This window comes from Enterococcus sp. JNUCC 77 (assembly GCF_054819945.1).
The window spans coordinates 1601372-1659042 of sequence record NZ_JBTHIG010000001.1 but is presented as its reverse complement, the minus strand read 5'-3'; the positions used below and the strand labels follow the sequence as shown (position 1 = coordinate 1659042).

The window sequence follows — 57671 nt, the reverse complement described above, 5'->3', positions numbered from 1 at the left end:
TAAGAAATATCCTACCACCATTAGGAAATGAATTTGTGACTTTAATAAAAGATTCTTCTTTGCTGACAACGATTGGGATTAACGAATTAATGGGTGCAGCTCAAATTGTTATTTCAAATTCTTATATTCCGTTAGAACCTTACGTAGTTGCAGCAGGTATTTATTTTGTAATGACCTTTGTGACTTCCCGTTTGCTAGCTTTATGGGAAAAACGTTTAGGTCGCGGATATCAAAGATAGGAGAACAATTATGAGTGAAGCATTGGTTCAAGTAGAACATTTAAATAAAAAATTTGGTGATAATGAAGTACTAAAAGATATTTCGACTGAAGTCACACCAGGAGAAGTATTGGTTATCATTGGACCTTCTGGTTCTGGTAAAAGTACTTTTCTAAGATGTATCAATCTATTAGAAATACCAACATCTGGCACAATTAGATTTGAAGGTACCGACATTACTGATAAGAAAAATGATATTTTTAAAACACGGGAAAAGATGGGAATGGTGTTTCAACAATTCAATTTATTCCCTAATATGACTGTTTTAGATAATATTACCTTGTCACCGATTCGGGTAAAAAAAATGTCTAAAGATGCTGCTGAAAAAATTGCTAAAGAACTTTTGGTAAAAGTTGGTTTGTCTGACAAGGCAGATGCATACCCTCAGTCATTATCTGGAGGACAACAACAGCGGATTGCGATTGCTAGAGCTTTGGCAATGCAACCAGATGTGATGCTGTTTGATGAGCCAACATCTGCATTAGATCCTGAGATGGTTGGTGATGTTTTAGCCGTGATGCAGCAATTGGCTAAAGAAGGTATGACGATGGTTATCGTAACTCATGAAATGGGTTTTGCCAAAGAAGTTGGAGACCGGATTATTTTCATGGATGAAGGTGTTATTGTAGAAGAAGGAACACCGCAAGAAGTTTTTGATCAAACCAAAAATTCCAGAACCATTGATTTCTTGTCTAAAGTTTTATAGAATTTTTATTAAGAAGGACTCTTTTAACAGAGTTCTTCTTATTTTATTGCCACGATTGTGGAGTTTTCAAAGGATTTAAGTTATAATCAAGATTTGTAGATATGAAAAATGAAGAAATATAGGAGTTGCTATGTTCGAAAAATATAAACCAACCTGGATGGTTGAAGCAATATACCAAATTACTCCCCAACAATTGAAAGCAAGAGGCATAAAAGCCGTTTTAACAGATTTAGACAATACTTTGATTGCCTGGAATAATCCGAATGGGACGAAAGAATTATTAGACTGGTTGCAAGTGATGGCTGAGGCTGATATTCCAGTTGTCGTGGTGTCGAATAATAATGCTAGTCGGGTAAAAAAAGCCTTAGCAAGTTTTGAATTAGACTTTGTTTCTCGAGCGATGAAGCCTTTTGCCAATGGAATCAATGAAGCCCGCAAAAAATTAGGTTTAGAAAAATCTGAGATTGTCATGATTGGTGATCAAATTATGACTGATGTTCGCGGATCAAATGCTGCAGGTATTCGTAGTATTTTAGTGCGTCCAATTGTGGATAGTGATGCTTGGAATACGCAAGTGAATCGTTTTTTTGAACGTTTTATTATGAAACATTTGTTAAAAAAGAATCCAGATATGAAATGGAAGCGTGAAATATAAATGGAAGAAGAAATTTATTGTATTGGTTGTGGTGCAAAGATTCAGACAGAACATCCCAATCAACTAGGTTATACACCTCAATCAGCTTTAGAAAAGGGGTTGGCTAGTGGTGATGTTTATTGCCAGCGTTGTTTTAGATTACGTCATTATAATGAAATTCAAGATGTTCATTTAACGGATGATGATTTTTTACGTTTGTTAAATGAATTAGGTAAAACAGATGCTTTGATTGTTAATGTCGTGGATATTTTTGATTTTAATGGCTCCTTGATTCCAGGATTGCATCGATTTGTTGGCGACAATCCAGTTTTATTGGTAGGGAATAAAGTTGATATTTTACCTAAATCATTGAAAAAAAATCATTTGATTCAATGGATGAAAGAGCGTGCCCATGAAGAAGGTTTGCGCCCTGAAGAAGTTTTATTGACAAGTGCTAGAAAACCTCACGAAATGGAAAATTTACTAGCAAAAATCGAAGAATATCGCAAAGGCAGAGATGTCTATGTTGTGGGAGTTACCAATGTGGGTAAATCAACTTTGATTAATCAAATTATTAAGCAAAGTGCTGGTGTACAAGATTTAATTACCACATCACAATTCCCTGGAACTACATTAGACAAGATTGAAATACCTTTAGACGATGGTCATTTCTTAATTGATACGCCAGGAATTATTCATCGACATCAAATGGCGCATTATTTAGGCAAAAAAGATTTGAAAATTATTGCCCCGCATAAAGAAATTAAACCGAAAGTGTATCAATTAAATGCTGGTCAAACATTATTCTTAGGTGGTTTAGCACGGTTCGATTTTGTTAGTGGAGAGAAAGCCTCTTTCATTGCTTATGTATCAAATGATATTACGCCGCATCGTACTAAATTAGAAAAAGCGACTGAATTTTATGCAAAACATGTGGGAGTATTATTACAACCGCCTCGACCAGATGAAGTCGCTGAATTTCCTGAATTGGTTCGTTTTGAATTTTCGATTAAGGAAAAAACCGATATTGTATTTGCTGGATTAGGTTGGGTAACTGTTTTAAAACCAGCAGTAGTTGCTGGTTGGGCACCTAGAGGAGTCGACGTATTGACTCGCAAAGCATTAATTTAAAAGGAGTTTATTCATGGAATTAAGAGGAAAACAAAAACGGTTTTTAAGAAGCCAAGCGCACCATTTGAATCCGATCTTTCAAATCGGAAAAAATGGTCTAAATGAAGAAGTATTGGTACAAATAGCAGAAGCATTGGAAAAACGTGAATTAATAAAAATCAGTTTGCTACAAAATACTGATGAAGTGGCTGAAGATGTAGCGACAGTTCTTGAAGCTAAAATTCATTGTGAAGTTGTTCAAATTATTGGTCGGGTATTGGTTTTATTTAAACCTTCCAACAAAGAAAAATATCAAAAAATTTCTCGTGAAGTAAAAACTATTTAATCACAGGAGGCATTATTGTGTTTCAAACGAATGTAGTTACTTTTCCTGAAGTTGTTCCAATGACGAAAGTGAATGGCAAAAAAAGACAAATCGGTTTAATGGGTGGGACTTTTAATCCGATTCATACCGCGCATTTAATGGTGGCCGATCAAGTAGGTCAAAAGCTGGGATTTGATGAGGTTCATTTAATTCCGTCGTATCTTCCTCCTCATGTAGATGAGAAAAAAGCAATTGCCAGCCAACATCGATTAAAAATGGTAGAATTAGCAACGGAAGACAATCCTAATTTAGTGATTGATCAAAGAGAATTGCGACGTCAAGGAAAAAGTTATACATATGACACGATGAAAGAATTAATTGCTGAAGATCCAGAAGCAGATTATTATTTTATCATTGGTGGCGATGAAGTAGCTTATTTGCCTAAATGGTATAAAATTGATGAACTGGTTCAAATGGTTCATTTTGTAGGTGTTAGCCGCCCAGGTTATCCGCAAGAAAGTAATTATCCAATCATTTGGGTAGATGTTCCTCAGATTCAGCTGTCTTCCAGTTATATTAGACAACAAGTCAAGCAAGGTTGTTCTATTCGATATTTAGTGCCAGAAAAAGTCAGAGAATATATTGCGGAAGAAGGATTGTATTTAGATGAATTATAGCAAAAATTATTCAGCAATGGATCGCGAAGCTTTGATGCAGCAAGTACAAATGCGAATGAGTGAAAAACGCTTCAAGCATGTTTTGGGTGTGGAAGAAATGGCTATTTTATTGGCGGAAAAATACGGTGTTTCAACTGAAAAAGCTAGTATCGCAGCACTGACTCATGACTATGCTAAAGAACGTAGCGATGAAGAATTTTTATTAGAAATTGAACGCCAAAACTACCCTGATCAAGCTATGTTAAAAAAATTTGGAAATGCCATTTGGCACGGATTGGTTGGTGCAGATTTTGTTGAGCGGGAATTAAAAGTTCATGATGTCGACATTTTAGAAGCCATTCGACTTCACACTACAGGTGCTGCCAACATGACTGATTTAGCTAAAATTATTTATTTGGCTGATTATATTGAACCTGGAAGAGATTTTCCTGGAGTAGAAGAAGCACGGCGTATTGCATTGATGGATTTAGATCAAGCAGTCGCCTTTGAGACAAAACACACATTAAGTCATTTAATCGAAAATGAAAACCCGGTCTATCCTAAAACGTTAGAAACTTATAACCGTTTTGTTGCCGGTCAAAAATAGGAGGGAATCACCATAGATAGTAAACAAATGTTAGAAACAGCAGTAAAAGCAGCCGATTCAAAAAGAGCTGTTGATATCGTTGCTTTGGATGTAAGAGAAGTTTCTTTATTAGCGGATTATTTTATGATTTGCCAAGCGAATTCAGATCGTCAAATTAACGCAATAGTGGAAGAAATTGTCGATAAAGAGGAAGAAAACGGCGCTACAGTTAAACGAATTGAAGGTAAAGATGGCGGGAAATGGGTCTTAATCGACTTAGGCGATTTAATCGTTCATGTTTTCAGCCCAACCGAAAGAGAATTCTATAATTTAGAAAAACTTTGGTCAGATGCACCATTAGTGAATATTTCTAACTGGTTAGATTAATGGCGTATGAAACTTTTGCTTTTGTCTATGATGAAATTATGGATGAAACTTTATATGATCAATGGTTGGCCTTTACTAAACGTCATTTAACCAAGGGACAAGAGAACATCTTAGAACTGGCTTGCGGTACCGGAGATTTAGCGGTGAAATTTGCTGAAGAAGGTTATCAAGTGACCGGTTTAGATTTGTCTGAAGAGATGTTGACAATTGCCAGCCAACGAGGCATCGAAGCAGATCTAGCGATTCAATGGATTCAAGGTGATATGTTGGATTTAAAAGATATTGGTACTTATCAAGCAGTGACTTGTTATTCTGATTCTTTATGCTATATGAAAAATGCTGAGGATGTAGTAAAAGTATTCCAAGGGGTATTTGATTTATTAGAAAAAGATGGCACTTTTATTTTTGATGTACATTCCACTTATCAAATTGATCAAGTCTTCCCAGAATATAGTTTTCATGATCAAACCGAGGAGTTTGCCTTTTTATGGGATAGCTATCCCGGAGAGGAACCTCATAGTATCGAACATTTTTTAACTTTTTTTGTAAAAAAAGGTGAACTGTTTGAACGCTTTGATGAGTTACATCAAGAAAGAACTTATTCTTTGAATACCTATCAAGTAATGTTAGCAGAAGTGGGCTTTAGTTTTGAAGTTTTTGCAGACTTTGAAGATGAGAATCCTAAAGAAAATAGTCAACGATGGTTTTTTGTTTGTCATAAGAGCTAGACTTTTAGTCGGCTCTTTTTTGTGAGGTGAGAATTTGAAAAGTTGTGGCATTATTGTAGAATATAATCCATTTCATTATGGGCATGCGTATCATGCAAAAATGGCGCGAAAATTATCTGGTGCTGAGATAATCATCGCAGTCATGAGTGGGAATTTTTTACAACGAGGAGAACCTGCTATCTTAGATAAGTGGGATAGAGCAGAAGTGGCGCTAAGAAATGGCGTCGATTTGGTTGTGGAATTACCTTTTTCATGGGCAGTTCAATCAGCTGACTATTTTGCAAGAGGCAGTGTTAAAATGCTGCAATCCCTGCAGTGTGAAGCACTTTGTTTTGGAACGGATGAGGAAAATGACTTTGATTACCAAAGTTATGGCGATTTTTTTAATCAACATCAAGTTGAAATTGACAATTATTTTAAGAGCTTACCAATTGATTTAAGTTACCCTGAAAAAATGGCTCAAACAGTTCGACATTTTTTACCAAAACTGGCTGAATTTCCACCGAATCATATATTGGCGTTAAGCTATGCGAAGGAAAATGCAAAGTATGCAAAACCAATGACATTATTCCCTTTAAAGCGACAAGGACAGGGCTATCATGATAATCAATTGATGGTGCAGAGTTTTGCTTCGGCAACTGGAATCCGGCAAGCAGTTAACTTAGGAAACGATTTTTCAAATTTTGTACCGGAACTAACTGAAAAAAAATTATTTGATTATCATCTTAGCTGGTCTGATTTTTGGCCATACCTTTATTATCAGTTAAAAGTCAGCACACCAAAGGAGCTAAAAATGCTTTATCAGATGAATGAAGGCGTTGAATTTCGTTTGTTGAATCAATTGCGACCAGATTTTTCTGATTATTTAGCTGGAATTCAAACCAAGAGATATACGAAAGCACGACTTCAGCGTTTATTAGTCTATACTTTATTGCAAGTAAAACCAGCTGAGATTGCCTATGAACAAGAAAATTCACTGCTACATATTTTAGGCTTTACAGACGCAGGAAAAAAATATCTCAATCAGCATAAAAAAGATTTTACTTTGCCGATGGCAGCTAAAATAGGTAAGCAGGAGCAAGCCAATCATTTGTTAACTTATCGAAGTGATCAAATTTATCAGATGCTTCATCCAGTAGAACAAAATCTAGGGCGTTTTCCGTTGCAAGTATAAAAAAGACTATGCAAAAAAAGCGTCAGTCGTTATAATAGATGAGTATGAAATTAACGAAAGTGAAGTGAAAATATGGGACGCAAATGGGCCAATATCGTAGCAAAAAAAACGGCTAAGGATGCCAATAATAGCCGAGTATATGCAAAATTTGGAATTGAAATATATGCAGCAGCAAAATCAGGTGATCCTGATCCCCATGCTAATCAAAAATTACGTTTTGTTATCGAAAGAGCAAAAACATATAATGTGCCAAAACATATTATTGATCGTGCAATTGAAAAAGCTAAAGGCTCTGGTGATGAAACATATCAAGAACTACGTTATGAAGGATTCGGTCCCAATGGTTCAATGGTAGTAGTCGATGCATTGACAAATAATGTCAATCGAACAGCTGCAGATGTGCGGGCGGCTTTTGGTAAAAATGGCGGGAACATGGGTGTTTCTGGCGCTGTTTCTTATATGTTTGACAACACAGCATTGTTCGGTTTTGCTGGCGAAGATGCTGATGAAATTCTTGAATATTTAATGGATCAAGAGATTGATGTCAGAGATGTTGTCGCTGAAGATGGTCAAATTATTGTTTACGGAGAGCCTGAAGATTTTAACAGTATCCAAACGGCTTTAAAAGAAAAAGGAATTGAAGAATTTTCAATTGCTGAAATGCAAATGATTCCTCAATCCGAAGTTATTTTAACTGGTGATGATTTAGAAAAATTCGAAAAAATGATTGATGTCTTAGATGAATTAGAAGATGTTCAACAAATTTACCACAACGTAGAACTAGACTAAGCAAAAAGGAATGAGTTTTTAAGCTCATTCCTTTTTTTATACACTTTTTACTTCAAATAAACCTTCTGGAATTTCCTCTAATAATGGACTTTTTTGTCCTACAACTAATAAATTTAATTCATGCATCGCTCGGGTACAGACAGTATATAAAATCAAATTATCTTGCTCTGTTTGATAATTATCTGGTGAAACATTCCAAGCAAAGACTCGATCAAATTCTAACCCTTTCGCTAAATAAGTTGGAATAATAATCAGAGATTTCTTCATAAAATCTTCTTCGTCAGTTAGCAGCTGAACATTTTCTTTTTGCGCATCACTTAAAGAATCATATAAGTCCTGACATTCTTCAGCAGTTTTGGCGATGATAGCAGTACGCCAATATTTGGCTACTTCGACCGTATCAGTTAATTCTTGGGCAATCCGGGCAATCATCTCATTTTTTTTAAGTGAAAAGTACATTTTAGGTAGATCACCTGCTCGTGCTGTCAGCTTTACACGATTTTCTTGAGTCAAAAATTGATTGGCAAAATTGGTAATTTCTTCAGTCGAACGGTAACTAGTAGTCAATTCAAAATGCCGAATCGTTTGATCACTAAATATTTCTGCTAAAGATTGGACCATGCTTTCATTACCAAATACTTTTTGATTTAAATCACCGCATAAAGTGTAGGTTGCATTAGGATATAAATATTTTAAAACGGCTACTTGCGCAGGTGAAAAATCTTGCATTTCATCAATAAAGATGAAGCGGGCTTTTTGATTTACTTCCAAAGGATAGATAGCTTTCATTAGAAGGAAAAGCAAATTACCATCTTCTAAACTAATGTCTTTATTTTTAAAATCTTGAATCAATTCCTTTAGCATCATTTGCCAATCGGATCGACTTAATTGGTAATGGGACAAAAGGTTATTTGGTATATTCTGTAAGAAATGTAAATACTGTTTCGCGTAATTTACAAAGGTGTAGCGGTTAATTTTTCGACGAATGCCTTTGAAACGACGGTTCACAACTTTTTGTAGCATTTGACGTCGTAATCGTCTCTCAGCCTTTTCAGAGTCTTCCATATTGGGATTGTTAACAAAAGCTTCTTGAATTAGGTCTTCAGCAGCTTCTTTGGCCCAATCTTTTTTCATTTCGTCTTTAACAAAACCACCGATTTTTTTAAGTAGTTTTGTTTGTAACAATTGCATTCGTTGATACATTGGTAAAGCAGGATTGGTTTCTTGGTACCATGAGCGAATTTGTTTTTTTGAGATTAACGTTTGCTCGCCAATTTTTAAGTCTCTAAAGAGTGGCCCTAGATCAGTAATCTGTTGCGTATATTTTTCTAAAGCAGTAACAATCATTAAACTACTTTTTGCTCGTAAAATACGATCATCTTGTCCCGATAAAAAGACTTCTTCATGACTCTCTTCTGTATGGATGGCATAATTTGGTAATAGTTTAGTTAAAAATGTTTTAAAGGTCTCAGTTGGAATGCCACTTTCTCCTAAAGAAGGCAGGACAGTCGACACATACTCTGAAAAGATATGGTTCGGTGAAAACAATAAGACTTGATCATTTTCTAACCACTTACGGTTACTATAAAGTAAATAGGCCACTCGTTGTAATAAGGCAGAAGTTTTTCCGCTACCAGCAATTCCTTCCACAACCAAAACTTTGCTGCGGTTGTCACGGATAATTTCATTTTGGGCTTTTTGAATAGTAGCAACAATGTTTTTCATGTGATTGGAAGAAGCTTCATCTAAAATTTCAAGTAAGAAATCATCGTTGATGGCTTCCGAAGTATCCACCATTGATAGAATTTCACCGTCGCGAATTTTAAATTGTCGTTTTAAGATTAATTCGACTGGGATGACTGCATCATAACTTTCATAACTAGTGTCACCTAATTCTCCTTCATAATAAAGGTTAGCGATTGGTGCACGCCAGTCAATGACGATAGTCTCCTCTTGGCGATCTCTTAAAGAGGCGATACCTAAATAAAGGGTCTCTTTTCCAGCATCTTCTTGAAAATCTATGCGGGCGAAATAAGGATTCCCACTCATTAATTGTAAAACTTTTTGGCGTTTTTCTAAGGCAGCCAGTGTTTGATAGCGAACCAATAGTTCTTGTTCGTGTTGGCGGTTGTCAGCCATGGAATCAGCTAACGCTTCAAAGGAACCAGACTGAACTCTTTGACCAGCGTTTTCCATCATGGAAGCATCAAATGTCTGTTTACTTTTAGCAGTTCTTTTTTTTAAAATTTGATCTTCTTGATCAATAATCTCTAAGGTATTTAATAGATGTTGTTTCTCTAATTCTCTTGCTTGCATCTCATGTCCCCCTTGTGCTAACGGCTATCAAGTATAGCACATCTCAAGCAAAATAAAAAAGAGAAAACCTAAATGGTTTTCTCTTGATAGAATTATCTTTTAGCAAAGTAGCTATCTAAAACTAAATAACCATCTTGAAAAGCTTGTTCATCAAAAACTATTTCCGAAATTTGGGTTTTATTTTGTAAGAAAGTAGCTGATGTAACGGATGTTTTTTTAATAAACCAAGTTTTGAATAATTGGTTAACTAAAGTTATTCGCGCACCTTCATTCTCACTGTAAATGAAAGTACTAGCTTTTGTTAGGTCCTTGTATAAGTCAACATCCAATACCAGTTCTTGGCAGCAATATTTTTGATTTAAAAGAGATTTTAGTGGCACCTCTTGATAAACAATTTGTAATAAAGTTTCTCCAAGTTCATTTAAGGTTTCGGCCTTTTCAAATAGTTGGTCAAAGGTCGTTTGATAAATCTCGTTGCCATATAAAAAACGTTTCACTATTTTATTTGTAAAGGTTTGTTGATCGACAGCTGATTGTCCTTCTTTTTCTAAGTGTGTATTCAGTGCTTTTAAGTATGCAGACATGACCATTTGTAAACTCTTTTCAAAATAAATACCAGTATTGATTTGTTTCATTTAAAACATCCTCTCGAAATAAGTTAATTTTAGCTTATCATCTCCAGCAGAAAAATGATTGAAGAAAAGACTGAAACCTTATTTCCTTAAAAGATAACGAGTGTTAAAATGAAATTATTAATTTAAAAGGGGAGATTTGTATGCCATTTGTACACATTGAATTAGTCGAAGGTCGCACGCAAGAACAATTAACCAAGATGATGGAAGATGTAACTGAAGCAATTTCAAAAAATGTTGGCGCACCAAAAGAAGCAGTGCATGTTATTATTACTGAATTGGCTAAAGATCGATTAGCACAAGCAGGAGAATGGAAAAAATAAGTATCAATTAATACTTGCATTTTTTTTGAAGACATGTTTATAATGTTACATAAATTGATTGATATGAAAGACAACAGATCTTGTTATTTGTTTTAAAGAGAGGAAAAGCTAGGCTGAGAATTTTCCAACAAAACTTGAGATGACCACTTTCTTGACCTTTGTTAAATGCAAGGGCGGATACAGCACCGTTATCGCTTAGAGGAGCTTCGGCTCAAAGATTAGGTGGAACCACGTTGATTCGTCCTAGTGTCATGCAGACACTAGGACTTTTTTTATATCATCAAATATTAAGGAGGAATTTTTTAATGACAGTTAAGATTTCATTTCCAGATGGATCAGTCAATGAATTCAAGGATGGGATTACCGGCTTAGAGATTGCAGATAGTATTTCTAAATCATTAGCAAAAAAAGCATTAGCAATTGTAGTAAATGATCAATTAGAGGACTTAAATCGACCAATCGATCAAGATGCATCAATTAAATTAATTACTGATCAAGATGAAGAAGCGTTAGATTTATTACGTCACTCTTCAGCGCATTTAATGGCTCAAGCTATGCGCCGTCTGTATCCAAATATTCATTTTGGTGTCGGACCGTTTATCGATACCGGTTTTTATTATGATACCGACAATGGTGAAGTTCAGGTTTCTGAAGAAGATTTCCCAGCAATCGAAAAAGAAATGGCAAAAATTGTCAAAGAAAACTTACCAATTGAACGCAAAGTAATGAGCCGTCAAGAGGCGCTAGATTTCTTTAGCTATGACCCTTATAAAGTTGAATTAATCAATGATTTACCAGAAGACGATGTAATTACTGCTTATACTCAAGGAGAATTTACAGACTTATGTCGTGGACCGCATGTACCATCAACTGGTAAAATCAAAGTCTTTAAATTATTATCAGTCGCAGGTGCATATTGGCGCGGAAATTCTGATAATAAAATGATGCAACGGGTTTACGGTACAGCTTTCTTCAATAAAGCAGACTTAGAGCATTTCTTAAAAATGCGAGAAGAAGCTAAAGAACGTGATCACCGTAAATTAGGGAAAGAATTGGATTTATTTATGGTTTCACCAGAAGTTGGTTCAGGGTTACCATTCTGGTTACCAAAAGGTGCAACAATCCGTCGTACCATCGAACGTTACATTGTAGATAAAGAAATCTCAATGGGCTATGAACATGTATACACGCCTGTTTTAGCCGATACAGAATTGTATAAAACTTCTGGACACTGGGATCATTATAAAGAAGACATGTTCCCAATTATGGATATGGGAGACGGCGAAAGTCTTGTCTTGCGTCCAATGAACTGTCCACATCACATGATGATTTATAAAAATCACGTGCATTCTTATCGTGAATTACCAATTCGTTTAGCCGAATTAGGAATGGATCACCGCTACGAAAAATCTGGTGCATTATCAGGTTTGCAAAGGGTACGTGAAATGACGATGAATGATGCCCACATCTTTGTTCGTCCAGATCAAATTAAAGATGAATTCCGCCATACTTTAGATTTAGTTTTAGCAGTATATGAAGATTTCGGTTTTGAAGATTATCGTTTCCGCTTAAGCTATCGTGATCCATCAAATACAGAAAAATATTTTGATGATGATGAAATGTGGGAAACTTCTCAACGTCTGTTAAAAGAAGTAATGGATGAATCAGGATTCCCTTATTTTGAAGCAGATGGTGAAGCAGCTTTCTATGGTCCTAAATTGGATGTGCAAGTACAAACAGCTTTGGGTACAGAAGAAACATTATCAACGATTCAATTTGACTTCTTATTACCAGAACGATTTGAATTGGAATATGTTGGTGAAGACGGAAAGAACCATCGTCCAGTCGTTGTCCACCGTTCAGTTGTTTCAACGATGGAACGCTTTACAGCTTACTTGATTGAACAATACAAAGGCGCTTTCCCAACTTGGTTGGCTCCAGAACAAGTGGTAATTATCCCAGTCTCTCCTGAACATCATGGTGAATATGCCTATGAAGTTAAAGATCGCTTGGTACGTGAAGGTGTGCGTGTGGAAGTCGATGAAAGAAATGAGAAAATGGGCTACAAGATTCGTCAAGCACAAACGCAAAAAATTCCTTACATTTTAGTTGTTGGGGATAAAGAAGTAGAAAGTGCTAGTGTGAATGTCCGTCGCTATGGTCAAGAAGAACAAGAAGTTCAAGCATTAAATCTTTTTGTTGAAGCGATTAATGCAGATATTAAAAACTTTAGCCGTGGCTAAAGTGAACCAAGGTACTCTTTGATAAATGAAGAGTACCTTTTTTTTGTGGAAATCTTTTTTAGAAGACTTTATTTCAATGGATTTTAAAGATAGTGACTTTTCCACAAAAAAAAACAGTAAAAAATGTTTCACGCTCAACAATAATTTTATCTGGTAAAAAAACTGATATTTCGGTTTTGGTAAAAAAACGATTGCCTTTTTTAAAATGAATGTGAAACATTTGTGAATATTATAAGACCTAAAGATTAAACTTATAAAAAGATAAGCAGACTAATCCTTTTTAAAAAATCAAATTTCAGCTACAATATGAAAGTAATGTAAACTGGAAGGAATGTACATATGAAGTTATCAAATCTACTAAAAAAAATTTTTAGTCCTTTTATAAAATTAACCCGAAAATTGGCTGATGCCGAACGTAAACATCGAGGGAAATCAAAGACGAGCCATGTACCATTTCGGTTAAACTTTTTGTTTTTTGTTATTTTCACATTGTTTGCTATTTTAGTTGGACGCTTGGCTTATTTGCAAATTGATCAAAAAGAAGCTTTAACCAAAGAATTAGATGCATCAACCTCGGTCACGGTAACTGGCAGTACGCCGCGAGGAATGATTTATGATGCTGAAGGAAATGCTTTAGTAAGCAATCAATCCAATGCTGCTATTATCTATACTCGTGGAAACAACACCGAAGCTGCCGATATTTATCAATTAGCGAATCGCTTAAATGAATTAATTGATATGCCAGTTAATGAAGACTTAACAAGTCGAGATAAAAAAGATTACTATTTAGCAGATCCCGAGCATTTAGAAGAGGCGCAAAACAATTTAACCAACCGACAAAAAGTTCAAAGTACTTCTGACCAATACAGCGAGATGGTTAAGAATGTGACTGATGAACAAATTGATTTTAATGAAGAAGAATTAAAAGCAGCGACAATCTTTACAAATATGAATGCAGCGACTGCCTTGAATACGGTTTTTGTGAAAAATGAAGGAGTTACTGACGAAGAATTAGCTGTTATTTCTGAGAATGCTTCAAGCTTAAACGGTGTCTCAACCGGTTGGGATTGGTCTCGTTCTTACAGTAGTAATTTAGATAGTTCGCTAAGAAGCATTTTGGGAACTGTTTCCACTGAAAAGGAAGGTTTACCCGCTGATGAAGTGGATGAGTATTTGAAAAAAGGTTATTCTCTAAATGATCGAGTTGGACAAAGCTATCTTGAGAAAGAATATGAAAGTGAACTTCAAGGAAAGAAAAGTAAAACTAAAGTAAATTTAGATAAACAAGGCAACGTTAAGTCTACTGAAGAAATTAATTCAGGTAGCAAAGGAAATAATTTGAAATTAACAATTAATAGCACTTTTCAACAAAAAGTAGAAGAAATTGTTGAGCGGAATTATCAAACGTTGATTAGTAATGGCGATGCACAATATTCACCGGGAGTTTATGTGGTTGTGACCGATCCAAACAATGGCGATATATTATCAATGGTTGGCTATTCTCATAAAGCTGGAAGCAGTGATTTAGATGAATATGCTTTAGGAACAGTCAACGACTTTTTTGAACCAGGCTCTGTGGTAAAAGGGGCAACCGTAACTGCTGGTTATGAACAAGGTGTCATTACTGGAAATGATACTTTAATCGATGAACCAATTAAGCTTGCAGGTACGGCGATCAAAGGCTCCATTTACAATCGGACATCAATTGGTAATCAAATCTCCACAAACACAGTCAAAGCTTTAGAATGGTCATCAAATGCCTATATGATGAAACTGGTGTTGAGAATGTTAGGTGTTGAATATTCCTACAATATGACCTTGCCGCAAATAGCTAGTACTAAAGCTGCTTACGATAAATTAAGGAATTCATTTGCCGAATATGGTTTAGGTGTTAAAACTGGGATTGATTTACCAAGTGAAGACACTGGGATTGTGAGACAAAACTTTGGCGAAAGCACTGGACCTGGTGGAGGTAACTTGCTTGACCTTTCTTTCGGTCAGTATGATACTTATAGTGCGTTGCAATTGGCGCAATATGCAGCAACTGTCGCGAATGGTGGCACACGGATTTCTCCTCACTTGGTTTCAGGAATTTATGACAATTCAAGTGACGGTGGTTTAGGTGATTTGGAAAAAGAAATTACTGGAGAAGCATTGAATAATGTCAATATTTCTGCTGAGCAAATGGCAATAATTCGTCAAGGATTTTACCAAGTGGTTCACGGCAGCGATCCGAATACAACAGGAACCTCATTGCGAACAGCGGCGTTAGATATGTCAGCTAAAACTGGGACAGCAGAAACTTCAGTTACGGTAAATGGTGAAGTGATCAATACAATTAATAGCAATTTAGTTGCTTATGCACCATCAGATAATCCGACGGTTTCTTTAAGTGTTGTTATTCCACAACTTACATCGTCTCACGATTCAACAGCCCAAACAATTGGAAGAGAAATTATTGATGCTTATGCCGCACAATTTGGCGCAACACAATAAGTGAATCCCCTAAGGAGGAAAAACAATGTCAGTTTATGATTTTCAAGTAAAAGAAGTCGACGGTAGTCAAAAAAGTTTGGCTGATTACGAGGGCAAGGTTTTATTGATTGTTAATACAGCAACTGGTTGTGGTTTTACACCACAATATGAGGGTCTGCAAAAACTTTATGATACTTATCAAAAATCAGGTTTTGAAGTATTGGATTTTCCTTGTAACCAATTTGGTCATCAAGCGCCAGGTTCGAATGAAGAAATTGTTGAATTTTGTCAATTGAATTATAATACCACTTTTGAAACCTTTGCTAAAATTGATGTGAACGGTGAAAATCAATCACCGCTTTATAAATACATGAAGGAAACGCAAGGTGGTTTACTTAACAATGCAATCAAATGGAATTTCACTAAGTTTCTAGTAGATCGTCAAGGAAATGTAGTAAAACGCTATAGTTCACAAACAGAGCCGGAAAAAATTGCGTTAGATATTGAAAAATTGTTGGCTTAAACGTCAAGTAGAATTACTTAACAAATTTTCTCAAAACACTAGTCAAGCAACAAAAAAAATGCTATGATGTCATAGTCTGAGAGATATCTTAGTAAATTTTGTTGTGAGGGAGGGAAAATCATGCGCGTAAACATCACTTTAGAATGTACTTCTTGTAAAGAACGTAACTACTTAACAAATAAAAACAAACGTAACAATCCTGACCGTTTGGAAAAGAAAAAATATTGCCCACGTGAACGCAAAGTTACTTTGCACCGTGAAGTAAAATAATTTTTTAAAAGTCGAGCTGGGATTCTCAATTATTGAGGATTTCAGCTTTTTTGTGTTAAATAATTTCAAAGACTCATGAATAGTTCTTGGTATCATCAATATTTTTTGCTAAACTTTTAACAAATGATTTTTAAAATCAAACTAAAAAATTTCTATTGCGACAAATGAATAGAGAGGAATGATCACGTGCGTAATGTCCCACCAATTTTAAAACCAATCGCTTTATTGACGTTATCAACTTTAATTGCTACAGCAACAGGAGTTGTCAATAGTTCCAGTTATCGCAGTAATTCTGGAAATAGTTCAACGGAAACAACTAGTCAAAGCAATAGTTCTGTGACAAGTGAATCTCAAAGTAGTATTTCAACTGATAGTTCAACTAGCTCACAAGATTCTTCTGGCAGTTCTTCTAGTTCCCTATCAACAGAAGATAGCAATAATTATAATAATTATGATTCGAGTAGCTCGCAAACCAATGATGATGGTTATGGTTCGTCTAGCAGTTCATCTATCCAACAAGATGACACAACTCCTTCATCATCGGCGACAAATGAAAATGCTGTGACACCGGAAGCAGGTGGCAACGAATGACCTTTCTCTTAGATATCATTAATGGAATCAATAAGTTTTTAGGTTATTTGGATATCAGTCCTAAATATTTAAATCGAGGCTATACGATTTTGAGTATTATACCTACTGTCTACATTTTACGGATTATTTATGGCTTGTGGAGTAATGGCCGCTATGTTCAATTTTTCTTGTATGCCTTAGTATTTTTAATCTTTGTTTACTTCTTTGTCTTGAATTTCTTTTATTATTTTCTTAATAAAAACCTCAAGTTTGATATCACGCAACTTTTTGTTAAAGTTTTGCCAGATGATGCCTTTAATATTCAAAGTGAAGAAAAGAAACGAACAACGGCTAAAATGTTTAAAAATGCCAAAGAAGTTTCAGTTGACTACCATGATGATTATCAACTAACCTTAGCTGCTAATATTCAGACAATGATTGTTTCTGGAGAAATAAAAACCAATGATTTAGCTAAACGGGAAGGCTTCTTGATTGATGAAAATACGCTGTATCCATATTACTATGTAAAGAAATTAAGTGAGTCAGAATACTCTTTGCAGATTGGTCAAAATTATCAAAGTCTATCTGAAATTGGTCGTATTCATCAAGAAGAACCTCTGGCAACCGTTGGGTTATTCATTGTTGGTGGTGATTTTTCTAAAGGAGGAATTACTTACCACGAACCTTATCGTTTGAAACTGATGGCAAAAGACGAAAATAAATTAGAAGAAAAAAGTGGTGCTACTCGCAGTGGTCGCCGCAGTCGCCATGAAGCGGACACGAATTCAATTGAGAATAGCTCAAATGAAGAGACGGATTTTTCATCAACTTCTTCTACAGAAAATAATTTCCGGCGTAGTCGGCGTCAGAAATAAATGCCGAGGGCCGTCCTTGGTACAGATAGTCATTTAAAAGGGTCCAAACTCATTTTTTTGAGCTTGGACCCTTTTTTTAAAATATTTATTTTAAAGCATTAGTGACATCTTTAGCCATTTCAGTGTAGGCAATCGGGCCATTATATAACCAGCTACTTTCAGCTCCGTAGCTAAATAATTGATTATTTTGCACTGCTGGAATATTTTTCCATAAATCATCATTAAACATTTCAGCACCTTCATCACTATTAACCAAGAATAAATAATCTGCATCTAATTGGGATAAGCTTTCTAAAGAAACTTGCGTCCAATCGGAAGTTGCTTCAGTACTGATGTCTTTGGTTAATTCTGGAACTTCAAAGCCTAGGTCACCATATAATAGACGACCGCTTGAACGATTTTCTGCCACCATAAAAGCAGAATTGTTAGTCACCCAGATAACTGCTGCAGATTTTCCTTCGATTTTATTGGCTAAGTCATTTTTAGTTGTCTCAATTAAATCTTTGTAGTCAGCCTCGACTTCTTTGGCTTTGTCTTCTTTGTTTAGAACCTTAGCAATATCATTTAATTGATCTTCCCAAGTGACATTATCACCATTGGTTACAACATAAGTCGGCGCAATTTTATTATATTGTTTGTATTTTCCATTTTCGACTGTTGCATTAGAACCGATGAGTAGTAAATCAGGATTAAAGCTTAAAACATCTTCATAGGGTAAATCATAATTTATTTTTGGTACATCTTTTAACTGATCTTGTAAATAAGCTTGATCTGAATCATTACCGACAGTCCATTGGGCTACGGGTGTTTCATCTAAAGCAACAAGATAATCTTCTAAATATGAAGCGATGATCCGTTTGGGTTTATCTGGGACCTCGACTTTATGATCCATTGAATCAGTTAATTCTCTAGTGTCACCAGCCTTAGAACTATCTGTTGTATCATTATTATTTTGACCGCAAGCAGCCAGTGTAAATAGTGTAACTAAAGAAATCGTAGCGAAAGTTATTTTCTTAAACATTTTTGCACTCCTCGTGATTTAATTGAGAATCTTTCTCATCTATTATTATCACTGAAAGAGATTTGTCTGTCAATTGGATTTTTTATCAAAATTTTGATTGACGATACACTTTTTTAACGCCATAATTGAGAATGGTTATCACAGAAACGAGGAAAATTTTTATGACCAAATTACATACAGCTGATTTAGTGGTTGGCTACGAAAAAAAAATAGTCATCAAGGATGTCACGATTGAAATTCCTGATGGGAAAATCACTAGTTTAATTGGCCCTAATGGTAGTGGGAAAACTACACTGTTGAAAGCAATGGCTAGAATCCTAATCCCAAAAAGTGGCACAGTATTTGTTGATGGAGAAGATGTTCAGCGACAAGATTCTAAACAGGTTGCACAAAAAATTGCTTCGTTATCTCAAAATAGTCAAGCAGTCAATGGTTTAAAGGTGGCAGAAATTGTTGCATATGGTCGCTTTCCTTATCAAAAAGGTTTTTCTAGCTTGAAACAAATGGATCATGAATTAATTCGTTGGGCACTAGATGCTTGTAACATTACCCACTTAAAGGATCGCCCAATTGCCTCTTTGTCAGGTGGTCAGCAGCAGCGGGTCTGGATTGCGATGGCACTTGCACAAGATACCGATATTTTAATTTTAGATGAACCGATTACATTTTTAGATCCTGCCCATCAGTTGGAAATTTTAGAGTTGTTGGAAACTATTAATCAGCAAGGAAAAACTATTTTAATGACTATCCACGATTTGAACCATGCTTCACGTTTTTCAGACCATATTTTAGGTATGAAAGAAGGCATTTTAACATTTCAAGGAACGCCGAAAGAAATATTTACACCAGAAAATTTAGCACAACTATTTGATATTCAAGCAACAATTATTGAATCGACAGAAAATCGTAAACCAATTGTTGTTTCTTATAATTTAAAGAAGGAGGCCTAGCGGTTGAAAAGACGAATCTTTTTTTCTAGCGTGCTGGTGCTTTTAGTAGTTGCGATGATTATTTCTTTACGTTTTGGTGCTGTTACAACAAAATGGACTGATATTTATCCCGCACTCTTTAATTTTGATGGACAACAGCAAAATCAACAACTGATCAGAATGTTACGTTTGCCTAGAATGTTAGGAGCTGCAATTGTTGGAGCGAGTTTTGCTGCCTCAGGTGCTTTGATGCAAGGTATTACTTCTAATCCTTTAGCCGACTCAGGATTATTGGGAATAAACTCAGGCGCTGGTCTGGGATTGGCAATTATTTTCATGCTTAATCCCATTCCTTCGCCAATGTATGCGATTATCGGTTCATTCCTGGGTGCCTTGGTAGCAATTTTAATAATTTATTTTGCTTCTAGCAGACCTTCAATTGGCATGTCACCTATTCGAATTGTTTTGTTAGGGGCTGCAATAAGTGCCTTCTTTACTTCTTTAAGCCAAAGTATTAGTTTGGTTTTTAATTTGAATCAAGACATCACTTTCTGGTTAGTTGGTGGCACAGGGAATATTACTTGGGACCAAATAAAAATTATCTCACCAATCATTATTATTGGTTTAGTCGGAACTATATTAATCAGTCCGCAAATTACCCTGCTCAGTATGGGGGATGAGGCAGCAATTGCTTTAGGACGTCAGCCTCAAAGAATTCGAAAATGGACAATGTTTTTGGTTTTATTATTAGCCGGAGGAGCGGTCTCTTTAGCAGGTACGATCGCCTTTGTCGGATTAATTGTGCCACACATTGTGAGATATTTTGTTGGTTATGATTATCGGACAGTCTTACCTGCATCAATTTTATTTGGTGCTTTATTCTTTATTGTTGCAGATTGTGGTGCGCGTTTTGTTGCACCACCGACGGAAACGCCTGTCGGTGTAATTATAACTATTATTGGAGTCCCATTTTTATTGTTGCAGATTAGGAAGGGGAGTCTATGAAAAAGAAAGTTATTTGGATCCTCCTGCTTATCCTATTGTTAGTAGGTGCCTATTTCAGCTTAACAATCGGGACATTACCGATTAGTAGTAAAGACTTGTATCAATTTTTTTCTGGAAATGCCAGTTATGCGCAACAATTAATTATTCTGGATTTTAGATTTCCACGATTGCTGATTTCTATTTTAGCAGGTATTGGATTGAGCATTTCAGGCTATTTATTTCAAAGTGTAACGCATAATGAACTAGCGGATCCTGGAATTTTAGGGATTAACTCTGGTGCTGGATTAACAGTCCTGATTTACTTAAGTTTTTTTTCTAGCAGTGACACCAGTTGGGGATTGCCATTGATAGCTTGTTTAGGAAGTTTTGTTGCCGCTGCTTTAATTTATTTTTTTGGACGTCAGGCTCATCGTTTAGCACCTAATCGTATTTTGATAGCGGGAGTAGCTGTTAACGCAGGAATTTCGGCTTTAACATTAATTAGCACAGTGAGAGCGTCCAGTAATAGTTATCAATTGGTTACTTCTTGGTTGTCGGGAACAATCTGGGGGACTACTTGGCAACATGTTTTCTTACTATTACCTTGGCTGCTGATTTTATTACCAATTATATTAATAAAAGGGCGTCAGTTGGAGGTCTTAGAATTAGGTGACGAGACAGCGATTGGTTTAGGTATTAAATTAAAAAGAACTCAAATGACTTTTTTATTTTGCGGAGTTTGTCTTGCTGCGGTTAGTGTCGCAATGGCTGGTAGTATTAGCTTTATTGGATTAATTGCACCGCATATTGCCCGAACGATTTCTGGTAAAAAAAATAATACAACTTTACTTTTGACTGGCTTTATCGGAGCCGTATTATTACTTTTTAGTGATATTATTGCCCGAGTAATAGTAACCAATGGCGAACTATCAACTGGAATTATCGTTTCAATCATTGGCGCACCTTATTTTGTATTTCAATTACTACGACCAAAATATTAAGAGGAAGACCTCTTTTTATTTTGGTTCTTTTTTGGTAGTATCGAAGGATAGGAGATGAGCCCGATTAATAAGAAAGAAAAACGTAATCAAATGATCCAAACTCTAAAAGAAATTAGTCTATCTGAGAAAGGTAGACGTGCACAGGCTATCTATCAGGAGCTTTTTGCTAGTCAAACTTGGCAAGCAGCAAGATCAATTGGTGTCATTATTTCAAGCGAGATTGAGTTTCCGACGGCGCCAATCATAAATGAAGCTTTTTTAACTCAAAAAAAAGTTGCTGTACCTAAATCTATGCCTGGAAGAAGACTAGTCTTTCATTGGATTAATCAAAATACAGCTTTTTACACTTCAAAATTTGGTGTCCAAGAACCAGATACAGAAAACGAAGCTATCAAAGAGCAAATCGATTTATTGATTGTTCCAGGATTGGTTTTTAGTCATCAAGGAAAACGAATTGGATTTGGTGGTGGTTTTTATGATCGTTATTTGGTGGATTATCAAGGAGAAACGGTCAGTCTGCTCTATCGAGAACAGCTTTCTGATGACTGGCAAGCAGCAGAGTATGATATACCCGTTAAGCAACTATTTATTGCAGAATAGGAGAATTTATGAAGAATAAACCTTATGTTACTTATACCATTTTTGGAATTACAACAGCAGTTTTTTTGATTCAATTTTTAATTCCATATGATTCAGTTGAAAGATTGCTTGGTATGTCCAGCTTATCAATCGCTTACGGTCACCAATATTGGCGCTTCATTACCCCAATCTTTATTCATTTTGGATTGATGCATTTTGCCTTTAATATGGTTGTTTTATATTTTATGGGTCAGCAATGTGAAGCAATTTTTGGTCACTGGCGGTTTGCCATTGTCTATCTTTTATCAGGAATTACTGGTAGTGTAGCTGGCTTTGCTTTTAACCAACCCAATGTTTTGTCAGGCGGAGCCTCTGGCGCAATCTTTGGGATTTTTGGTGGTTTTCTAATGATTGGTCTGCATTATCGTGATAATTACGCGATGCGGGCTTTAACCAGACAATTCACCATCTTTATTTTGTTAAATTTAGTATTCAATCTTTTTGACACGTCGATTGATATTTGGGGTCATATTGGTGGGCTTGTTGGTGGTGGGTTACTTGGAGCAATCGTGGGTATTCCAGGAGCGAAAGATCGCTTTTCTGTCCGAACTCGGGTAGTTAGCGCTATACTTTTAATCTTTTTTACCGTTATTTGTATTTTAATCGGTTTAAGAAAAGTTGGATTAGCATAAAAAATTAACTTTTGTGCTTGTTTAACAATTGGCTTATTTGTATAATATTTAGGATGTGAAAAATGTGGAGAGCCTCTACGATGTGCAGCAATTATTAAAACAATTTGGCATCTATGTCTATTTAGGCAAAAGAATTTATGATATTGAACTGATGCAAATAGAACTGAAAAATTTATACGACGGTCACTTGATTGATCGAGATACTTATTTAAACGGCTGGCGAATTTTAAAACGTGAGCATCACATTGAAGAAAGTTTGGAAGGTGAAGACCGTGAGTAAAAAATTATTAGGAATTGATTTAGGTGGTACAACGATTAAATTTGCTATCTTAAGTGAGAATGGTGATGTCCAACAAAAATGGAGTGTTGAAACCAATATTTTAGATGAAGGGACGCATATTGTTCCAGATATTATTGCTTCAATTAATCATCATTTGGATTTATTTAATATGAAAGCCGCAGATTTTATTGGTATTGGCATGGGGACACCCGGTAGTGTTAATATTGTCAATGGAACAGTTATTGGTGCCTATAATTTGAATTGGACAACATTGCAACAAGTCAAAAAACAAGTTGAAGCAGGAACTAAGATTCCTTTTAAATTGGATAATGATGCTAATGTTGCTGCACTAGGAGAGCGCTGGCGTGGTGCTGGTGAAAATGATCCAGATGTTGTTTTCGTGACTTTAGGAACAGGTGTTGGCGGCGGAATTATTATGAATGGTCAATTACTTCATGGCGTTGCAGGAGCTGCTGGTGAAATCGGTCATATTACTGTTGATCCTGGTGGTTATATGTGTACTTGTGGAAAACGTGGTTGCCTTGAAACTGTAGCCAGTGCAACTGGTGTTGTGCGCGTAGCTCGTTCAATGGCGGAAGCATATGCCGGCTCGGCTGAATTAAAATCACGCTTGGATAATGGTGAAGATATCACTAGTAAAGATGTCTTTGAGTTGGCACAAGCTGGTGATGATTTGGCTTTAATGGTTGTAGATAAGGTATGTTACTTTTTAGGCTTGGCTTGTGGCAATTTGGGCAACACTTTAAATCCATCTTCAATTGTCATCGGTGGTGGTGTATCAGCTGCAGGAGAATTTTTAAGAAGTCGTGTGGAAACTTATTTTGAAGAATTCACTTTTCCACAAGTTCGTGAAAGTACCAAAATTAAATTAGCCGTTTTAGGTAACGAAGCTGGAGTCATTGGTGCTGCTTCGTTAGTGAAATAGAAGAGGAGATTTTAAGAGATGTCAATTTGGTGGGTAATTAATATTGTTTTATTTTCAATTTTAGCAGTTATGCTGCTTTCAAGCTTACGAGTGCGTCTAATGACGCGTCATTCGGCAACTATTTTAACACAAGAAGAATTTCAAGAAGGGATGCGTAAAGCCCAAGTAATTGATGTAAGGGAACGTGATGAATTTAAAGCGAAACATATTTTAGGTGCACGGAGTTTTCCTTATACCCAATTAAAAGAAATTTATGTATCTTTGAGAAAAGATCAACCTATTTATATTTATGATCAAAGTCGCGCTTTAAGTGCTCGAACAGCTAACTTTTTACGAAAAAAAGGTTATACGAATCTGTTTATCTTAAAAGGTGGACTAGAAGAATGGACAGGTAAAATAAAAGAAAAAAAATTGGATTAAATTTGAAGTCTGTGGAAATTATTGATTTTTCATGGGCTTTTTTGTAAAGAAGGCATTGGAATGATAAAAATTAAAAGAATCTATCAAGAGGCTGAAAAAAATGACGGATATCGAGTATTAGTAGATCGAATCTGGCCTAGAGGAATTTCTAAAGAACGGGCGCAATTAGATTTGTGGCTGAAGCAAGTGGCCCCATCGACTGAGCTTAGGAAGTGGTTCAATCATGATGAAACTAAATTTTCTGAGTTTAAAACGCGCTATTTAGCTGAACTTGCTGAAGGAGAAGCAGCAAGTGCTTTGATGCAATTAAAAGAAATTGTAGCAACTCAAGATACAGTTACTTTATTGTATGGTGCCAAAGATCAAGTAGATAATCAAGCAGTTGTCTTAAAAGAAGTTCTAGAAAAATAAGAGTGTCGGCAGGAATCGTTCTTTCTGCCGACACTCTATTTTTTAACGAGAAACCCGTTTTCTTTGTGCTTTACGTCGATTTTCTTCAATCTTCGCTTCTTTTTCTTCGATTGGATCAATGACTGTTTTTTTAACACCCATTACAAAGCCTGCAACAACTGCTGCAGTAGTTAGGGTCCCTGTTACAAAGCCTGTGAAAAATTTTCCCATAAAATCATCCCCTTTTCTATATTTCTATTATGAAGGAAAAAGGAAAAAATGAAAAGTTTTATGAATAAAACACTTGTAAATATTTAGTAAACAAAATATAATTTGTTTACTAAATATTTTTCTCTTAGAAAGGAGATTCCTTATGTCAATTCTAGTTTTAGGTGGCGCAGGCTATATCGGTTCTCATACAGTCGACAAATTAATTCAAAAAAATTATCAAGTAGTGGTGGTGGATAATTTATTAACTGGGCACCGTGATGCAGTTCATCCTGATGCAACATTTTATTTGGGAGATTGTCGTGATAAGAAATTTTTGGAACATGTTTTTGAAAAAGAAGCCATTGAGGGTGTTGTTCATTTTGCCGCTAGCTCCTTGGTGGGAGAGTCCGTTGAAAATCCCTTGAAGTATTTCAATAATAATGTTGGTGGGATGGAAATTTTATTAGAAGTGATGGAAGAATTTAAAGTAAAAAATATTGTTTTTTCTTCAACTGCTGCAACTTATGGAGAACCTACCGTTTCTCCAATTACAGAAGACGTACCGACAAACCCGAAAAATCCATATGGGGAAAGCAAATTAATGATGGAAAAAATGATGAAGTGGTGTGACAATGCCTATGGGATGCGTTATGTAGCCTTACGTTACTTTAATGTGGCAGGTGCAAAAGAAGATGCTAGCATCGGTGAAGACCACACACCGGAAACACATTTAGTTCCGATTATTTTACAGGTTGCTTTAGGCCAACGAGATCATTTAACCATTTTTGGCGATGATTATGATACGCCAGACGGGACTTGTATTCGCGACTATGTCCATGTAGAAGATTTAGCAGATGCGCATATTTTGGCTTTAAAATATTTACAAGCAGGAAATACCAGCAATTTCTTCAATTTAGGTTCAAATAATGGCTACTCTGTAAAAGAAATGCTGGATGCTGCACGCTTAGTGACGGGCAAAGAAATTAAAGCTTTAGTAGGCCCACGTAGAGCCGGTGATCCAAGTCGTTTAGTTGCTTCTAGTGACAAAGTTAAAGAAACTTTAGATTGGAATCCAAAATATACAGATATTAAAAAAATTATTGAAACTGCTTGGAATTGGCATGTTAGTCATCCAAATGGTTATGGAGATAAATAAGCGGAGGAATAGACATGTCAATCAGTCAAGTTGTGACAGATTTTATTAGTTTAGCCATTCAATCTGGTGGTTGGATGGACTTGGATCGAATTTATTTAGAAAATAAATTATTGGCTTTAATCGGTGAAGATGTATTAACAGAAAGAAAAGTTCGGGTGGTTACTGAGAACAGCCTTGATTTGCTGGAAAAATTATTAGCTCAAGCACTTGAGAACCAATTGATAGCTGATATCCCGGCAGAACGAGATATTTTAGAAGCTCAAATCATGGACTTGCTAACGCCACCACCATCAGTGGTAAATGCTTATTTTGCCCAATACTACTCAAAAGATCCAAAAATTGCGACTGACTATTTTTATCAATTAAGTCGTGACAATAATTATATTAAGACTCGGGAAATTGCTCAAAATATTATTTTTCCTACTGAAACAGACTACGGTACCATAGAAATCACCATTAATTTGTCGAAACCAGAAAAAGATCCAAAACAAATTGCTGCTGAAAGAAATGCAGTCAAAGTCGATTATCCAAAATGTTTATTATGTATGGAAAATGAAGGATATAAAGGTCGTCTAAATTATCCTGCTCGAACAAATCACCGGATTATTCGAATGAATTTAGATGGAGAGTCTTGGGGCTTACAATATTCTCCATATGCTTATTATGATGAGCATTGCATTATTTTGTCGGAAGAACATCGTCCGATGAAAATTAACCAAGCAACCTTTACACGACTGTTGAAAATTGTTGAAGTCTTGCCTCACTATATGGTGGGCTCTAATGCTGATTTACCAATTGTCGGAGGCTCGATTTTATCTCATGACCATTATCAAGGGGGGCGTCATACTTTTCCGATGGCGGTTGCTGAGATCGAACATGCTTTTAATTTAACAGGATTTCCTGAAGTAAATGCAGGGATCGTTAAATGGCCAATGTCTGTAATTCGATTAATCAGTAAAAATTCTCAAGATTTAAGTCTAGCAGCAGATTATGTTTTAAAACAATGGCAAAAATATACGGATTCCACGGTGGAAGTTGTTGCTGAAACAGCTGATGGCGTTCAACATCATACCATCACACCGATTGCGCGAAAGGTCGATGAGGTCTTTCAAATTGATTTAGTCTTACGGGATAATAATGTTTCAGAACAATATCCTGACGGGATTTTTCATCCTCATCCTGATGTTCAGCATATTAAAAAAGAAAATATTGGTTTGATCGAAGTAATGGGTCTAGCTATCTTACCACCTCGTTTGAAACCCGAATTAGCTGAGGTTGAAAAGTATTTATTAGATCAACCCAATAAAATCTCTGAATATCATATTGCCTGGGCAGATAACCTGAAGCAAGAAAAAGAAATCACCACAGAAAATGTAGAAAAAGTTGTTCAAGAGGCAGTTGGTCAGGTTTTTGCACGTGTCTTAGAAGACGCAGGTGTCTTTAAGCGGAATGAAAAAGGGCAAAATGCTTTTAAAAAATTTACTGATTCTTTGTAGGGGGAGAAAATATGGCAACAATTCGTGATATTGCCAAACAAGCCGGTGTTTCACCAGCCACAGTCTCTCGTGTATTAAATTATGATGCGACCTTATCTGTCGGTGAGCAAACAAAAGCTAAAATTTTTGCCACGGCAGAGGAATTGAACTATACCAAACACAAACGCCCAAGTAAAAAAGAAGCGACCGTCATTCGTTTGCTCCAATGGTATGACAGTCAAGAAGAATTGGCAGATTTATACTATTATTCGATTCGAATGGGGATTGAGAAAAAAGCAGAAGAGCTGAATATCCAGTTATTGAGAGAGTCTTTTGAACAGTTATCAGAAACAGTTGTAAATGGAACCATTGCAGTGGGAAAATTTGATACAGAGCAGATTCAAAAATTAAAAAAACTGGATGACCATTTGTTGCTCGTTGATTTTGATGGGACTGCAGCAAATGTTGATTCTATTATTGTTGATTTTGAAGCAAGTATTGGAAAACTACTGGCCTTCTTCCAAGAAAAATCATTTAAACATGTGGCTATTTTAAGTGGCAAGGAATATACAAAAGGTAGCCAGCAAGAAATTCCCGATCCCCGATTGAAGTTTTTTAAAGCTTCAAGTACTCAGCAAAATTTATTAGCTGATTATATCGTTGCTGATCATTTTTCCGTTGAGGCAGGAAAAAAAGCCATCAAACTATTTTTAAAGGAAAAAAGAGCTATTCCTGAAGTGTTTTTTTGTGCTAGTGACGCATTAGCGATTGGTGCGATGCAAGCGTTAAAGAAAAAAGGTTATCTCATTCCAAAAAACGTTTCAATTGTTGGTTTTAATGACATCAGTGTGGCGCAATATTTATCACCACCGTTAACAACGATTAAGGTTGAAACTGATTGGATGGGCGAATTAGCAGTAACAACTATGTTAGAAAATATTAAAGAGCCGCCACCAGTTTCTCGTAAAATTATGTTAAGTACAAAATTAATAATAAGAGATTCAGTCAGCTAATCTTTAAAAGCAAAGTAGTTCAGTCTGCTTTGCTTTTTTGGTGAAACACAGAGGCTATAACCAAAAACTATTTTATGTTAAACTATCGTTATCTTAAAAAAGCGAGGAAAGAAAATGAAAGTTTTAGCCATGGATACATCTAACCAAGCCTTAACAGTTGCGGTAGTGGTAGATGATCAAGTCATTGCTAATTTCCAATTAAATAAAAAAACCAACCATAGTTTAACTTTGATGCCTGCTATTGAGGCAGTTATGAAAGCCAGTGATTTAGTTCCAGCTGATTTGGATCGAATCGTGGTGGCAAAGGGACCAGGGTCATATACTGGTATTAGGATTGCCGTAACAACTGCAAAAACATTGGCCAAAACGTTAGATATTGAATTGGTAGGGGTATCAAGTTTGGCTGGAATTGCAGCAAATATTCTAACGGATGAATTGATTGTACCGATCTTTGATGCCCGTCGAAATAATGTTTACGCGGGAATTTATCAATGGCAAGACAATAAGCTGACAAATGTATTACCAGACCAACATATTCCTCTGCCTGAGTTATTAAATAAATTACAACAAAAAGCTATTTTTGTGGGGGAAGCTGAAAAGTTCTTGTCAGACATTCAAACGATGATTCCTGACGCAAAAGTTACAATAAGTCAGTTGAATTTACCTAGCGGCGCAGTCTTGGCCAAATTAGCAGAGGACTTTTTGCCGGAAAACAATATTGATGGTTTTGTTCCAGCCTATTTAAAACGTGTAGAAGCAGAAGAAAAATGGTTAGCTACCCATGAAGCAGGCAGTGACTATGTTGAAAAAGTTTAGCGGATTTTTAAGAAGTTTAATTTACGGACAACAGCCAAACTTTACGCCAAAAGAAGTTATCATAAACAATGAAACTTTTTTTGTGAGAACGATGAAAAATAGCGATGTATCAATGGTTATTGAATTGGAAAAAGATGTTTACGCTGGTTTTGCTCCGTGGAGTAAAAGTGCCTTTATTTCTGAAATTTATTCTCCAATGATTCATCTATATTTGTGTGTGTTCAAAGAAAGTGAGCTGGTAGCTTTTATTGGTAGTCGGGTCATGTCTGGAGACAATCATATTACAAATGTTGCAGTTAAACCAAGCTATCAAAATAAAAAGATTGGCGGCTATTTATTGGCAGAAACAGAAAAATTTGCACGATCTTATCACTGCCAAACGATGTCATTAGAAGTGCGGGCATCAAATCATGCGGCCCAAAGACTTTATCGTCGTTTTGGTTTTGATTTGGCTCAGGTTCACGTAAATTATTATACAGAAGACCAAGAAGACGCTTTGGAAATGGTGAAAAAAATAGATGATTAAGGATGAAGTACCACAAATAGTCTGGGATATTTGCCAAACTGCATACGAATACGGTAGTCCATGGCAGATCCGTGATTTCGAAAGTGACTTAGCACTTGACCACAGTCATTATTTTTTTGCCGGCAATGATCTGTCAGAGGCATTTTTAAGTATCCACCATGTTTTAGATGAGATTGAAATTACCAATATTGCCACTAAACAAAAGGGCTTAGGCAGTGAACTATTGAAGAAACTAATTGAGTTTGCAGAGTCGCAACAAGTCAAAACTATTTTTTTAGAAGTAAGAGAGTCAAATCTTCAGGCACAAAACTTTTATTTAAAAAAAGGTTTTGAGAAAATTGGTCAGCGGAAAAATTATTATCATCAACCCACGGAAAATGCGGTATTGATGGCCTTAAAGGTAGGAAAAGAAAATGGATAGAGAATTAATATTAGCAATCGAAAGTAGCTGTGATGAAACCAGTGTCGCAGTAATTGAAAATGGCAATCAAATTTTATCAAATATTGTCGCATCGCAAATTAATAGCCATAAACGTTTTGGCGGAGTCGTACCAGAAGTGGCTAGTCGTCATCATGTGGAACAAATTACTCTTTGCTTAGAAGATGCACTGACTGAAGCAAAGGTAACAGCAAAAGATCTATCAGCAGTTGCGGTAACGTATGGTCCTGGTTTGGTTGGGGCATTATTAATAGGCTTAAGTGCTGCTAAAGCTTTTGCTTGGGCGAACAATTTACCACTGATTCCAGTAAATCATATGGCGGGACATATTTATGCAGCAAAATTAGTTAAACCCTTGAATTTCCCGTTGATGGCTTTATTAGTCAGCGGTGGTCATACTGAATTGGTTTACATGGCAAAAGATGGTTCTTATGAAATTATTGGTGAAACACGAGATGATGCTGCCGGAGAAGCTTATGACAAAGTTGGACGGGTGTTGGGTTTAAGCTATCCTAGCGGTCGTGAAATCGATCAATTGGCGCATCTTGGAAAGGATACTTATCATTTTCCTCGTGCCATGTTAAAAGAAGACAATTATGATTTTAGCTTTAGCGGACTGAAAAGTGCCTTTATAAATTTAGTACATAATGCCGAACAACGAAATGAAATATTAATTAAAGAAGACTTGGCCGCTAGTTTTCAAGCTAGTGTAATCGAAACGTTGGTGACTAAAACTTTACGGGCTTGTACCGAATATGATGTAAATCAATTGGTTCTAGCCGGTGGCGTTGCAGCTAATCAAGGCTTAAGAGAGAAATTTAGTCAAGAAATTGCTGAATATTTTCCTGAATTAGACTTTGTTGTACCACCTCTACGTTTGTGTGGCGATAATGCAGCCATGATTGGTGCTGCTGCTGAAATCGAAATGCAACAACAACAGTTTGCAGCTATGGACTTAAATGCTGACCCAAGTTTGGCTTTTGAACACATCTAATTTAAGAATCGTCGAAAAATATTCGACGATTCTTTATTTTGCTTGAAATTTGCAAAAACATCAGGTAAAATGAATAAAAATAAATTTTAAATGAATATTTTGATTAAATATTCACGCGGAGGTAGTTTATGTATTCAATATTTCAAGGGAAAAGTTTCTTAAAAGAATTGGATTTTAACCAGGCAGAGCTGAATAATTTGATAGATTTCGCAGCTCATTTAAAGCACTTGAAACAACAAAATATCCAACACCATTATTTAGCAGGAAAAAATATTGCTTTACTATTTGAAAAAACGTCCACTAGAACCCGCGCGGCTTTCACTACAGCAGCGATTGATTTAGGTGCGCATCCAGAGTTTTTAGGAAAAAATGATATTCAATTAGGAAAAAAAGAATCGGTTGCCGATACAGCAAAGGTTTTAGGCAGTATGTTTGATGGGATTGAATTCCGAGGCTTTTCACAAGCAGTTGTGGAAGATTTAGCTAAGTATTCAGGGGTACCGGTATGGAATGGTTTAACAGATGATTGGCATCCTACTCAAATGTTAGCCGATTTTTTAACCATTAAAGAACAATTTGGAACTTTAGAGAATCTTACTTTGGCTTATGTTGGAGATGGTAGAAATAATGTTGCTAATTCTTTATTAATTACCGGAGCAATTTTAGGTGTAAATATTCATATCGTCACACCTGAAAGTTTATATCCGAAAGAGGAATTAATTGCTTTAGCAGAAAAAACGGCAGCTCAATCCGGTGCAAAAATTCTGATTACAGCAGATATTGATGAAGGTGTTTCAGGAGCAGATGTGATTTATACTGATGTGTGGGTATCTATGGGTGAAGAAGACAATTATCAAGAACGGATTGATTTGTTATTGCCTTATCAGGTGAACCAAACATTGATGAATAAAACGAAAAATAATAAAACTATCTTCTTACATTGCTTACCAGCTTTTCATGATTTAAATACGGAAGTAGCTTTAGAAATCAAAGAAAAATATGGCTTGAGCGAAATGGAAGTCACTGATGAAGTCTTTAATGCGCCATATGCTCATCAATTTGAACAAGCAGAGAATCGAATGCATACGATTAAAGCGGTGATGGCTGCAACTTTAGGAAATTTATTTATTCCGAAAGCATAATTGACTAGCCAGATGGAAAAATATTTGATAAGATGAGTTCAAATATTTATTTCATCGTAGAAAAAGAATTGTTTATCGGAAATTTTTAGCGAGTCTGGGTTAGTGAAAGCCAGATAAATGGAAGGTAAAGATCGCACTTTTGAGATGAAACGGCAGCTACCGTTATAGAAAAGTAGGTCGTTTTACGACAATAAGAGTGGTACCGCGGGAATTCTCGTCTCTGATGTTTTTACATCAGGGACTTTTTTTGCGTTTAAGGGAGGAAACAGGAATGAATAATAAAGAAATCGTAGCAAAAGCATTACAAGCAGCAATTGGTGATGAATTATCTTATGATCAAATCGTTAATTTTTTAGAAAAACCGAAATCAGCCGACCATGGAGATGTAGCATTTCCAACTTTTGCCTTAGCTAAAATTTTTAGAAAAGCGCCACAACAAATTGCAGCAGACATCGCTGAGAAAATTGATTCAACTGATTTTGAAAAAATTGAAGTTGTCGGACCTTATTTAAACTTCTTTATGAACAAAACAGTTATTAGTCAAGCCGTTTTAAAAGAAGTAGTTGCTAACGGGAATCATTTTGGTGACAGCAATATTGGTAATGAAAACAATGTCACGATTGATATGTCTTCGCCAAATATTGCCAAACCAATTTCGATGGGCCATCTACGTTCAACAGTTATCGGGAATTCAATTAGTTTGATTTTAGCAAAAATTGGTTATCAACCAGTAAAAATCAATCATTTAGGAGATTGGGGAACTCAATTCGGTAAATTAATTGTTGCCTATAAAAAATGGGGATCTGCTGAAGCCGTTAAGGCTGCGCCAATTACCGAGTTATTGCGTTTGTATGTTGAGTTTCATGAAAGAGCTGAGACAGAACCGGTATTAAATGACGAAGCACGAGCTTGGTTTAAAAAACTAGAAGAAGATGATGCAGAAGCCTTAGAGTTATGGCAATGGTTTAGAGATGAATCATTAAAAGAGTTTAATAATATTTATGATATGTTAGGTATTACCTTTGATTCTTTCAACGGTGAAGCTTTTTATAATGACAAAATGGCTGAAGTAGTAACTATGTTGGAAGAAAAACATTTATTGAAAGAAGATCAAGGGGCAGAAATTGTTGATCTTGAAGCGTATAATTTAAATCCAGCTTTGATTAAAAAATCTGATGGTGCAACTTTGTATATCACTCGCGACTTAGCAGCAGCGATTTATCGCAAACGGACTTACAACTTTGAAAAATCTTTATACGTCGTTGGAAACGAACAAACCGTTCACTTTAAGCAATTAAAAGCAGTTTTAAAAGAAATGGGCTTTGATTGGTCTGATAATATGGAACATATAAAATTTGGTCTAATTACTAAGGATGGTAAAAAATTATCTACTCGTAAAGGGAAGATTGTTTTACTGGAAGAAGTTTTGAATGAAGCAAAAGACTCGGCGTTACAACAAATTGTTGAAAAAAATCCTGATCTGCCAAATAAAGAAGAAGTAGCTCATCAAGTCGGTGTTGGAGCTGTAATTTTCCATGATTTGAAAAATGATCGCTTAAATAATTTTGATTTTGACTTAAAAGAGGTCGTTCGTTTTGAAGGGGAAACAGGGCCATATGTACAATATACACACGCGCGGGCAATGACAATTTTAGAAAAAGCCAACTTTAAGCCAGATGCGAAAGTGAGTTATCAATTAAATGACGCTGATAGCTGGGAAATCATCAAACTATTACAAACTTACCCAGAAACAGTCACTCAAGCTGCGGATCAGTATGAGCCATCAGTTATTGCAAAACATGCGATTAAATTGGCGCAAGCCTTTAATAAATATTATGCCCATACAAAAGTATTGGTAGAAGATCAAGGAAAAGAAGCACGTCTTGCTTTAGTTTATGCGGTAACAGTAATCTTGAAAGAAGATTTAAGATTGCTAGGCGTAGAAGCGCCTAACAAAATGTAACTTTTTAACGGAGATTAGTGTCTCCGTTTTTTTTTCCCGCAAATTTTCATATAACTGTCAAGACACCTAATGGTTGTGTTATAATTAACAGGCAATTATCAAAATATTTTGAATGAAAAGAGGGAAAAGAGTGAAATTTTTACGGGGATTATTTGTATTAGCTTTTTTGGGCGTTTTAGCAGGTTGTGGCAATGGTAGTGAAACGTCGAAATCTGATAATCAAGGAGATAGTGGGAAAATTGCTTTGGTTCTCGGCTTTGGCGGTGTGGATGATCGTTCTTTCAATCAAGCTGGCTGGGAAGGTTTAGAAGCTTGGGGCAAAGAAAAAGGATTGACTGAGAAAAAAGATTTTACTTATATTGAAACCAATGAACCAGCAGACAATAGTACAAATATTGCCAATGCAGTCGAAAATAGATTTCAAACCATTATTAGTTTGAGCTATTTACAAGCCGATGCTATTAAAGAAGCGGCTGAACAAAATCCGAGTTTAAATTTTGCTTTAGTAGATGGTGAAGTGGAAGATGTTGATAATGTAGTGTCAGCTACCTTTAATGATCAAGAAAGTGCGTATCTAGCCGGATTAGCGGCAGCTTATTCAACTACAACAGGTCAAGTCGGGTTTATCGGCGGTATGGAAGGGCCAGTCATTGCACGTTTTGAAAAAGGTTTTGAAGCCGGTGTTGCTGCTGGCGCAGAAGCGTTAGAAAAAGAAATTACTGTTAATAGTCAATATGCTGCTTCGTATGATGCGCCTGATCGGGGGAAAGCAATTGCTGCTTCAATGTATGAAGCTGGAGCCGATATCATTTATCAAGCAGCTGGTAGCACTGGTGCTGGTGTTTTCCAAGAAGCAAAGGCCCGCAACGAAAATAATCAAGATCAAAAAGTTTGGGTAATTGGTGTTGATCGTGATCAATCTGATGAAGGAGATTACGAGATGGCTGATGGTAGTACAGGAAATTTCTGCCTGACTTCAACTAAAAAGAATGTTGGCTCAGCGGTTGAAGAAATTGCTAATTATTCCTATACCGACAAATTTCCTGGTGGAAAACTTTTGACTTTTGGTCTTAAAGAAGACGGTGTTGATTTAACTGATGGGCAATTAGATGAAGAAACGTTAACTGCCGTAAATGCTGCCAGAGAAAAAATAATTAGTGGTGAACTAATTGTTCCAGAAAAATAAATCAAAGGGCTGTGACGAATTTCGTCATAGCCCTTTGATTATGGGGAATTATATTGCTAATTATTTACGTTGCAACTGAAATGTTTAACCAAACAATTTTATTTTTTGATTCTCTTTTGCCAAATACTCAACTAGTTCATCAAGATTTTTTACGCATAAATCCGCTCCCCAATGGTGAAATTGGTCCTCTAAATTCACGATCAAGCGCTGTTTTTGTCGTACATCCAAAGCTTCATATTCTGCTTGCGACAAGCCCATTTCCGAACTGCCCTCAATCACTGCTACAGTAAATACGCCGGCATTTTTTCCTTCTTCAATATCTGAGCGAGTATCGCCGACCTTTACTACTTCTTTTAAGGAAAGATTTTTAAAGTGTTGCATATTCTGATAAATCATATAAGGATAAGGTCGACCTAAATTTTCTACCTCATCGGGTGTAACAATAAAATCTGGCGAATAACCTTGTTTTTGCGCTTCTGCGGCTACGATTTCCATCATTTGACGGGTGTAGCCAGTGGTAGAGCCGATGTTAAAACCTTCTTGCTTTAAAGCCTCCATGACTTGCAATGTTTCTGGTTTTAATTGGGAATTTGCTGCTAGATCGCTAAATAAATATTTTTCAAAAGCTGCATAAATAATTGCCACATCTTTTTCAGTAGGCAGTTTTTGATAATGGGCTAGCCATTGCTCTTGTACTTTTTGACTATTGATAAGTGTCCGAGTGTGGTCTATTTTTAATTGCCCCATTGGTTCACGAATTTCTGGGTTGGTTAATTCTATCTTGTGTTCGATAAATGCTTTTTTAAAGGCATTGACTGGAGCCATACAACCGTAGTCAACTGTGGTTCCAGCCCAATCAAAAATAACTGTATTAAATGACATTTGCAACCTCCTGATAAGTAGCGATAACTTCAGTTAATTTTTGGATATCTGTGGGATAAATTTCACCAATATTGCCGATTCTAAAACAATCTATTTGGCTGATTTTCCCAGGATAAATCACAAAACCATGATCTTTTAAATGCTGATAAAAATTGGTGAACGAGAAATTTTTTGTTGGAAACATGAAGGAGGTAATAAACGGTCCTTGATGCTCCGATAAGTAGCTCTCATACCCAAGATCAGCCATATTTTCTCTTAATAACTGATTGTTGGCCAAATAACGTAAATGTCTTTGGTTGATGCCGCCTTCCTTTCTTAGTTCTTTTAAAGCTTCCAAAAAGGCTAACACTGTATGGGTGGGAGAAGTGAATCGCCATTTACCATCTTTTTCCATCACTTGGTATTGATCATACAAATCTAGTGAAAGTGTCCGAGCATGTTTTTTTCGTTTCTCCAAAGCTATTTTTTTAGCAATTACAAAAGAAAATCCTGGCACCCCTTGAATACATTTATTGCTACTGGAAACCAAGAAATCAATCTTTAAAGCAGCTACGTCTAATTCAATTCCTCCAAAACTAGACATGGCATCAACAATGAAGAGTAAATTGTTTTCTTTTGCCACTTTTGAAATTTCTGTTAAAGGATTCAATATTCCAGAAGTTGTTTCACTATGGACGATGGCTAAAGCTGAAATTTCTGGATAGCTGATTAAAATGTTTTCAATATCCTTTGCTCTTGGCACTTCATTTTCATTGACTTCGTAGACATAATAACTTAATCTGTGACGCTCTGCCATTTGAACCATGCGGTGACCATAGGCACCATTTACACAAATTAATACCGTATCTGTGGGTGCAATGACTGAACTTAATACAGATTCAACACCAAAACTGCCACTTCCCTGCATCAAAACCGTTGTGTATTCAGCTGATGTGACATGGGCCAGTTGCAATAATTCTTGGCGAATCGTTTGTGTGATTTCTTTATATTCTTGATCCCAAGTACAATGATCAACTAACATGGCTTGCTTAACACTGTCAGAAGTGGTTAAAGGACCCGGGGTTAATAATTTATAATTCATAAATGAAACTCCTAATCAATTAATTTTTGATGTTCTGCTAAAAGCTCTGCAGTTAATGTTTGTGGAAAAATTTTATTTTTTGCTGCGGTATCTAAGTCTTGGTTTTCTTCACCTTGATAAAGGGGACTTGGATAAATTTCCAACAGATTATTACGACCTTTAGTTAAAATTGTATTTAGCATTTTTTGTGCTTTTGGATTGGTAGCTTCACCTTTGTCAACTAAAGCCAGTGATTCTGTTAAGCTATAAGTTCCTTCGGTTGGTTCAACGTAATCAATCGGCAAACCTTCGTTTTTATCTTTAACTGCTTGATGTCTTAAGCCAAAACCAATAGCTACTTCGCCTAAACGAACTTTTTTAATTGGTCCCGAACCGGAAGCTTCTAGATGATCGCCGGTATTTTTATAAATGTCTGCTAGAATTTCTTTGGCTTCTTTTTCACCATAGTTATCGATTAGCGCTTGGAATAATAACCATGCAGTTGAAGATTGTTTAATATCAGAAATTGACAAAGCACCTTTATAAACAGGTTTTGCTAAATCTTTTAAACTAGCAGGAATAGGTAATCCTTTTTCTTTTAACGCTTCCGTATTATAAAAAATTGTTCCTTCTTGAACCGTAAATGGCGCTGTATAATTTGGAATTGTGTCTAAAGGCTCTAAGGTTGTATTGACTGGTTTGAACATTTTTTTACTATCTTGTGCACTCGTTAAATAAAAAGTACTCATAGTCACTAAATCAGCTTCAATATTTGTCCCTTCAGATAGCATTTTGCTACCTAATTCTGAAGTACCAAAAGACTGTAAAACATACTGATCTTGATAACCATTTTGATCCAAGACATTTTTAATTACTTCGACCGGTTCTTCATCGGCATTAGTGTAAATCACTACTTTGTCGTCTTGTGGATCTTTTTCTGCTTGCGAGCTGCTGCAAGCGCCGAATAATAATGCTGAAATAGTGAGTCCAATTGCTACGAGTGTTTTCTTTTTCATTTGTTAAGCTCCTTTTTATTAATTGAATCGTTCCCTGTACTAAAATATTAATTATTAATATAGAAAGTGAAAGGAAGAATATATCGTTAAAGCGACCGAAATGTTGAAGTTCTTTCAACTTAGCCGTCATAACCATTGTATTGGCACTAGTTAAGAAAATTAGCGCTGAAATTGTTACCATACCGTTAACAAAGTAATAACTAAACATATCTAATAAAGTGATTTTTGAATTGGGAATCAACACGCGCCGGATGGTGGTTAACCAAGAATCGCCCATTAATCGTCCGGTATTCTCCCAATTCTGATTCATTTTTTGCAAGCCATCTTTAGCCATCTGATAAGGAGTAGCAAAATAGTGAACCATTGTGACAAAAATTAAAATTGGTAAACCATTGTGTAAAGCTGTTCCACTAAATAGTAGTAAATAAGCAATCCCTAAAACCATTCCAGGAATTGAGTTAGTTACTGTTGCGAAACTATCAATTAATTGATTCAACTTATTAGGCTTTTCCCGTGCAGTAAATAAGGCTGCCGTATAAGCTAAAATAGTTCCAAAAATCGCAGTTAACCCTGCAACCAATAAAGAGTTTTTTAAAGTCAGCAATAACGTTTGGTCTTGCCTGAATACTGTAAAGTGCGCCATGGTCGGTACTAAATCGTATGGCCACATTTTTACGAAAGGAATAATCAGTAAAACGGCGAAAATTCCTAGTATGAATACATTCGTAAGTAAAAACATGCTTGCAAAAAAGCAATCCCGAATTTTATTTTCACGGATATTCTTTTGGGCAGTCTGGTCAAAAGCGACCACTTTCTTTTGCAGTCGATTTAAAATATAAATGCTAATAATAGAAGGTAATAGCATTGTTAAAGCAATCATGGCACCATATTGAAAATTCGGAATCGTCCCCATAAAACCCTCATACAATAAGGTAGTAATAAAAGGTGTCTGACCTGCCAAAGCTGTTGGGATACCAAAATCAGTAAAACTCATAAAAAACCCTTGCAAGAAAGCCACCACAATCACTGGTAGCATGGGTTGTAGAATCGTATTTTTAAGAGATTGCCAAATATTATCTTGCATTAATCTAGAAATAATAAATAAACGGGTATCCAAATAACGCATCGAATTATTCATTAGTAAAAATAAAGGTGGCAAGATATAGATAATAAATCCAAGAACTACACCTGAAGGACCATAAATTGAAAAATAGTGATGCAGATATTTCCCCCAAAGTCCTTGTGTGCCAAAAGCATAGATCAGGACAAAGCCATAGGTGATTGTTGGCATCAGCATTGGTAGCTGCAATACGTGACTTTGACTCTTTAAAAAGCGTTGATTGATACCGGTAAAATTATTTCCATAAGCTAATAAAAAGGCCAATAATGTCGCAATAGTGGCTGCTAAAATTGAAAAGAATAAACTATTTGCAAAAGCAACTTGCCAATCTTGGTTAAAGACTGCCAGAAACACTGTCCAATTATCTTTTCCTTCAAAAGGGAAAGCAGTAAAGAAAATGGATCCCACGGGTAAAAACAAAAATAGAAGAAAGAATCCAGTTAAGAGTATTTTTAAGCTTGTTTGTAAATTCAATTTATTCATAAGACATTCCCTGCGCCTGTCGGAATAGTTGCTGAATATTCTGCTGTTTTAAAGTTAATTGTTGAATGATGAACTCTTCAACAAATCGATTACTTTTTTGCGTAATAATTTCTGCTGGTGTACTACATTGAGCAATGGTGCCTTCGTCTAGGACAACAATTTTGTCGGACATAGTCATGGCTTCTTCTGGATCATGGGTGACGATGATGACCGTTAAATTTAGTTTTTTGGCGATTTCTTGGATTTTTTGCTTGATTGATTCCTTTATCACGCCATCTAAAGCAGAGAGAGGTTCATCTAACAGTAGGATTTCTGGTTTGGTCATTAAAGTACGGCCTAAAGCAACCCGTTGTTTTTGTCCGCCAGATAATTGTTGGATGGGTTTGTTTAAATGAGGCGATAAATTCAATAAATCAACCAATTCATTTATCTCGTTTTGGGGAACTTGTTTTTTCTTACAACCATAAGTTAGATTTTGATAAGCCGTTAAATTTGGAAATAAAGCATAGTCCTGAAACACGATATTAAAAGGACGCTTTTCCATCGGGACAGTGGTTATATCTTGGTTGTTAAAAAACAATTGTCCTTCTGTTGCTTGATCTAAACCTAAAATAATATTTAGTAAGGTTGTTTTGCCAGAACCAGATTGTCCTAGAATTGAAACAATTTCACCAGTTTCTATAGTTAAATTGATGTTTTTTAATACGGCTTGTTGATGAAAAGCTTTTGATAGATTCTTAATAACTAACACATGACTCACTCCTTTGATTTGAGTCTAGCGAAACAGTATTAAGTTCTGATCAACTTCATGAAAAATATAAATAAAGATTGTGATTAACTGATTGAGATTGTAAATTTTAAGTAAATAAAAAACTGGAAGTAAACAAAAATTTGTTTACTCCCAGTATTTTTTTTAAAGTTTATGGTTGGTTGGATCGGTTAAAAATTGTTGGACATGTTCGGCATCTTTTTCTGTCCGTGAAATAATAAAAATGGTATCATAACTCGCCATTGTGGACACAACCAATGGATTATTTAGTTCATCTAAAACCGCAGCAACTAAATTGGCATTATCAGGCAAGGTAGTTACAATGGTCATGAATTGTACACGATCTACGTTAACGATGATTTCTTGTGACATCTTAATCAGTCGTTTCATCTCATCGTCTTCAGAAGGTTCAGGATTTTCTTGGAACAACTTAAACTGTGGCTGTCCAGTGTCATCAATAGTTTTGACAATTTTTAAATCACGAATGTCACGAGAAATGGTCGCTTGTGTCGCATGAATCCCTTCTTGATTTAATAAAGCCATTAATTCATTTTGGTTCCGAATGGGATTTTCTACAATGATTTTTTTAATTAAATTATGTCGATCAATTTTACGCATAAAAATTCTCCTAATTAAATTTTATGCACTAATTATAGCAGAACATTGTAAAAATATTTATAAATATTAGTTTCATCTGGGAAAATTATAAGAAAGAGAAAAAGTTGCTTTTCCCATTAGCCTACTGTATAATATTAAATTGTGTGTAGGAGACTACAGGCAAAAATCCACATCGTGATTAGATTATTTTTAAGGTGCTTTCTAATTAGAGAGTTTGAAAATGAGCTTTAAAAATCACGAGAGGAAAAAAACCAAAAACGGAGGAACACAAATGTCAGTATTATCTATGAAACAATTGTTAGAAGCCGGCGTACACTTTGGTCACCAAACACGTCGCTGGAACCCAAAAATGAAGAAATATATCTTCACAGAAAGAAATGGTATCTACATCATTGACTTACAAAAAACAGTCAAATTAGTAGATGCAGCTTACGATTACATGAAAAATGTTGCTGAAGATGGCGGCGTTGCATTATTCGTAGGAACTAAAAAACAAGCCCAAGAAGCAATTAAAGAAGAAGCTATCCGCTCTGGTCAGTACTTTGTAAACCACAGATGGTTAGGTGGAACTTTAACTAACTGGGATACTATCCAAAAACGTATCGCTCGTTTGAAACAAATCAATGCAATGGAAGCTGAAGGAACTTTTGAAGTCTTACCTAAAAAAGAAGTTGCTGGTTTGAACAAACAACGTGAACGTTTAGAAAAATTCTTAGGCGGTATCGCTGATATGCCTAGAATTCCTGATGTAATGTACATCGTGGACCCTCGTAAAGAACGTATTGCTGTGCAAGAAGCACACAAATTAAATATCCCAATCGTTGCAATGGTGGATACAAACTGTGATCCAGATGAAATCGATGTAGTTATCCCTTCAAATGATGATGCAATTCGCGCCGTGAAATTAATCACTGCAAAAATGGCTGACGCATTTATCGAAGGTAACCAAGGCGAAGATCAAATTGGTGCTGAAGATTTCGCAACAGAAGCTGGCGAACAAGCAACTTCAATCGAAGAAATCGTTGAAGCAGTAGAAGGCGACAACGCTACTACTGAATCAGCAGAATAATTTTGTAGCTTTAGCTGCTTCAAAGGTAAGGCTTTGAAGCAGCTTTTTTAGAAAAATTAGAGGAGGACCATTTAAAATGGCAAACGTAACAGCTAAATTAGTAAAAGAATTACGCGATATGACAGGCGTAGGTATGATGGATGCTAAAAAAGCATTAGTAGAAGTAGAAGGCGACATGGACAAAGCTGTAGATTTTTTACGGGAAAAAGGAATGTCTAAAGCAGCTAAGAAAAATGATCGTATTGCAGCTGAAGGTTTAGCTTCAGTCGCAATCAACGGAAATTTTGCAGCAATTGTTGAAGTAAACTCAGAAACTGACTTTGTTTCAAAAAATGAAAAATTTCAAAACTTAGTAGCAGAAATCGCTAATTTAGTAGCTGAACATAAACCAGCTGATTTAGATGCAGCAATGGCTCTTAAAGCTTCAAATGGTACAATTTCTGAAGAATTAATCGAAGCAACACAAGTAATTGGTGAAAAAATCAGCTTCCGTCGTTTTAAAGTTTTAGAAAAAGCTGACAATGCTGCTTTCGGTGGTTACTTACACATGGGCGGTCGTATCGCTGTATTAACTGTTTTAGATGGTACAACTGACGAAGCGATTGCTAAAGATGTAGCAATGCATGTGGCAGCAATTAATCCTCGTTATGTAAACGAAAGCCAAATTCCAGCTGAAGAGTTAGAACATGAAAAATCAGTTTTAACTGAACAAGCTTTAAACGAAGGCAAACCTGAAAAAATCGTTGCGAAAATGGTTGAAGGCCGTCTAAACAAATTCAAAGCAGAAATTGCTTTAGTTGACCAACCATTCGTTAAAGATCCAGATATGACAGTTGAAAAATATGTTGAATCTAAAGGTGCTACAGTTAAAGACTTCGTTCGTTTTGAAGTTGGCGAAGGTATCGAAAAACGCGAAGATAACTTTGTTGAAGAAGTTATGAATCAAGTGAAAAAATAAAACTGTTTGAAAAAACAGGATTGGGAACGCATCTTTTGTGCGCTCCCTTTTTTTAAGCATAACTCAATAGGTTTCAGAGAAAATTTATGCTAAAATATGATTAGAGCAACTCTGGAGGTATGACAATGACAGAACCAAGATATCAACGCGTAGTATTAAAAATAAGTGGCGAAGCTTTAGCCGGCGATGAAAGATTTGGTATTAATCCACCAATTATCAAAGAAATCGTAGAAGAAATTAAAGAAGTTCACGAATTAGGTATCGAAATGGCAATTATTGTTGGTGGCGGAAATATTTGGCGTGGAAATGTAGGCGCACAGATGGGTATGGAACGTGCACAAGCAGATTATATGGGCATGTTGGCGACAGTGATGAATGCATTAGCGCTACAAGATGCGTTAGAAAATATTGGTGTACCAACCCGTGTACAAACATCAATCGAAATGCGTCAAATTGCCGAACCATATATTCGCCGTAAAGCAGAACGTCATTTAGAAAAAGGTCGGATTGTTATTTTTGCCGGTGGAACAGGGAATCCATATTTCTCTACTGACACTACTGCAGCATTACGTGCTGCTGAAATTGATGCAGATGTGATTTTAATGGCTAAAAATAATGTTGATGGTGTTTATTCAGCCGATCCTAAATTGGATGCAAATGCCGTTAAGTTCGATGAATTAACTCACTTAGATGTGATTGCTAAAGGATTGCAAGTAATGGATTCGACAGCAAGCTCTCTAAGTATGGATAATGATATTCCAGTCGTAGTTTTCAACTTAAACCAACCAGGTAATATTAAACGAGTTGTTTTGGGAGAAAATATCGGAACAACAGTGAGGGGGAAATAACATGGCAGATGCAGTCATGACAGAAGCAAAAGAAAAAATGAAAAAAGCTGAGGAAGCATTACAACGCCAACTTGGACAAATTAGAGCAGGTCGTGCAAATGCAAGCTTGCTAGATCGGATTACGGTTAATTATTATGGTGCACCAACACCGATTAATCAATTGGCTTCAATTACTATTCCAGAAGCACGGGTATTAATGATTACGCCTTTTGATAAAAGTACAATTGGAGATGTTGAAAAAGCTATTTTAGCTTCTGACATCGGTTTGAATCCAGCAAATGACGGCAATGTCATTCGTTTGGTGATTCCACAATTAACTGAAGAACGTCGTAAAGAATTGGCTAAAGATGTGAAAAAAGAAGCTGAAGGCGCAAAAATTGCTGTCCGTAATGTCCGCCGTGATGTAATGGAAACTTACAAAAAGCAACAAAAAGCCAGTGAAATCACAGAAGATGATTTACGTAATCTAGAAAAAGATATTCAAGCATTGACTGATGCAAGTGTGAAAGAAATCGATAGTATTATCGCTGACAAAGAAAAAGAATTGCTAGAAGGCTAATTCATTGTAAATTTCTTAGAGGAGAGCAAGTTCTTTTCTCTAAGATTTTTTTATTTCTTGAAAAAAGCTAAATATGATTGGTTTGTCATAGGAAAAAGCTTATTTTATTGCTATAATTGCATGTGAATTAAAACGCAGTTAAGAGGAGGAAAAAAATGGTCTTACGATTTTTTCCGCAAAAAGAAAAATATACACCAGAAAAAAGTCAATTAACCTTTGATCCTAAACAAGCTATTCCTAAACATATCGCGATTATCATGGATGGAAATGGTCGTTGGGCTAAAAATCGCCGTTTACCAAGAGTTGCTGGCCATAAAGAAGGCATGGAGACGGTTAAGAAAATTACGAAGCATGCCAATCGTTTAGGGGTAAAAGTATTAACTTTATATGCGTTTTCAACTGAAAATTGGAAGCGTCCCGATGATGAAGTTAACTTTTTGATGCAATTACCTGTCGACTTTTTTGATACTTTTGTGCCAGAGTTAATTGAAGAAAATGTGCAGGTCCATGTTATGGGCTACGAACAATATTTACCGGCCCATACACAAGATGCTGTAAAGCGAGCTATCGAACAGACTGCTACAAACGATGGTCTGGTCTTAAATTTTGCCTTGAATTATGGCAGCCGGGCAGAAATTTTAACAGCTGTAAAAGGTATTGCCACGGAAGTGCAAAACAATCATTTAGCCGTTGAGGAAATTGATGAAACGGTTATGGGTAATCATCTAATGACTGGGTTTTTACCTGAAGATTTGCGAGATCCCGAATTAGTAATTCGTACCAGTGGTGAAGAACGAATCAGTAATTTCTTATTATGGCAGTTAGCCTATAGCGAATTATTTTTTACTAAAGCGTTGTGGCCAGACTTTGATGGGGAACATTTAGAAACCGCCATTGCTGATTTTCAAAAGCGAAACCGACGCTTTGGTGGACTAGACAAGGAGGAGAAAAAATGAGAACAAGAGTAATTACTGCAGTTGTAGCTTTAGCTATTTTTATTCCAATATTATATGTTGGCGGAATAGCAGTCGAAATCGCAGCTGCTGTTCTAGCAGGTGTCGGTGTTTATGAACTTTTTAGAATGCGACAGCTAGCGATCTTAAGCTTTGAAGGAGTATTAGCCATTCTCGGAGCAGTATTTTTAGTTTTTCCAATAAATAAATATCTTTCTTTCTTTGGAGATACAAGCAATTATTTATTATTCTATCTAACAGTGATGATTATTTTAGGATTTTCAGTCATTTCGAAAAATACCTATACTTTTGATGAAGCTGGTTTTCCAGTTTTAGTGAGTTTGTATGTGGGGATGGGTTTTCAAAATTTAGTTGTTGCTCGTTCAGCAGGATTAGCACTATTATTATTTGCCTTTTTTGTTGTTTGGGCGACTGATATCGGTGCCTATATGGTTGGTCGTAGATTTGGCAATCGGAAGCTATGGCCAGATATTTCACCAAATAAAACGGTAGAAGGTGCTTTAGGCGGAATTTTATCCGCAGTTGTTGTGGCAATCATTTTTGTTATCGCGATGCCGGGGATTTTCCAACATAATTTATTGACGATGATTATTTTTACAATTATCTTTTCAATTGTTGGTCAATTTGGTGATTTGGTAGAGTCAGCAATTAAACGGCATTACGGAGTAAAAGACTCAGGGAAAATTTTACCAGGTCATGGCGGCATTTTAGATCGTTTTGACAGTATGTTGTTTGTCTTTCCAATGATGCATTTACTTGGCATTTTTTAAACATAAATTTTGGAGCTATTAAGAAAGTTTTATTTCTTAATGGCTCTTTTTATAAATTTTTTTATCGGTGGATAAAGAAAGATAGGTCTTTTTTAATAAGTATGATAGACTAATAAACAAGAAAATCAGTGAAGGTAGAGGATTTTAATGCGTACAATTATTACGTTTTTGATTGTTTTTGGAGTGTTAGTGATTGTTCATGAATTTGGACATTTCTTTTTTGCAAAGCGAGCAGGAATTTTGGTTCGTGAATTTGCGATTGGTATGGGGCCAAAAATTTATGCTCATATGGGTAAAGATGGCACCACTTATACGATTCGTTTGCTACCAATTGGTGGTTATGTACGGATGGCGGGTTTGGAGGAAGAAGAAACAAACTTGACTCCTGGTATGCCACTTTCAGTTGAGCTGAGTCCTAAAGGTGAAGTACAGAGAATTAATGTTAGTAAAAAAATTCAGTTGCCAAATAGTGTACCAATGGAATTAATTGCTGCCGATTTAGTTGATGATTTAACTTTAAAAGGTTATGTTCACGGTGATGAGAGCCAAGAAGTCGTCTATCCTGTTAATCATGATGCAACTATCATTGAAGAAACTGGAACAGAAGTCCGAATTGCACCGAGAGATGTACAATTCCAATCAGCAAAATTAGGGTCAAGAATTTTAACAAACTTTGCTGGACCAATGAATAATTTTCTTTTAACGATTGTATTATTAATCGCGTTGGCCTTTATTCGTGGTGGCGTGCCAGTAACAAATACTAACCAAATTGGTACCGTTCAAGATAACAGTCCGGCAGAAGCTGCAGGTATAGCTGACGGGGATCGCATCTTATCGATTGATGGAGAAAAAATTAGTAGCTGGAATGATTTGACCGCTATTGTCACCCAAAATCCCGACAAAAAATTAACCATCGAATACAGTCATAATGGAAATAAAGAAACAACTACTTTAACTGCAAAAAGTGTCAAAAGTGGCAATGAAACCATTGGACAAATTGGTGTAACTAATGCCATGAAGACCGGAATTATCGATAAAATTGCCAGTGGTTTTACTGGAGCCTTTGCAATGGTTACCGGATTACTTTCTGCGTTAGGATCTTTATTCACAGGTTTTAGCTTAAATAAATTAGGTGGACCCGTCATGATTTATCAGTTGTCTTCTCAAGCAGCCAGTCAAGGAGTAGCTACGGTGATTAACTTAATGGCTTTCTTATCAATGAATTTAGGAATTGTTAATTTATTACCGATTCCAGCATTTGATGGTGGGAAAATTGTTTTAAACTTTATTGAAGGTATTCGCGGAAAACCGTTAGACCCTGAAAAAGAAGGCATGATCACGATGGTTGGATTTGCTTTTATTATGGTATTGATGGTTCTAGTAACTTGGAATGATATTCAACGTTTTTTCTTTTAAAAAAATTTAATGAAAGATGTGGCAGATATAATCGAGCCGCATCTTTTTGTTTTGTAATGCAAGAAATCGAAAAAAAAGTTATACTGAGAAGTACTTTAAAAAAAGTGAAGGAGATGTCAAGGTGTCTGAAAATCGCGAAATGTTTGAAAATTTATTACAACAAATTGAATTAGCTGATGAAGACCAGCAAAATTCTTTGATGCAAGAAGCAACGATTAAAGAAGTGGTAGTCCATCAAAATTCAAGAGTTTGGGAATTTTATATTCAAACACCTAAAATTTTACCGGCAGAATTATTTTTACGTTTTTATCATCATTTACAAATTGCCTTCAATCAAATTGCCAGTGTAAAACTACATATTGTTCCTTTAGAAAATAATTATGATGAAAAAATATTGCAAGCTTATTGGCAAATCGCGCTTAGAGAGCAAGATTGTGATACGCCATTAGTCAAACAAGTTTTGAGTAAGCCGTTGCCAGTTATTTCTGGTAACCAAATTATTTTGTTAATTGATAATCAACAAGTCATTCCATTTTTGAAGCAACAATATTTACCCTTAATAGAGGAAAATCTAGAAAATTTTGGCTTTCCAAAATTACGTATTGATCCAGAAGTTGACGAAGAACAGGCTCAACGAGTAGTCGAGCTTTTCGAAGAACGTAAAAAAGAGCAAGAAGCTGCAATGCAGGCCCAAGCAGCGGAAAGTATTGCTACTTACGAAAGCAAAAAGAAAGATAAAAAAGCGACTAGTCAAAGCGGTCCAATCCAAATGGGTAGAAATATTCCGACTGATGAAGTGATTACTCCAATGGGCAACATTATCGAAGAAGAACGTCGTGTAACCATTGAAGGCTTTATTTTTGATAAAGAAATCCGTGAGCTGCGTTCGAAACGCAAAATTTTAATCTTGAAAATGACAGATTATACCTCTTCTTTTGTCGTAAAGAAATTCTCCAACGGCGAAAAAGATGAGCAATTGTTTGATGCCATTCCTGAAAAAAGTTGGCTAAAAGTTCGAGGGAGCATTCAAGAAGATACTTTTATGCGAGATTTAGTTATGAATGCACAAGATTTACAGGAAGTAAAACATCCAGAAAGAACAGACAATGCTCCGGCAAAAAGAGTCGAATTACATTTACATTCAAATATGTCTACGATGGATGCTACCAATAATATTAAAGATTTAGTCGCTCAAGCTGGTAAATGGGGACACAAAGCAGTAGCTATTACCGATCACGCAGGAGCGCAATCATTTCCAGATGCCCATGCTGCTGGGAAAAAAGCAGGCGTGAAAATTTTATATGGTGTGGAAGCAAACGTTGTAGATGATGGTGTTGTGATTGCCTATAATGACAGTCATGTTGAATTAAATGAAGCAACTTATGTTGTTTTTGACGTAGAAACAACCGGGCTTTCAGCAGTTTACGATACAATTATTGAATTAGCTGCTGTAAAAATGCATAAAGGAAATGTCGTCGATACCTTTGAAGAATTTATCGATCCAGGCCATCCGTTATCAGAAACCACTATCAATCTAACTGGTATTACTGATGAAATGGTGAGGGGATCTAAATCAGAAAAAAAAGTCATGACACTCTTTGAGAAATTCAGTGAGGGTTCCATCCTAGTTGCCCACAATGCTTCTTTTGATATTGGCTTTATTAATACAACTTACGTTAGAAATAATATGCCAGAAACAAGCAATCCGGTAATTGATACTTTGGAATTGGCTCGATATCTGTACCCGCAATTTAAACGTTTTGGTCTAGGAGTCTTGACTAAGAAATTTGGAATTAATTTAGAACAGCATCACCGGGCAGTCTATGATGCCGAGGCAACTGGACATTTGGCTTGGATTTTCATCAAAGAAGCAATGGAAAATCATCAAATGTTTTATCATGATCAAGTCAATGATCATGTGGGAGAAGGTGATTCTTACAAACGAGCACGACCTTTTCACGTGACTTTATTGGCTAAAAATCAGACAGGACTAAAAGACTTATTCAAGTTAATCTCGATGTCTAACGTGAATTTCTTTGAAAGAGTTCCGCGAATTCCACGCTCTCAGTTAAAAAAATTGCGAGAAAACTTATTAGTCGGTTCAGCTTGTTCAAATGGTGAAATATTTGAAGCGATGATGCAAAAAGGTGTCGAAGAGGCAAAAAATAAAGCGAGTTTCTATGATTACATAGAAGTCATGCCTAAAGCTGTCTACGCACCGTTAATTGAACAAGAGTTAGTCAAAAGCCAGGCTGATTTGGAAGATATTATTAAAAATATTATTCAAATTGGTAAGGATTTAGATAAAATCGTCGTAGCAACAGGTGACGTCCATTACTTAAATGAAGAAGATGGGATTTATCGCAAAATTTTGATTAGTTCAATGGGGGGAGCAAACCCATTAAATCGCCATTCTTTACCTGACGTTCATTTCAGAACAACTGATGAAATGTTGAGAGCTTTTAGCTTTTTAGGTGAAGCATTGGCACAAGAAATTGTGGTAACCAATACAAATGCGATTGCTGATATTTGTGAAGAAATTGTCCCAGTCAAAGATGAATTGTATACGCCGAAAATTCCTGGTTCAGAAGAAGAAATCAAAGAGTTGAGTTATTCGAAAGCCAAAGAATTATACGGCGATCCTTTACCGGAAATTATCGAAAAACGTTTAGAAAAAGAATTGACTTCTATTATTGGTAATGGTTTCTCAGTTATTTATTTGATCTCACAAAAACTAGTTCATAAAAGTAATGAAGATGGCTACTTAGTTGGTTCTCGTGGGTCAGTTGGCTCTAGTTTTGTAGCTACCATGACTGGAATTACCGAAGTGAATCCTTTGCCGCCTCATTACTATTGTCCAAATTGCCAGTATTCAGAATTTTTTGATGATGGCTCTTATGGTTCAGGTTTTGATATGCCGGAAAAAGCTTGTCCGAAATGCAGTACTCGTTTAAATAAAGATGGGCACGATATTCCTTTTGAAACGTTCTTAGGCTTCCATGGTGATAAAGTTCCCGATATTGATTTGAATTTTTCTGGCGATTATCAAGCCAAAGCCCATGATTATACCAAAGTTTTATTTGGTGAGGATTATGTGTTTAGAGCTGGAACAATTGGTACGGTAGCTGATAAAACGGCTTATGGCTTCGTAAAAGGTTATGAACGAGATCATAATTTACATTTTAGAAATGCTGAAATTGATCGTTTGGCTAAAGGTGCAACTGGCGTAAAGCGGACTACTGGTCAGCATCCAGGTGGGATTATTGTTATTCCTGATTACATGGATGTTTACGATTTTACGCCAATTCAATATCCGGCTGATGATCAAGGTTCTGAATGGAAGACGACCCATTTTGATTTCCATTCGATCCATGACAATGTTTTAAAACTAGATATTCTTGGACACGATGATCCGACGGTGATTCGGATGCTGCAAGAACTTTCAGGAATTGATCCGAAAACAATTCCGACAGATGATCAAGAAGTTATGAAAATTTTTTCTGGTCCCCATGTTTTAGGCGTGGAACCTGATCAAATTTTTTCTAAAACTGGGACCTTAGGTATTCCAGAATTTGGTACCCGTTTTGTACGGGGGATGTTGGAAGAAACGCGTCCAACTACTTTTGCAGAATTACTGCAAATTTCAGGGCTATCTCACGGAACCGATGTTTGGTTAGGCAATGCAGAAGAATTAATCTCGCGAGGAGAAGCAACATTGGCTGAAGTAATCGGTTGTCGGGATGATATCATGGTTTATTTAATTCATGCTGGTCTAGATTCTGGGATGGCTTTTAAGATTATGGAAACGGTACGTAAAGGTATGTGGAACAAAATTGATGATGAATTGCGAAATACTTATTTAGCAGCTATGAAAGAAAATAATGTACCTGATTGGTATATTGATTCTTGTTCAAAAATTAAGTATATGTTTCCGAAAGCCCATGCGGCAGCCTATGTATTAATGGCGTTACGGGTAGCTTATTTTAAAGTCTATTTCCCAATTTTATATTACTGTGCCTATTTTTCAGTACGGGCTGACGATTTTGATTTAGTCGCCATGGCGAAAGGTAAAGATGCAGTCAAAGCTGCTATGAAAGCCATCACTGATAAAGGAATGGATGCAACTACGAAAGAGAAAAATCAGTTGACGGTATTAGAATTGTGTAATGAAATGTTGGAACGTGGATTTTCATTTTCAATGATTGATTTATATAAATCCGATGCCCATGATTTTGTGATTGATGGAGATACTTTAATTGCTCCTTTTAGAGCAGTTCCAGGATTAGGGTTAAACGTAGCAAACCAAATTGTTGAAGCAAGAAAAGATGGTATTTTCTTATCGAAAGAAGATTTGGCTACTCGTGGCAAAGTCTCAAAAACGTTAATCGAGTATATGGACAATCAAGGAGTTCTGAAGGATCTACCTGATGAAAATCAGCTTTCACTTTTTGATATGTAAAGAAAAATGAAAGAAACAACATGCAATGAACCATCAGTTGAATTTTCTATAAATTTATGATAGTATTACAAAGTAATCAGATGAGTGAGTGAGGGAGAAATCCCTCACTCTTTTTAATGGATTGAAAAGGAGGCTACAGGCTTGAGCAGTGTAATCGAAACCGTGACAGATTTAGTTACGCCGATTGTTGACAAAGAAAATTTTGAATTAGTGGAAATTGAGTTTGTCAAAGAAGGGAAAAGTTGGTTTTTAAGAATTTTTATTGATAAAGAAGGTGGCATTGATATTGAAGAGTGTGCTTTTGTCAGTGAAAAATTAAGTGAGAAATTAGACGCGTTAGATCCCGATCCGATCCCCCAAGCTTATTTTCTGGAAGTTTCATCTCCTGGTGCAGAACGTCCATTGAAAAAAGAAGCCGACTATCAAAAGGCTTTAGGTGAGTATATCCATATTTCCCTTTATCAAAATATTGAAGGTGAAAAGCAATACGAAGGCTTCTTAAAAGAGTTGACCCAAGAAGAATTGACTTTGACTGTCAAAATTAAAACCCGAAAAAAAGACATTACATTTGATCGAAAAAATATCGCAAAAGCCCGTTTGGCAATTGAGTTTTAGGAGGAAAAATAAATGAGTAAAGAAATGCTTAATGCACTAGACACTCTGGAAGCAGAAAAAGGTATTTCTAAAGAAATCGTGATTGAAGCCCTTGAAGCAGCTTTAGTTTCCGCATATAAAAGACATTATGGACAAGCGCAAAATGTTGAAGTTGATTTCAACCAGAAAAAAGGTGACATTCACGTTTTTGCAGTCAAAGAAGTAACAGAAGAAGTGATGGACTCACAATTAGAAGTTTCTTTAAAAGAAGCCATGACAATCAATCCAGCTTACGAGATTGGTGACAAGATTCGGTTTGAAGTAACACCAAAAGACTTTGGTCGGATTGCTGCACAAACAGCAAAACAAGTTATTTTGCAACGGGTTCGTGAAGCAGAAAGAAACATTATTTACAATGAATACAGCGAATATGAAAATGACATTATGCAAGGAATCGTAGAACGTCAAGACAACCGCTATATTTATGTGAACTTAGGAAAGATTGAAGCTGTTTTATCTAAACAAGATCAAATTCCTAACGAACGTTATCAAGCCCATGATCGAATTAAAGTTTACGTTTCTCGCGTAGAAAACACTTCAAAGGGACCACAAGTCTTTGTTAGTCGTTCACATCCTGATTTATTGCGTCGCTTATTCGAACAAGAAGTACCAGAAGTTTACGATGGTACAGTTGAAATTGTTAGTATCGCTAGAGAAGCAGGCGATCGTGCAAAAGTAGCTGTTCGCTCGAATGATCCTAATATTGACCCAGTTGGTACTTGTGTTGGACCCAAAGGACAACGAGTACAAGCGATTGTCAATGAATTAAAAGGTGAAAATATGGATATTGTTGAATGGAATGAAGATCCGGCAGTATTTATTGCAAATTCTCTAAACCCAGCACAAGTTGAAGATGTCATTTTTGATGTTGAAAATCCGAAAATTTGTACGGTAGTTGTTCCTGATTACCAACTATCATTAGCAATCGGAAAACGGGGCCAAAATGCACGGTTAGCTGCAAAATTAACAGCTCACAAAATTGATATCAAAGCTGAATCGGATATGGAAGAATTTTATGCTAATTATGATGATGGTGATTTTGATGAATCAGCTGAAGCTTTAGCTGAGGTTCCTGAAGTAGAAGTTCCTGTTGAAGAAGTGACAGTTGAAGAAATTACACCAGATATGTCAACAGATGATATTGAAGAAGTAGCTTTTGATGAGGAAACGGAAAACTAGGAGGTCACTGATGAAAAAACGTAAAGTTCCTTTGAGAAAATCAGTCGTTTCAGGTGAGCTTTTTCCCAAAAAAGAATTGGTACGAATCACGAAATCAAAAGATGGTGGAGTAAGTTTAGATCCTACTGGCAAGATGCCGGGTCGCGGTGCATATGTTGCACTAGAACCTAGTGAAGTTGAAAAAGCCTGGGACAAACACTTATTAGATCGCGTTTTAGAGACTGAAATTAGTGATGCTTTTTATCAAGAATTATTGGATTATGTGAAACATCAAAAAGCTAGAAAAGAGCTTTTTAGTAATGAATAAACAAGTCTTAAACATGTTAGGGCTTGCTATGCGTGCAGGCAAACTGATTACTGGAGAAGAACTGACTATTCAAGCAATTCGCAAAAGCAAAGCGAAACTTGTGATTGTCTCAACTGATGCCAGTGAAAATACACAAAAGAAGTTAACTGACAAAAGTCAGTACTATAAAACGCCATGTGTCATCGCGTTAAGTGAGGATGAGGTTATTGCAGCCATTGGCAAACCGCGAAAAGTACTCGCAGTTGTTGATAATGGCTTTGCGAAAAAAATCATGACGTTAATAAAAGGTTAGGAAGGTGATTGCATGGGAAAAAAACGAGTATATGAATTTGCCAAAGAAATCAATCAATCAAGTAAAGAAGTTGTGGAGAAAGCCAATAAGCTAGGAATCCAAGTGACAAACCATATGGGTTCACTTTCAGGAGACGATGAAACCAAGCTGAAAAAGGCTTTTCAACCAGCTGATAAAGTAAACAATACTCCAGCAAAACCAGCAGCTAACCAGCACGAAAAAAATAAATTCCATGGGAAAAGTTCAAAAAATAATCCAAACTTTCAAAATAGAAAAGGAAATAAAGAAAACGTGAATCAAAACCAAAATAATGCAAGACCTAATCGCAACAATCAAAATAATCAAGGGAATCAAAATCGCCCGAATAATAACCAGGCGAATCGATCAGCCCAATCAACACAGAACAGTCGACCACAAAATAACCAACAAAGTCGACCAACTCAAAACGCTGGTGGATCAAACCGTCCAGCCCAAAATACTGGTGGACAAAATCGCCCGACTCAAGGCAATAATCAAAATCGTTCATCTCAAAATACGCAACAAAACAGACCGACTCAAAGCAACCAAAATAGAACGAATGCAAGTGGTCAAAATCATTCGCAACAAAGACCAAATAATCAAAACCGTCCAGCAGCAAATACAAATCAAAATCGTCCAACAAATACTGGACAACAAAACAGTAATCAAAATCGTTCAACTAATAATCAACAAAATCGTCCAACGACTAATAATCAACAAGGGACAAACCAGGGTGGACAAAGTAACACGCAAAATAAAAACAAAAAAACATACAGTAATAACAATCAAAATCGTAATAGCTACGGTGGAAATAGTTATGGTGGCAACCAAAATCGTCGTAACAAGTTCAACAAAAAAGGCAAAAAAGGTCGTCAACAACAAACCAGCAATAAACCGCCAGTGCCAGCACGTAAATTCCGTGAATTACCTGATGTATTAGAATATACTGATGGCATGAACGTGGCAGATATTGCTAAAAAGATTCACCGCGAGCCAGCGGAAATCATCAAAAAATTATTCATGATAGGTGTTATGGTCAACCAAAACCAACCATTGGATAAAGATACGATTGAACTTTTAGCAACTGACTATGGTATGGAAGCCGAAGAAAAAGTACAAGTGGATATTGCTGATATCGATCGGTTCTTTGAAGCTGAAAAAGTTGATGAAGACAAATTAGTACCACGTCCACCAGTTGTAACCATCATGGGTCACGTTGACCATGGTAAAACTACTTTGCTAGATACTTTACGTCATTCTCGAGTAACCAGTGGAGAAGCCGGCGGGATAACGCAACATATCGGTGCTTACCAAATCGATATTAACGGCAAACCAATTACTTTCTTAGATACTCCAGGTCACGCGGCCTTTACAAGCATGCGTGCTCGAGGAGCAAGTATTACAGATATTACTATTTTAGTAGTTGCTGCTGATGACGGAGTAATGCCTCAAACAATTGAAGCAATCAATCACGCGAAAGCGGCAGAAGTGCCAATCATCGTAGCAGTAAATAAGATTGATAAACCAGGCGCTAATCCACAACACGTGATGCAAGAATTAAGTGAGTACGAATTAATTCCTGAAGCATGGGGTGGCGACACAATCTTCGTGGAAATTTCTGCCAAATTCAATCAAAACATTGAAGAACTATTAGAAATGATTCTATTAGTTTCTGAAGTGGAAGATTTGAAAGCTAATCCTAAGCAAGCTGCCATCGGTACAGTTATCGAAGCCCGTTTAGATAAAGGTAAAGGCCCAGTTGCGACTTTATTAGTTCAAGAAGGAACTTTAAATGTCGGGGACCCAATCGTTGTGGGGAATACTTACGGACGTGTCCGAGTAATGACAAATGACATTGGTCGTCGTGATAAAACTGCTGGACCTGCGACACCAGTTGAAATTACTGGTTTAAATGATGTGCCTCAAGCAGGTGACCGTTTTGCCGTCTTTGCAGATGAAAAAACTGCACGTGCTGCCGGTGAAGAGCGAGCTAAACGCGCAATGTTGGTTCAACGAAATGCTAACCAAAGGGTAACTTTAGATAACTTGTTTGAATCATTAAAAGAAGGCGAATTAAAAGCTGTTAATGTCATTATTAAAGCGGACGTTCAAGGTTCTGCGGAAGCTTTAGCTGCTTCATTACAAAAAATTGATGTTGAAGGTGTTCGAGTAAATATCGTCCATTCAGCTGTAGGTGCCATTAACGAAAGTGATGTTACTTTAGCTGCAGCAAGTAATGCGATTATTATCGGATTCAATGTGCGTCCTACACCACAAGCGCGTCAACAAGCTGAAGGTGAAGAAGTTGATATTCGTTTACACCGTATCATTTATAAAGCCATCGAAGAAATCGAAACAGCTATGAAGGGTATGTTGGATCCAGAATTTGAAGAAAAAATTACTGGTCAAATGGTTATCCGTGAAACTTACAAAGTTTCTAAAGTTGGAACGATTGCTG

General features: G+C 36.2%; 59 protein-coding genes and 1 pseudogene (2 of these 60 running past the window's edge). 50 read left to right on the top strand and 10 right to left on the bottom strand.

The features are described from left to right. The 11 genes from ACVWNY_RS08165 to ACVWNY_RS08115 all read left to right on the top strand — a co-directional run. Positions 1–239 carry the end of an amino acid ABC transporter permease gene (locus tag ACVWNY_RS08165; RefSeq protein ID WP_218324974.1) on the top strand. The gene continues 451 nt to the left of window position 1, outside the view, so 239 of the gene's 690 nt are visible here — the last part of the coding sequence; the start codon falls outside the window, past its left edge; its stop codon occupies positions 237–239. A gap of 10 nt (positions 240–249) precedes the next feature. Next, positions 250–984, top strand: a complete 735-nt coding sequence (locus tag ACVWNY_RS08160) for an amino acid ABC transporter ATP-binding protein (RefSeq protein WP_281419004.1) — start codon at positions 250–252, stop codon at positions 982–984. Positions 985–1114: 130 nt separating this feature from the next. Then, positions 1115–1639 (top strand): YqeG family HAD IIIA-type phosphatase, encoded by a 525-nt coding sequence (locus ACVWNY_RS08155; RefSeq protein ID WP_218324975.1) that lies wholly within the window; start codon positions 1115–1117, stop codon positions 1637–1639. Beyond that, complete coding sequence (gene yqeH / locus ACVWNY_RS08150; protein ID WP_218324976.1) at positions 1640–2749, top strand: ribosome biogenesis GTPase YqeH; 1110 nt, start codon at positions 1640–1642, stop codon at positions 2747–2749. A 13-nt stretch (positions 2750–2762) separates the two neighbouring features. Further along, the gene (gene yhbY, locus ACVWNY_RS08145; protein ID WP_218324977.1) at positions 2763–3074 is read left to right on the top strand and encodes a ribosome assembly RNA-binding protein YhbY; all 312 of its coding nucleotides are present in this window, start codon (positions 2763–2765) and stop codon (positions 3072–3074) included. 59 nt (positions 3075–3133) lie between these two features. Then, the gene (locus ACVWNY_RS08140) at positions 3134–3730 is read left to right on the top strand and encodes a nicotinate-nucleotide adenylyltransferase (protein ID WP_218325441.1); all 597 of its coding nucleotides are present in this window, start codon (positions 3134–3136) and stop codon (positions 3728–3730) included. Continuing rightward, positions 3720–4316 carry a bis(5'-nucleosyl)-tetraphosphatase (symmetrical) YqeK gene (gene yqeK, locus ACVWNY_RS08135; protein WP_218324978.1) on the top strand — a complete coding sequence of 199 codons (597 nt, stop codon included), beginning with the start codon at positions 3720–3722 and terminating at the stop codon, positions 4314–4316. Before ACVWNY_RS08140 ends, yqeK begins: the two co-directional genes overlap by 11 nt. Before the next feature lie 27 nt (positions 4317–4343). Next, entirely contained in the window at positions 4344–4682 is a 339-nt protein-coding gene (gene rsfS / locus ACVWNY_RS08130; RefSeq protein ID WP_218324979.1) for a ribosome silencing factor, read from the top strand. Next, positions 4682–5410 (top strand): class I SAM-dependent DNA methyltransferase, encoded by a 729-nt coding sequence (locus ACVWNY_RS08125; protein WP_218324980.1) that lies wholly within the window; start codon positions 4682–4684, stop codon positions 5408–5410. Before rsfS ends, ACVWNY_RS08125 begins: the two co-directional genes overlap by 1 nt. Before the next feature lie 34 nt (positions 5411–5444). After that, positions 5445–6584 carry a nucleotidyltransferase gene (locus tag ACVWNY_RS08120; protein ID WP_218324981.1) on the top strand — a complete coding sequence of 380 codons (1140 nt, stop codon included), beginning with the start codon at positions 5445–5447 and terminating at the stop codon, positions 6582–6584. Positions 6585–6656: 72 nt separating this feature from the next. Then, positions 6657–7373 (top strand): YebC/PmpR family DNA-binding transcriptional regulator, encoded by a 717-nt coding sequence (locus tag ACVWNY_RS08115; RefSeq protein WP_218324982.1) that lies wholly within the window; start codon positions 6657–6659, stop codon positions 7371–7373. 36 nt (positions 7374–7409) lie between these two features. Here ACVWNY_RS08115 and helD read toward each other — a convergent pair whose 3' ends face one another. Beyond that, positions 7410–9689, bottom strand: a complete 2280-nt coding sequence (gene helD, locus ACVWNY_RS08110; protein ID WP_218324983.1) for an RNA polymerase recycling motor HelD — start codon at positions 9687–9689, stop codon at positions 7410–7412. Positions 9690–9781: 92 nt separating this feature from the next. Continuing rightward, positions 9782–10324: a hypothetical protein gene (locus ACVWNY_RS08105; protein WP_218324984.1), complete on the bottom strand. Its 543-nt coding sequence runs from the start codon at positions 10322–10324 to the stop codon at positions 9782–9784. Positions 10325–10464: 140 nt separating this feature from the next. On the opposite strand from ACVWNY_RS08105, the gene thmT reads away from it, so the two are divergent. From thmT to ACVWNY_RS08070, 7 genes and pseudogenes are all read left to right on the top strand, one after another. Next, on the top strand, positions 10465–10644 hold the full coding sequence (gene thmT, locus ACVWNY_RS08100) for a 2-hydroxymuconate tautomerase (protein WP_218324985.1): 180 nt from the start codon (positions 10465–10467) through the stop codon (positions 10642–10644). Between the two features lie 305 nt (positions 10645–10949). Continuing rightward, positions 10950–12887 carry a threonine--tRNA ligase gene (gene thrS, locus ACVWNY_RS08095; protein ID WP_454071216.1) on the top strand — a complete coding sequence of 646 codons (1938 nt, stop codon included), beginning with the start codon at positions 10950–10952 and terminating at the stop codon, positions 12885–12887. Positions 12888–13226: 339 nt separating this feature from the next. After that, positions 13227–15383: a peptidoglycan D,D-transpeptidase FtsI family protein gene (locus ACVWNY_RS08090; protein ID WP_218324987.1), complete on the top strand. Its 2157-nt coding sequence runs from the start codon at positions 13227–13229 to the stop codon at positions 15381–15383. 25 nt (positions 15384–15408) lie between these two features. Continuing rightward, positions 15409–15885, top strand: coding sequence for a glutathione peroxidase (locus tag ACVWNY_RS08085; RefSeq protein ID WP_218324988.1), 477 nt, complete (start codon positions 15409–15411; stop codon positions 15883–15885). A 120-nt stretch (positions 15886–16005) separates the two neighbouring features. Beyond that, positions 16006–16155, top strand: a complete 150-nt coding sequence (rpmG, locus tag ACVWNY_RS08080) for a 50S ribosomal protein L33 (protein ID WP_010759508.1) — start codon at positions 16006–16008, stop codon at positions 16153–16155. A gap of 186 nt (positions 16156–16341) precedes the next feature. Continuing rightward, complete coding sequence (locus ACVWNY_RS08075) at positions 16342–16746, top strand: hypothetical protein (protein WP_454071215.1); 405 nt, start codon at positions 16342–16344, stop codon at positions 16744–16746. After that, positions 16743–17498, top strand: a pseudogene (locus ACVWNY_RS08070) (DUF6681 family protein); the annotation flags it as partial. The gene ACVWNY_RS08075 and the pseudogene ACVWNY_RS08070, both read left to right, overlap by 4 nt. A gap of 187 nt (positions 17499–17685) precedes the next feature. On the opposite strand, the gene ACVWNY_RS08065 reads toward ACVWNY_RS08070, so the two are convergent. Continuing rightward, the gene (locus tag ACVWNY_RS08065) at positions 17686–18621 is read right to left on the bottom strand and encodes an ABC transporter substrate-binding protein (protein WP_218324990.1); all 936 of its coding nucleotides are present in this window, start codon (positions 18619–18621) and stop codon (positions 17686–17688) included. A 161-nt stretch (positions 18622–18782) separates the two neighbouring features. Between ACVWNY_RS08065 and ACVWNY_RS08060 the strand changes: the two genes are divergently transcribed. The 9 genes from ACVWNY_RS08060 to ACVWNY_RS08020 all read left to right on the top strand — a co-directional run bounded on the left by ACVWNY_RS08060 (position 18783) and on the right by ACVWNY_RS08020 (position 24863). Further along, positions 18783–19571 (top strand): ABC transporter ATP-binding protein, encoded by a 789-nt coding sequence (locus tag ACVWNY_RS08060; protein ID WP_218324991.1) that lies wholly within the window; start codon positions 18783–18785, stop codon positions 19569–19571. Positions 19572–19574: 3 nt separating this feature from the next. After that, positions 19575–20555 (top strand): FecCD family ABC transporter permease, encoded by a 981-nt coding sequence (locus ACVWNY_RS08055; RefSeq protein WP_281419005.1) that lies wholly within the window; start codon positions 19575–19577, stop codon positions 20553–20555. Next, a complete protein-coding gene (locus tag ACVWNY_RS08050; protein WP_218324992.1) occupies positions 20552–21535 on the top strand; it encodes a FecCD family ABC transporter permease in 984 nt (327 codons plus the stop codon). Before ACVWNY_RS08055 ends, ACVWNY_RS08050 begins: the two co-directional genes overlap by 4 nt. Positions 21536–21589: 54 nt before the next feature. Then, complete coding sequence (locus ACVWNY_RS08045) at positions 21590–22135, top strand: 5-formyltetrahydrofolate cyclo-ligase (RefSeq protein WP_218324993.1); 546 nt, start codon at positions 21590–21592, stop codon at positions 22133–22135. Positions 22136–22143: 8 nt separating this feature from the next. After that, positions 22144–22806, top strand: coding sequence for a rhomboid family intramembrane serine protease (locus tag ACVWNY_RS08040; RefSeq protein WP_218324994.1), 663 nt, complete (start codon positions 22144–22146; stop codon positions 22804–22806). A 64-nt stretch (positions 22807–22870) separates the two neighbouring features. Next, positions 22871–23086 (top strand): YqgQ family protein, encoded by a 216-nt coding sequence (locus tag ACVWNY_RS08035; RefSeq protein ID WP_218324995.1) that lies wholly within the window; start codon positions 22871–22873, stop codon positions 23084–23086. After that, on the top strand, positions 23079–24032 hold the full coding sequence (locus tag ACVWNY_RS08030) for an ROK family glucokinase (RefSeq protein ID WP_218324996.1): 954 nt from the start codon (positions 23079–23081) through the stop codon (positions 24030–24032). The genes ACVWNY_RS08035 and ACVWNY_RS08030 overlap by 8 nt, the downstream gene beginning before the upstream one ends. Positions 24033–24050: 18 nt before the next feature. Next, positions 24051–24452 (top strand): rhodanese-like domain-containing protein, encoded by a 402-nt coding sequence (locus ACVWNY_RS08025; protein WP_454071214.1) that lies wholly within the window; start codon positions 24051–24053, stop codon positions 24450–24452. Between the two features lie 60 nt (positions 24453–24512). After that, a complete protein-coding gene (locus ACVWNY_RS08020) occupies positions 24513–24863 on the top strand; it encodes a DUF488 domain-containing protein (RefSeq protein WP_218324998.1) in 351 nt (116 codons plus the stop codon). Between the two features lie 42 nt (positions 24864–24905). Here the strand turns inward: ACVWNY_RS08020 and ACVWNY_RS08015 are convergent, their stop codons facing one another. After that, positions 24906–25073: a DUF3042 family protein gene (locus ACVWNY_RS08015; RefSeq protein WP_218324999.1), complete on the bottom strand. Its 168-nt coding sequence runs from the start codon at positions 25071–25073 to the stop codon at positions 24906–24908. Positions 25074–25215: 142 nt separating this feature from the next. Between ACVWNY_RS08015 and galE the strand changes: the two genes are divergently transcribed. The 10 genes from galE to ACVWNY_RS07965 all read left to right on the top strand — a co-directional run bounded on the left by galE (position 25216) and on the right by ACVWNY_RS07965 (position 35762). Next, positions 25216–26208 (top strand): UDP-glucose 4-epimerase GalE, encoded by a 993-nt coding sequence (gene galE / locus ACVWNY_RS08010; protein ID WP_218325000.1) that lies wholly within the window; start codon positions 25216–25218, stop codon positions 26206–26208. A 14-nt stretch (positions 26209–26222) separates the two neighbouring features. After that, on the top strand, positions 26223–27704 hold the full coding sequence (galT, locus tag ACVWNY_RS08005) for a UDP-glucose--hexose-1-phosphate uridylyltransferase (RefSeq protein WP_218325001.1): 1482 nt from the start codon (positions 26223–26225) through the stop codon (positions 27702–27704). An 11-nt stretch (positions 27705–27715) separates the two neighbouring features. Continuing rightward, on the top strand, positions 27716–28696 hold the full coding sequence (locus ACVWNY_RS08000) for a LacI family DNA-binding transcriptional regulator (RefSeq protein WP_218325002.1): 981 nt from the start codon (positions 27716–27718) through the stop codon (positions 28694–28696). Positions 28697–28810: 114 nt separating this feature from the next. Continuing rightward, positions 28811–29512: a tRNA (adenosine(37)-N6)-threonylcarbamoyltransferase complex dimerization subunit type 1 TsaB gene (gene tsaB, locus ACVWNY_RS07995; RefSeq protein ID WP_218325003.1), complete on the top strand. Its 702-nt coding sequence runs from the start codon at positions 28811–28813 to the stop codon at positions 29510–29512. Continuing rightward, positions 29496–30038, top strand: coding sequence for a ribosomal protein S18-alanine N-acetyltransferase (rimI, locus tag ACVWNY_RS07990; RefSeq protein WP_218325004.1), 543 nt, complete (start codon positions 29496–29498; stop codon positions 30036–30038). The genes tsaB and rimI (ACVWNY_RS07990) overlap by 17 nt, the downstream gene beginning before the upstream one ends. Next, the gene (gene rimI, locus ACVWNY_RS07985; protein WP_218325005.1) at positions 30031–30459 is read left to right on the top strand and encodes a ribosomal protein S18-alanine N-acetyltransferase; all 429 of its coding nucleotides are present in this window, start codon (positions 30031–30033) and stop codon (positions 30457–30459) included. The genes rimI (ACVWNY_RS07990) and rimI (ACVWNY_RS07985) overlap by 8 nt, the downstream gene beginning before the upstream one ends. Continuing rightward, on the top strand, positions 30452–31471 hold the full coding sequence (gene tsaD / locus ACVWNY_RS07980) for a tRNA (adenosine(37)-N6)-threonylcarbamoyltransferase complex transferase subunit TsaD (RefSeq protein WP_218325006.1): 1020 nt from the start codon (positions 30452–30454) through the stop codon (positions 31469–31471). Before rimI (ACVWNY_RS07985) ends, tsaD begins: the two co-directional genes overlap by 8 nt. Before the next feature lie 128 nt (positions 31472–31599). Further along, a complete protein-coding gene (argF, locus tag ACVWNY_RS07975; protein WP_218325007.1) occupies positions 31600–32613 on the top strand; it encodes an ornithine carbamoyltransferase in 1014 nt (337 codons plus the stop codon). Between the two features lie 271 nt (positions 32614–32884). Beyond that, positions 32885–34576 (top strand): arginine--tRNA ligase, encoded by a 1692-nt coding sequence (argS, locus tag ACVWNY_RS07970; protein WP_218325008.1) that lies wholly within the window; start codon positions 32885–32887, stop codon positions 34574–34576. 112 nt (positions 34577–34688) lie between these two features. Beyond that, on the top strand, positions 34689–35762 hold the full coding sequence (locus tag ACVWNY_RS07965; RefSeq protein WP_454071213.1) for a BMP family lipoprotein: 1074 nt from the start codon (positions 34689–34691) through the stop codon (positions 35760–35762). Between the two features lie 84 nt (positions 35763–35846). Here ACVWNY_RS07965 and phnX read toward each other — a convergent pair whose 3' ends face one another. The 6 genes from phnX to ACVWNY_RS07935 all read right to left on the bottom strand — a co-directional run bounded on the left by phnX (position 35847) and on the right by ACVWNY_RS07935 (position 41710). Next, positions 35847–36644 (bottom strand): phosphonoacetaldehyde hydrolase, encoded by a 798-nt coding sequence (gene phnX / locus ACVWNY_RS07960; RefSeq protein ID WP_218325010.1) that lies wholly within the window; start codon positions 36642–36644, stop codon positions 35847–35849. Further along, the gene (gene phnW, locus ACVWNY_RS07955) at positions 36634–37725 is read right to left on the bottom strand and encodes a 2-aminoethylphosphonate--pyruvate transaminase (RefSeq protein ID WP_218325011.1); all 1092 of its coding nucleotides are present in this window, start codon (positions 37723–37725) and stop codon (positions 36634–36636) included. The genes phnX and phnW overlap by 11 nt, the downstream gene beginning before the upstream one ends. Before the next feature lie 11 nt (positions 37726–37736). Then, positions 37737–38720, bottom strand: a complete 984-nt coding sequence (locus tag ACVWNY_RS07950; RefSeq protein ID WP_218325012.1) for an extracellular solute-binding protein — start codon at positions 38718–38720, stop codon at positions 37737–37739. Then, the gene (locus ACVWNY_RS07945; protein ID WP_218325013.1) at positions 38602–40323 is read right to left on the bottom strand and encodes an ABC transporter permease subunit; all 1722 of its coding nucleotides are present in this window, start codon (positions 40321–40323) and stop codon (positions 38602–38604) included. Before ACVWNY_RS07945 ends, ACVWNY_RS07950 begins: the two co-directional genes overlap by 119 nt. Next, on the bottom strand, positions 40316–41074 hold the full coding sequence (locus ACVWNY_RS07940; RefSeq protein WP_454071212.1) for an ABC transporter ATP-binding protein: 759 nt from the start codon (positions 41072–41074) through the stop codon (positions 40316–40318). Before ACVWNY_RS07940 ends, ACVWNY_RS07945 begins: the two co-directional genes overlap by 8 nt. Positions 41075–41236: 162 nt before the next feature. Further along, positions 41237–41710 (bottom strand): arginine repressor, encoded by a 474-nt coding sequence (locus tag ACVWNY_RS07935; RefSeq protein ID WP_218325015.1) that lies wholly within the window; start codon positions 41708–41710, stop codon positions 41237–41239. Positions 41711–41981: 271 nt separating this feature from the next. Between ACVWNY_RS07935 and rpsB the strand changes: the two genes are divergently transcribed. The 13 genes from rpsB to infB form a co-directional block, all read left to right on the top strand. Continuing rightward, a complete protein-coding gene (gene rpsB / locus ACVWNY_RS07930) occupies positions 41982–42779 on the top strand; it encodes a 30S ribosomal protein S2 (RefSeq protein ID WP_218325016.1) in 798 nt (265 codons plus the stop codon). A gap of 76 nt (positions 42780–42855) precedes the next feature. Continuing rightward, a complete protein-coding gene (gene tsf / locus ACVWNY_RS07925) occupies positions 42856–43737 on the top strand; it encodes a translation elongation factor Ts (protein ID WP_218325017.1) in 882 nt (293 codons plus the stop codon). 125 nt (positions 43738–43862) lie between these two features. Continuing rightward, on the top strand, positions 43863–44585 hold the full coding sequence (gene pyrH / locus ACVWNY_RS07920) for a UMP kinase (protein ID WP_218325018.1): 723 nt from the start codon (positions 43863–43865) through the stop codon (positions 44583–44585). 1 nt (position 44586) lies between these two features. Continuing rightward, positions 44587–45144, top strand: a complete 558-nt coding sequence (frr, locus tag ACVWNY_RS07915; protein ID WP_218325019.1) for a ribosome recycling factor — start codon at positions 44587–44589, stop codon at positions 45142–45144. A 155-nt stretch (positions 45145–45299) separates the two neighbouring features. After that, entirely contained in the window at positions 45300–46100 is an 801-nt protein-coding gene (gene uppS / locus ACVWNY_RS07910) for an undecaprenyl pyrophosphate synthase (protein ID WP_218325020.1), read from the top strand. Next, positions 46097–46888: a phosphatidate cytidylyltransferase gene (locus ACVWNY_RS07905; protein ID WP_218325021.1), complete on the top strand. Its 792-nt coding sequence runs from the start codon at positions 46097–46099 to the stop codon at positions 46886–46888. The genes uppS and ACVWNY_RS07905 overlap by 4 nt, the downstream gene beginning before the upstream one ends. Positions 46889–47035: 147 nt before the next feature. Next, a complete protein-coding gene (gene rseP / locus ACVWNY_RS07900; protein WP_218325022.1) occupies positions 47036–48304 on the top strand; it encodes an RIP metalloprotease RseP in 1269 nt (422 codons plus the stop codon). Between the two features lie 121 nt (positions 48305–48425). Next, positions 48426–52763, top strand: coding sequence for a PolC-type DNA polymerase III (locus tag ACVWNY_RS07895; protein ID WP_218325023.1), 4338 nt, complete (start codon positions 48426–48428; stop codon positions 52761–52763). 141 nt (positions 52764–52904) lie between these two features. Continuing rightward, the gene (gene rimP / locus ACVWNY_RS07890) at positions 52905–53378 is read left to right on the top strand and encodes a ribosome maturation factor RimP (protein WP_218325024.1); all 474 of its coding nucleotides are present in this window, start codon (positions 52905–52907) and stop codon (positions 53376–53378) included. Positions 53379–53390: 12 nt separating this feature from the next. Continuing rightward, positions 53391–54596 carry a transcription termination factor NusA gene (nusA, locus tag ACVWNY_RS07885; RefSeq protein ID WP_218325025.1) on the top strand — a complete coding sequence of 402 codons (1206 nt, stop codon included), beginning with the start codon at positions 53391–53393 and terminating at the stop codon, positions 54594–54596. Between the two features lie 10 nt (positions 54597–54606). Continuing rightward, entirely contained in the window at positions 54607–54903 is a 297-nt protein-coding gene (rnpM, locus tag ACVWNY_RS07880) for an RNase P modulator RnpM (RefSeq protein ID WP_218325026.1), read from the top strand. Continuing rightward, complete coding sequence (locus tag ACVWNY_RS07875; RefSeq protein WP_218325027.1) at positions 54896–55195, top strand: YlxQ-related RNA-binding protein; 300 nt, start codon at positions 54896–54898, stop codon at positions 55193–55195. Before rnpM ends, ACVWNY_RS07875 begins: the two co-directional genes overlap by 8 nt. Positions 55196–55207: 12 nt before the next feature. Then, positions 55208–57671 carry the 5' portion of a translation initiation factor IF-2 gene (infB, locus tag ACVWNY_RS07870; protein WP_218325028.1) on the top strand. It continues 227 nt past the right edge of the window, so only the first 2464 of its 2691 coding nucleotides appear in the window; the start codon lies at positions 55208–55210; its stop codon lies beyond the right edge, outside the window.

What these genes read in the sequence shown, in the direction of transcription:
- ACVWNY_RS08160 (WP_281419004.1), top strand. Translation starts at nt 250, where the DNA reads ATGAGTGAAGCATTGGTTCAAGTAGAACATTTAAATAAAAAATTTGGT.
- ACVWNY_RS08155 (WP_218324975.1), top strand. Translation starts at nt 1,115, where the DNA reads ATGTTCGAAAAATATAAACCAACCTGGATGGTTGAAGCAATATACCAA.
- yqeH (WP_218324976.1), top strand. Translation starts at nt 1,640, where the DNA reads ATGGAAGAAGAAATTTATTGTATTGGTTGTGGTGCAAAGATTCAGACA.
- yhbY (WP_218324977.1), top strand. Translation starts at nt 2,763, where the DNA reads ATGGAATTAAGAGGAAAACAAAAACGGTTTTTAAGAAGCCAAGCGCAC.
- ACVWNY_RS08140 (WP_218325441.1), top strand. Translation starts at nt 3,134, where the DNA reads ATGACGAAAGTGAATGGCAAAAAAAGACAAATCGGTTTAATGGGTGGG.
- yqeK (WP_218324978.1), top strand. Translation starts at nt 3,720, where the DNA reads ATGAATTATAGCAAAAATTATTCAGCAATGGATCGCGAAGCTTTGATG.
- rsfS (WP_218324979.1), top strand. Translation starts at nt 4,344, where the DNA reads ATGTTAGAAACAGCAGTAAAAGCAGCCGATTCAAAAAGAGCTGTTGAT.
- ACVWNY_RS08125 (WP_218324980.1), top strand. Translation starts at nt 4,682, where the DNA reads ATGGCGTATGAAACTTTTGCTTTTGTCTATGATGAAATTATGGATGAA.
- ACVWNY_RS08115 (WP_218324982.1), top strand. Translation starts at nt 6,657, where the DNA reads ATGGGACGCAAATGGGCCAATATCGTAGCAAAAAAAACGGCTAAGGAT.
- helD (WP_218324983.1), bottom strand. Translation starts at nt 9,689, where the DNA reads ATGCAAGCAAGAGAATTAGAGAAACAACATCTATTAAATACCTTAGAG.
- ACVWNY_RS08105 (WP_218324984.1), bottom strand. Translation starts at nt 10,324, where the DNA reads ATGAAACAAATCAATACTGGTATTTATTTTGAAAAGAGTTTACAAATG.
- thmT (WP_218324985.1), top strand. Translation starts at nt 10,465, where the DNA reads ATGCCATTTGTACACATTGAATTAGTCGAAGGTCGCACGCAAGAACAA.
- thrS (WP_454071216.1), top strand. Translation starts at nt 10,950, where the DNA reads ATGACAGTTAAGATTTCATTTCCAGATGGATCAGTCAATGAATTCAAG.
- ACVWNY_RS08090 (WP_218324987.1), top strand. Translation starts at nt 13,227, where the DNA reads ATGAAGTTATCAAATCTACTAAAAAAAATTTTTAGTCCTTTTATAAAA.
- ACVWNY_RS08085 (WP_218324988.1), top strand. Translation starts at nt 15,409, where the DNA reads ATGTCAGTTTATGATTTTCAAGTAAAAGAAGTCGACGGTAGTCAAAAA.
- rpmG (WP_010759508.1), top strand. Translation starts at nt 16,006, where the DNA reads ATGCGCGTAAACATCACTTTAGAATGTACTTCTTGTAAAGAACGTAAC.
- ACVWNY_RS08065 (WP_218324990.1), bottom strand. Translation starts at nt 18,621, where the DNA reads ATGTTTAAGAAAATAACTTTCGCTACGATTTCTTTAGTTACACTATTT.
- ACVWNY_RS08060 (WP_218324991.1), top strand. Translation starts at nt 18,783, where the DNA reads ATGACCAAATTACATACAGCTGATTTAGTGGTTGGCTACGAAAAAAAA.
- ACVWNY_RS08050 (WP_218324992.1), top strand. Translation starts at nt 20,552, where the DNA reads ATGAAAAAGAAAGTTATTTGGATCCTCCTGCTTATCCTATTGTTAGTA.
- ACVWNY_RS08045 (WP_218324993.1), top strand. Translation starts at nt 21,590, where the DNA reads ATGAGCCCGATTAATAAGAAAGAAAAACGTAATCAAATGATCCAAACT.
- ACVWNY_RS08040 (WP_218324994.1), top strand. Translation starts at nt 22,144, where the DNA reads ATGAAGAATAAACCTTATGTTACTTATACCATTTTTGGAATTACAACA.
- ACVWNY_RS08025 (WP_454071214.1), top strand. Translation starts at nt 24,051, where the DNA reads ATGTCAATTTGGTGGGTAATTAATATTGTTTTATTTTCAATTTTAGCA.
- ACVWNY_RS08020 (WP_218324998.1), top strand. Translation starts at nt 24,513, where the DNA reads ATGATAAAAATTAAAAGAATCTATCAAGAGGCTGAAAAAAATGACGGA.
- ACVWNY_RS08015 (WP_218324999.1), bottom strand. Translation starts at nt 25,073, where the DNA reads ATGGGAAAATTTTTCACAGGCTTTGTAACAGGGACCCTAACTACTGCA.
- galE (WP_218325000.1), top strand. Translation starts at nt 25,216, where the DNA reads ATGTCAATTCTAGTTTTAGGTGGCGCAGGCTATATCGGTTCTCATACA.
- galT (WP_218325001.1), top strand. Translation starts at nt 26,223, where the DNA reads ATGTCAATCAGTCAAGTTGTGACAGATTTTATTAGTTTAGCCATTCAA.
- ACVWNY_RS08000 (WP_218325002.1), top strand. Translation starts at nt 27,716, where the DNA reads ATGGCAACAATTCGTGATATTGCCAAACAAGCCGGTGTTTCACCAGCC.
- tsaB (WP_218325003.1), top strand. Translation starts at nt 28,811, where the DNA reads ATGAAAGTTTTAGCCATGGATACATCTAACCAAGCCTTAACAGTTGCG.
- rimI (WP_218325004.1), top strand. Translation starts at nt 29,496, where the DNA reads ATGTTGAAAAAGTTTAGCGGATTTTTAAGAAGTTTAATTTACGGACAA.
- rimI (WP_218325005.1), top strand. Translation starts at nt 30,031, where the DNA reads ATGATTAAGGATGAAGTACCACAAATAGTCTGGGATATTTGCCAAACT.
- tsaD (WP_218325006.1), top strand. Translation starts at nt 30,452, where the DNA reads ATGGATAGAGAATTAATATTAGCAATCGAAAGTAGCTGTGATGAAACC.
- argF (WP_218325007.1), top strand. Translation starts at nt 31,600, where the DNA reads ATGTATTCAATATTTCAAGGGAAAAGTTTCTTAAAAGAATTGGATTTT.
- argS (WP_218325008.1), top strand. Translation starts at nt 32,885, where the DNA reads ATGAATAATAAAGAAATCGTAGCAAAAGCATTACAAGCAGCAATTGGT.
- ACVWNY_RS07965 (WP_454071213.1), top strand. Translation starts at nt 34,689, where the DNA reads ATGAAAAGAGGGAAAAGAGTGAAATTTTTACGGGGATTATTTGTATTA.
- phnX (WP_218325010.1), bottom strand. Translation starts at nt 36,644, where the DNA reads ATGTCATTTAATACAGTTATTTTTGATTGGGCTGGAACCACAGTTGAC.
- phnW (WP_218325011.1), bottom strand. Translation starts at nt 37,725, where the DNA reads ATGAATTATAAATTATTAACCCCGGGTCCTTTAACCACTTCTGACAGT.
- ACVWNY_RS07950 (WP_218325012.1), bottom strand. Translation starts at nt 38,720, where the DNA reads ATGAAAAAGAAAACACTCGTAGCAATTGGACTCACTATTTCAGCATTA.
- ACVWNY_RS07945 (WP_218325013.1), bottom strand. Translation starts at nt 40,323, where the DNA reads ATGAATAAATTGAATTTACAAACAAGCTTAAAAATACTCTTAACTGGA.
- ACVWNY_RS07935 (WP_218325015.1), bottom strand. Translation starts at nt 41,710, where the DNA reads ATGCGTAAAATTGATCGACATAATTTAATTAAAAAAATCATTGTAGAA.
- rpsB (WP_218325016.1), top strand. Translation starts at nt 41,982, where the DNA reads ATGTCAGTATTATCTATGAAACAATTGTTAGAAGCCGGCGTACACTTT.
- tsf (WP_218325017.1), top strand. Translation starts at nt 42,856, where the DNA reads ATGGCAAACGTAACAGCTAAATTAGTAAAAGAATTACGCGATATGACA.
- pyrH (WP_218325018.1), top strand. Translation starts at nt 43,863, where the DNA reads ATGACAGAACCAAGATATCAACGCGTAGTATTAAAAATAAGTGGCGAA.
- frr (WP_218325019.1), top strand. Translation starts at nt 44,587, where the DNA reads ATGGCAGATGCAGTCATGACAGAAGCAAAAGAAAAAATGAAAAAAGCT.
- uppS (WP_218325020.1), top strand. Translation starts at nt 45,300, where the DNA reads ATGGTCTTACGATTTTTTCCGCAAAAAGAAAAATATACACCAGAAAAA.
- ACVWNY_RS07905 (WP_218325021.1), top strand. Translation starts at nt 46,097, where the DNA reads ATGAGAACAAGAGTAATTACTGCAGTTGTAGCTTTAGCTATTTTTATT.
- rseP (WP_218325022.1), top strand. Translation starts at nt 47,036, where the DNA reads ATGCGTACAATTATTACGTTTTTGATTGTTTTTGGAGTGTTAGTGATT.
- nusA (WP_218325025.1), top strand. Translation starts at nt 53,391, where the DNA reads ATGAGTAAAGAAATGCTTAATGCACTAGACACTCTGGAAGCAGAAAAA.
- rnpM (WP_218325026.1), top strand. Translation starts at nt 54,607, where the DNA reads ATGAAAAAACGTAAAGTTCCTTTGAGAAAATCAGTCGTTTCAGGTGAG.
- ACVWNY_RS07875 (WP_218325027.1), top strand. Translation starts at nt 54,896, where the DNA reads ATGAATAAACAAGTCTTAAACATGTTAGGGCTTGCTATGCGTGCAGGC.